Source organism: Streptomyces sp. NPDC028635, from assembly GCF_040637635.1.
In the GTDB taxonomy this organism is placed as follows: domain Bacteria; phylum Actinomycetota; class Actinomycetes; order Streptomycetales; family Streptomycetaceae; genus Streptomyces.
On record NZ_JBEZWX010000018.1, the window covers coordinates 1 to 57,671 of the forward strand.

The 57,671-nt window shown below is 72.9% G+C and carries 44 protein-coding genes and 1 riboswitch (1 of these 45 running past the window's edge); of the genes, 26 read left to right on the forward strand and 18 right to left on the reverse strand.

Annotated elements, in window-relative coordinates:
- The first annotated feature begins 521 nt into the window (after positions 1 to 521).
- Both groES and groL read left to right on the forward strand, forming a co-directional pair.
- Positions 522 to 830, forward strand: a complete 309-nt coding sequence (gene groES, locus AB0E88_RS20250; protein WP_009190181.1) for a co-chaperone GroES — start codon at positions 522 to 524, stop codon at positions 828 to 830.
- Between the two features lie 121 nt (positions 831 to 951).
- A complete protein-coding gene (gene groL / locus AB0E88_RS20255) occupies positions 952 to 2,580 on the forward strand; it encodes a chaperonin GroEL (RefSeq protein ID WP_361632170.1) in 1,629 nt (542 codons plus the stop codon).
- Positions 2,581 to 2,635: 55 nt separating this feature from the next.
- Here the strand turns inward: groL and AB0E88_RS20260 are convergent, their stop codons facing one another.
- From AB0E88_RS20260 to AB0E88_RS20270, 3 genes are all read right to left on the reverse strand, one after another.
- Positions 2,636 to 3,343: an ester cyclase gene (locus AB0E88_RS20260; RefSeq protein ID WP_361632172.1), complete on the reverse strand. Its 708-nt coding sequence runs from the start codon at positions 3,341 to 3,343 to the stop codon at positions 2,636 to 2,638.
- Between the two features lie 102 nt (positions 3,344 to 3,445).
- Positions 3,446 to 4,219, reverse strand: a complete 774-nt coding sequence (locus AB0E88_RS20265; RefSeq protein ID WP_361632174.1) for an SDR family oxidoreductase — start codon at positions 4,217 to 4,219, stop codon at positions 3,446 to 3,448.
- Positions 4,220 to 4,282: 63 nt separating this feature from the next.
- Positions 4,283 to 4,951, reverse strand: coding sequence for an MOSC domain-containing protein (locus AB0E88_RS20270; protein ID WP_361632176.1), 669 nt, complete (start codon positions 4,949 to 4,951; stop codon positions 4,283 to 4,285).
- Positions 4,952 to 5,030: 79 nt separating this feature from the next.
- Here AB0E88_RS20270 and AB0E88_RS20275 point away from each other — a divergent pair, with 79 nt between their 5' ends.
- Positions 5,031 to 5,930: a LysR family transcriptional regulator gene (locus AB0E88_RS20275; RefSeq protein ID WP_361632178.1), complete on the forward strand. Its 900-nt coding sequence runs from the start codon at positions 5,031 to 5,033 to the stop codon at positions 5,928 to 5,930.
- 63 nt (positions 5,931 to 5,993) lie between these two features.
- Here the strand turns inward: AB0E88_RS20275 and AB0E88_RS20280 are convergent, their stop codons facing one another.
- Positions 5,994 to 6,320, reverse strand: a complete 327-nt coding sequence (locus AB0E88_RS20280; protein ID WP_361632180.1) for a WhiB family transcriptional regulator — start codon at positions 6,318 to 6,320, stop codon at positions 5,994 to 5,996.
- A 380-nt stretch (positions 6,321 to 6,700) separates the two neighbouring features.
- Between AB0E88_RS20280 and AB0E88_RS20285 the strand changes: the two genes are divergently transcribed.
- From AB0E88_RS20285 to AB0E88_RS20300, 4 genes are all read left to right on the forward strand, one after another.
- Positions 6,701 to 7,312 (forward strand): response regulator transcription factor, encoded by a 612-nt coding sequence (locus AB0E88_RS20285; RefSeq protein ID WP_003948568.1) that lies wholly within the window; start codon positions 6,701 to 6,703, stop codon positions 7,310 to 7,312.
- A 937-nt stretch (positions 7,313 to 8,249) separates the two neighbouring features.
- A complete protein-coding gene (locus tag AB0E88_RS20290) occupies positions 8,250 to 8,840 on the forward strand; it encodes a sigma-70 family RNA polymerase sigma factor (protein WP_103781490.1) in 591 nt (196 codons plus the stop codon).
- A 164-nt stretch (positions 8,841 to 9,004) separates the two neighbouring features.
- Entirely contained in the window at positions 9,005 to 10,507 is a 1,503-nt protein-coding gene (guaB, locus tag AB0E88_RS20295; protein ID WP_361632182.1) for an IMP dehydrogenase, read from the forward strand.
- Between the two features lie 118 nt (positions 10,508 to 10,625).
- On the forward strand, positions 10,626 to 11,750 hold the full coding sequence (locus AB0E88_RS20300; RefSeq protein ID WP_361632184.1) for a GuaB3 family IMP dehydrogenase-related protein: 1,125 nt from the start codon (positions 10,626 to 10,628) through the stop codon (positions 11,748 to 11,750).
- Between the two features lie 366 nt (positions 11,751 to 12,116).
- Here the strand turns inward: AB0E88_RS20300 and AB0E88_RS20305 are convergent, their stop codons facing one another.
- Positions 12,117 to 13,325 carry a nucleotide sugar dehydrogenase gene (locus AB0E88_RS20305; protein WP_361632186.1) on the reverse strand — a complete coding sequence of 403 codons (1,209 nt, stop codon included), beginning with the start codon at positions 13,323 to 13,325 and terminating at the stop codon, positions 12,117 to 12,119.
- 324 nt (positions 13,326 to 13,649) lie between these two features.
- Between AB0E88_RS20305 and AB0E88_RS20310 the strand changes: the two genes are divergently transcribed.
- The gene (locus AB0E88_RS20310) at positions 13,650 to 15,356 is read left to right on the forward strand and encodes a glycerol-3-phosphate dehydrogenase/oxidase (RefSeq protein ID WP_361632188.1); all 1,707 of its coding nucleotides are present in this window, start codon (positions 13,650 to 13,652) and stop codon (positions 15,354 to 15,356) included.
- A 307-nt stretch (positions 15,357 to 15,663) separates the two neighbouring features.
- Here AB0E88_RS20310 and AB0E88_RS20315 read toward each other — a convergent pair whose 3' ends face one another.
- A complete protein-coding gene (locus tag AB0E88_RS20315) occupies positions 15,664 to 16,665 on the reverse strand; it encodes a serine hydrolase domain-containing protein (protein ID WP_361632401.1) in 1,002 nt (333 codons plus the stop codon).
- Positions 16,666 to 17,129: 464 nt separating this feature from the next.
- On the opposite strand from AB0E88_RS20315, the gene AB0E88_RS20320 reads away from it, so the two are divergent.
- From AB0E88_RS20320 to AB0E88_RS20350, 7 genes are all read left to right on the forward strand, one after another.
- Positions 17,130 to 19,154 carry a protein kinase gene (locus AB0E88_RS20320; RefSeq protein ID WP_361632190.1) on the forward strand — a complete coding sequence of 675 codons (2,025 nt, stop codon included), beginning with the start codon at positions 17,130 to 17,132 and terminating at the stop codon, positions 19,152 to 19,154.
- Positions 19,155 to 19,421: 267 nt separating this feature from the next.
- Complete coding sequence (locus AB0E88_RS20325; RefSeq protein WP_361632192.1) at positions 19,422 to 21,869, forward strand: protein kinase; 2,448 nt, start codon at positions 19,422 to 19,424, stop codon at positions 21,867 to 21,869.
- Positions 21,870 to 22,052: 183 nt separating this feature from the next.
- A complete protein-coding gene (locus AB0E88_RS20330) occupies positions 22,053 to 23,777 on the forward strand; it encodes a serine/threonine-protein kinase (RefSeq protein ID WP_361632194.1) in 1,725 nt (574 codons plus the stop codon).
- 69 nt (positions 23,778 to 23,846) lie between these two features.
- A complete protein-coding gene (locus AB0E88_RS20335; RefSeq protein WP_361632196.1) occupies positions 23,847 to 25,742 on the forward strand; it encodes a serine/threonine-protein kinase in 1,896 nt (631 codons plus the stop codon).
- Between the two features lie 87 nt (positions 25,743 to 25,829).
- Positions 25,830 to 27,452, forward strand: coding sequence for a serine/threonine-protein kinase (locus tag AB0E88_RS20340; RefSeq protein ID WP_361632198.1), 1,623 nt, complete (start codon positions 25,830 to 25,832; stop codon positions 27,450 to 27,452).
- Between the two features lie 281 nt (positions 27,453 to 27,733).
- A complete protein-coding gene (locus tag AB0E88_RS20345; protein WP_361632200.1) occupies positions 27,734 to 29,347 on the forward strand; it encodes a succinic semialdehyde dehydrogenase in 1,614 nt (537 codons plus the stop codon).
- 45 nt (positions 29,348 to 29,392) lie between these two features.
- Positions 29,393 to 31,198 carry a GMC family oxidoreductase gene (locus AB0E88_RS20350; RefSeq protein ID WP_361632202.1) on the forward strand — a complete coding sequence of 602 codons (1,806 nt, stop codon included), beginning with the start codon at positions 29,393 to 29,395 and terminating at the stop codon, positions 31,196 to 31,198.
- Between the two features lie 82 nt (positions 31,199 to 31,280).
- Here the strand turns inward: AB0E88_RS20350 and AB0E88_RS20355 are convergent, their stop codons facing one another.
- Positions 31,281 to 32,270, reverse strand: a complete 990-nt coding sequence (locus AB0E88_RS20355) for an LAETG motif-containing sortase-dependent surface protein (RefSeq protein WP_361632204.1) — start codon at positions 32,268 to 32,270, stop codon at positions 31,281 to 31,283.
- Between the two features lie 119 nt (positions 32,271 to 32,389).
- On the opposite strand from AB0E88_RS20355, the gene AB0E88_RS20360 reads away from it, so the two are divergent.
- Positions 32,390 to 32,710 carry a hypothetical protein gene (locus tag AB0E88_RS20360; protein WP_361632206.1) on the forward strand — a complete coding sequence of 107 codons (321 nt, stop codon included), beginning with the start codon at positions 32,390 to 32,392 and terminating at the stop codon, positions 32,708 to 32,710.
- A 559-nt stretch (positions 32,711 to 33,269) separates the two neighbouring features.
- Here the strand turns inward: AB0E88_RS20360 and AB0E88_RS20365 are convergent.
- Complete coding sequence (locus tag AB0E88_RS20365) at positions 33,270 to 33,557, reverse strand: chorismate mutase (RefSeq protein WP_361632208.1); 288 nt, start codon at positions 33,555 to 33,557, stop codon at positions 33,270 to 33,272.
- 338 nt (positions 33,558 to 33,895) lie between these two features.
- On the opposite strand from AB0E88_RS20365, the gene guaA reads away from it, so the two are divergent.
- Entirely contained in the window at positions 33,896 to 35,476 is a 1,581-nt protein-coding gene (gene guaA, locus AB0E88_RS20370) for a glutamine-hydrolyzing GMP synthase (protein WP_361632210.1), read from the forward strand.
- A gap of 56 nt (positions 35,477 to 35,532) precedes the next feature.
- Here the strand turns inward: guaA and AB0E88_RS20375 are convergent, their stop codons facing one another.
- Positions 35,533 to 36,006, reverse strand: coding sequence for a pyridoxamine 5'-phosphate oxidase family protein (locus tag AB0E88_RS20375; protein WP_361632212.1), 474 nt, complete (start codon positions 36,004 to 36,006; stop codon positions 35,533 to 35,535).
- A 115-nt stretch (positions 36,007 to 36,121) separates the two neighbouring features.
- On the opposite strand from AB0E88_RS20375, the gene AB0E88_RS20380 reads away from it, so the two are divergent.
- From AB0E88_RS20380 to AB0E88_RS20390, 3 genes are all read left to right on the forward strand, one after another.
- Positions 36,122 to 36,916 carry a class II aldolase/adducin family protein gene (locus AB0E88_RS20380; protein ID WP_361632214.1) on the forward strand — a complete coding sequence of 265 codons (795 nt, stop codon included), beginning with the start codon at positions 36,122 to 36,124 and terminating at the stop codon, positions 36,914 to 36,916.
- A gap of 227 nt (positions 36,917 to 37,143) precedes the next feature.
- Positions 37,144 to 38,421 carry a hypothetical protein gene (locus tag AB0E88_RS20385; RefSeq protein WP_361632216.1) on the forward strand — a complete coding sequence of 426 codons (1,278 nt, stop codon included), beginning with the start codon at positions 37,144 to 37,146 and terminating at the stop codon, positions 38,419 to 38,421.
- Positions 38,422 to 38,624: 203 nt separating this feature from the next.
- Entirely contained in the window at positions 38,625 to 39,149 is a 525-nt protein-coding gene (locus AB0E88_RS20390; protein ID WP_361632218.1) for a DoxX family protein, read from the forward strand.
- A gap of 114 nt (positions 39,150 to 39,263) precedes the next feature.
- Here the strand turns inward: AB0E88_RS20390 and AB0E88_RS20395 are convergent, their stop codons facing one another.
- Both AB0E88_RS20395 and AB0E88_RS20400 read right to left on the reverse strand, forming a co-directional pair.
- A complete protein-coding gene (locus AB0E88_RS20395) occupies positions 39,264 to 39,461 on the reverse strand; it encodes a hypothetical protein (protein WP_361632220.1) in 198 nt (65 codons plus the stop codon).
- Positions 39,448 to 40,854, reverse strand: a complete 1,407-nt coding sequence (locus AB0E88_RS20400; RefSeq protein WP_361632221.1) for a PspC domain-containing protein — start codon at positions 40,852 to 40,854, stop codon at positions 39,448 to 39,450. The genes AB0E88_RS20395 and AB0E88_RS20400 overlap by 14 nt, the downstream gene beginning before the upstream one ends.
- A gap of 176 nt (positions 40,855 to 41,030) precedes the next feature.
- On the opposite strand from AB0E88_RS20400, the gene AB0E88_RS20405 reads away from it, so the two are divergent.
- Together AB0E88_RS20405 and AB0E88_RS20410 are read left to right on the forward strand one after the other, a co-directional pair.
- Entirely contained in the window at positions 41,031 to 42,323 is a 1,293-nt protein-coding gene (locus AB0E88_RS20405) for a PspC domain-containing protein (RefSeq protein WP_361632223.1), read from the forward strand.
- Entirely contained in the window at positions 42,320 to 43,033 is a 714-nt protein-coding gene (locus AB0E88_RS20410; protein ID WP_361632225.1) for a response regulator transcription factor, read from the forward strand. Before AB0E88_RS20405 ends, AB0E88_RS20410 begins: the two co-directional genes overlap by 4 nt.
- A 20-nt stretch (positions 43,034 to 43,053) precedes the next feature.
- Here AB0E88_RS20410 and AB0E88_RS20415 read toward each other — a convergent pair whose 3' ends face one another.
- Complete coding sequence (locus AB0E88_RS20415; RefSeq protein WP_361632227.1) at positions 43,054 to 44,142, reverse strand: NlpC/P60 family protein; 1,089 nt, start codon at positions 44,140 to 44,142, stop codon at positions 43,054 to 43,056.
- 369 nt (positions 44,143 to 44,511) lie between these two features.
- Here AB0E88_RS20415 and AB0E88_RS20420 point away from each other — a divergent pair, with 369 nt between their 5' ends.
- Positions 44,512 to 44,865: a hypothetical protein gene (locus AB0E88_RS20420; RefSeq protein ID WP_361632229.1), complete on the forward strand. Its 354-nt coding sequence runs from the start codon at positions 44,512 to 44,514 to the stop codon at positions 44,863 to 44,865.
- Here AB0E88_RS20420 and AB0E88_RS20425 read toward each other — a convergent pair.
- Together AB0E88_RS20425 and AB0E88_RS20430 are read right to left on the reverse strand one after the other, a co-directional pair.
- A complete protein-coding gene (locus tag AB0E88_RS20425) occupies positions 44,843 to 45,847 on the reverse strand; it encodes a tellurite resistance/C4-dicarboxylate transporter family protein (protein ID WP_361632231.1) in 1,005 nt (334 codons plus the stop codon). The genes AB0E88_RS20420 and AB0E88_RS20425 overlap by 23 nt on opposite strands.
- Before the next feature lie 123 nt (positions 45,848 to 45,970).
- A complete protein-coding gene (locus AB0E88_RS20430; RefSeq protein WP_361632233.1) occupies positions 45,971 to 47,131 on the reverse strand; it encodes an NlpC/P60 family protein in 1,161 nt (386 codons plus the stop codon).
- 7 nt (positions 47,132 to 47,138) lie between these two features.
- Positions 47,139 to 47,302: riboswitch (cyclic di-AMP (ydaO/yuaA leader) on the reverse strand.
- Positions 47,303 to 47,508: 206 nt separating this feature from the next.
- Here AB0E88_RS20430 and pcrA point away from each other — a divergent pair.
- The gene (pcrA, locus tag AB0E88_RS20435; protein WP_361632235.1) at positions 47,509 to 49,995 is read left to right on the forward strand and encodes a DNA helicase PcrA; all 2,487 of its coding nucleotides are present in this window, start codon (positions 47,509 to 47,511) and stop codon (positions 49,993 to 49,995) included.
- 87 nt (positions 49,996 to 50,082) lie between these two features.
- Here pcrA and AB0E88_RS20440 read toward each other — a convergent pair whose 3' ends face one another.
- Both AB0E88_RS20440 and AB0E88_RS20445 read right to left on the reverse strand, forming a co-directional pair.
- A complete protein-coding gene (locus AB0E88_RS20440) occupies positions 50,083 to 51,645 on the reverse strand; it encodes a M23 family metallopeptidase (RefSeq protein ID WP_361632237.1) in 1,563 nt (520 codons plus the stop codon).
- Positions 51,646 to 51,930: 285 nt separating this feature from the next.
- Positions 51,931 to 52,875, reverse strand: coding sequence for an alpha/beta fold hydrolase (locus AB0E88_RS20445; RefSeq protein ID WP_361632239.1), 945 nt, complete (start codon positions 52,873 to 52,875; stop codon positions 51,931 to 51,933).
- 417 nt (positions 52,876 to 53,292) lie between these two features.
- Between AB0E88_RS20445 and AB0E88_RS20450 the strand changes: the two genes are divergently transcribed.
- Positions 53,293 to 53,709: a cobalamin B12-binding domain-containing protein gene (locus tag AB0E88_RS20450; protein WP_361632241.1), complete on the forward strand. Its 417-nt coding sequence runs from the start codon at positions 53,293 to 53,295 to the stop codon at positions 53,707 to 53,709.
- Positions 53,710 to 54,004: 295 nt separating this feature from the next.
- On the opposite strand, the gene AB0E88_RS20455 is transcribed toward AB0E88_RS20450, so the two are convergent.
- Together AB0E88_RS20455 and AB0E88_RS20460 are read right to left on the reverse strand one after the other, a co-directional pair.
- Positions 54,005 to 55,687: a DUF5691 domain-containing protein gene (locus tag AB0E88_RS20455; protein ID WP_361632243.1), complete on the reverse strand. Its 1,683-nt coding sequence runs from the start codon at positions 55,685 to 55,687 to the stop codon at positions 54,005 to 54,007.
- Positions 55,688 to 55,904: 217 nt separating this feature from the next.
- Positions 55,905 to 57,251, reverse strand: coding sequence for an SWIM zinc finger family protein (locus tag AB0E88_RS20460; RefSeq protein ID WP_361632245.1), 1,347 nt, complete (start codon positions 57,249 to 57,251; stop codon positions 55,905 to 55,907).
- 134 nt (positions 57,252 to 57,385) lie between these two features.
- Here AB0E88_RS20460 and AB0E88_RS20465 point away from each other — a divergent pair, with 134 nt between their 5' ends.
- Positions 57,386 to 57,671 carry the 5' portion of an AAA family ATPase gene (locus tag AB0E88_RS20465; RefSeq protein WP_361632247.1) on the forward strand. The gene runs 956 nt beyond the window's last position, so the window shows 286 of its 1,242 coding nt (coding positions 1-286); it begins with the start codon at positions 57,386 to 57,388; its stop codon lies beyond the right edge, outside the window.

Below are 57,671 nucleotides of genomic sequence, written 5' to 3' on the forward strand. Positions count from 1 at the left end.
GGGGTGTCCGTCCTCGGTCCGGCCGGCCGTTTCCGACGAGGGGCGCCGTTGCCCGGTGCCGGCCGCTGCGGGCGGACACCCCCCACCCCGTCCCCTTCCCGCCGTACGCGACTGCGGCCCGTCGCCGCGTCCGGGTCCGGTGCGGGGCGCGCGGCGGGCGGGGCGTTCAGGCGGTCGGTCACCGTAGACACCTAGGGGCGCGGGGAACTGCGCGACCAGCCGCAACGCACTCGCAGCCGAAAACGCACCCTGCGCCGCAAAGGCACTCGCGCCGCCGGGGCGGGCCGGGACGCCGGGTCCCGCACCCCACTCCCGGGCGCCCCGATTCCCAGACGCGCCGCACGGCAATTGGCACTCCGCTTGACCGAGTGCTAATCCCGGTCATAGTCTCGGCTCTGGCACTCGGCAGATGAGAGTGCCAACACAGCGACGGGCAGGTCCGGCACCCGCGACGACGGATCGACCTGGTCGCCACCTCAGACAGTTAACCCCGTGAGATCTCCGAAGGGGGAGGTCGGATCGTGACGACCGCCAGCTCCAAGGTTGCCATCAAGCCGCTCGAGGACCGCATCGTGGTCCAGCCGCTCGACGCCGAGCAGACCACGGCCTCCGGCCTGGTCATCCCGGACACCGCCAAGGAGAAGCCCCAGGAGGGCGTTGTCCTGGCCGTGGGCCCGGGTCGCTTCGAGGACGGCAACCGTCTGCCGCTCGACGTGAAGGTCGGCGACGTGGTGCTCTACAGCAAGTACGGCGGCACCGAGGTGAAGTACAACAACGAGGAGTACCTCGTTCTCTCGGCCCGCGACGTGCTCGCGATCATCGAGAAGTAAGCACACTTCACCCGAAGCTCTGCTTTTCAGCTGCGCCCCTGGCCCCTGCGACCGATAACGAAGCCGGGCGCCGGGGCGCAGTCGTTTTACCCACGAGATTTCCGAGAGGGCTCCCGCTGCCATGGCGAAGATCCTGAAGTTCGACGAGGACGCCCGTCGCGCCCTCGAGCGCGGCGTCAACAAGCTTGCCGACACCGTCAAGGTGACGATCGGCCCCAAGGGCCGCAACGTCGTCATCGACAAGAAGTTCGGCGCCCCGACCATCACCAACGACGGCGTGACCATCGCCCGCGAGGTCGAGGTCGAGGACCCGTACGAGAACCTCGGCGCCCAGCTGGTCAAGGAGGTGGCGACCAAGACCAACGACATCGCGGGTGACGGTACGACCACCGCGACCGTGCTGGCCCAGGCGCTCGTCCGCGAGGGTCTGAAGAACGTCGCCGCGGGCGCCTCCCCGGCCGCCCTGAAGAAGGGCATCGACGCCGCGGTCAAGGCCGTGTCCGAGGAGCTCCTCGCGACCGCCCGCCCGATCGACGAGAAGTCCGACATCGCCGCCGTCGCCGGTCTGTCCGCCCAGGACAGCCAGGTCGGCGAGCTCATCGCCGAGGCGATGGACAAGGTCGGCAAGGACGGTGTCATCACCGTCGAGGAGTCCAACACCTTCGGTCTGGAGCTCGACTTCACCGAGGGCATGGCCTTCGACAAGGGCTACCTGTCCCCGTACTTCGTGACCGACCAGGAGCGTATGGAGGCCGTCCTCGACGACCCGTACATCCTGATCACGCAGGGCAAGATCGGTGCCATCGCCGACCTGCTGCCGCTGCTGGAGAAGGTCATCCAGGCCGGCTCCTCCAAGCCGCTGCTGATCATCGCCGAGGACGTCGAGGGCGAGGCCCTGTCGACCCTGGTCGTCAACAAGATCCGCGGCACCTTCAACGCCGTCGCGGTGAAGGCCCCCGGCTTCGGCGACCGCCGCAAGGCGATGCTGCAGGACATGGCCGTCCTGACCGGCGCCACCGTCATCTCCGAGGAGGTCGGCCTCAAGCTCGACCAGGTCGGTCTCGACGTCCTCGGCACCGCCCGCCGTGTCACCGTCACCAAGGACGACACCACGATCGTCGAGGGTGCCGGCAACTCCGCGGACGTCCAGGGCCGCGTCGCGCAGATCAAGGCCGAGATCGAGAACACCGACTCCGACTGGGACCGCGAGAAGCTCCAGGAGCGCCTCGCGAAGCTGGCCGGCGGCGTGTGCGTGATCAAGGTCGGCGCCGCCACCGAGGTGGAGCTGAAGGAGAAGAAGCACCGTCTGGAGGACGCCATCTCCGCGACCCGCGCCGCGGTCGAGGAGGGCATCGTCTCCGGTGGTGGCTCCGCGCTGGTCCACGCCGTCAAGGTCCTCGAGGGCAACCTCGGCAAGACCGGCGACGAGGCCACCGGTGTCTCCGTGGTCCGCAAGGCCGCCGTCGAGCCGCTGCGCTGGATCGCCGAGAACGCCGGCCTCGAGGGCTACGTCATCACCTCCAAGGTCGCCGAGCTCGACAAGGGCCAGGGCTTCAACGCCGCGACCGGCGAGTACGGCGACCTGGTGAAGGCCGGCGTCATCGACCCGGTCAAGGTCACCCGCTCCGCCCTGGAGAACGCCGCCTCCATCGCCTCCCTGCTGCTCACGACCGAGACCCTGGTCGTCGAGAAGAAGGAAGAGGAAGAGGCCGCCGCGGGCCACGGCCACGGCCACGGTCACGCCCACTGACGCACGTCAGCGCCGAGGCCCGGTACCCCCTGGGGGTGCCGGGCCTTTCGCATGGCTACCGCTCCAGTGGCTCCAGTGCGCCCAGCTGCTGCATCAGACCCAGCTGGTCGTGCTGCCACCACAGCTCGGCGATCTTGCCGTCGCCGCCCAGGCGGAACCACGTGGTCCCGGTCATGGTGACCTGCCTGCCCGTGGGGCCGATCCCGAGGAAGTCACCGGTGTGCGTGGCGTTCCAGGTCCAGCGCGCGCAGACCCGGTCCTCGTGGGCGAGGACGTCCTCGACCGTGAAGGAGAAGTCGAACGCCGCGCGCCACATCCGGAACTCGCTGCGCATGGAGTCCAGCCCGAGGGTGTCCTGCGGATTGATCGGGTCGTGGCTGTGGATGTCCTCGTCCAGCAGGTCGTTGAGCGGCGGCAGGTCGCCCGCCGTCCCCAGCGTGGTGAAGAAGCGCCGCACGGTCTCCTCGGACAACTGGTCGTCGCGCACCACGTCCAGGTCGGTGAACGACGGCATCTCGTCGCACAGGGCGACCATGTCCTGGAAGATCTTGTCCGTCTCGGGCATGTTGGAGTTCCGCATCGCCTCCTCGTACGAGGGGAACTCCACGATCTCGATGAAGTGCGACGCGTCCGAGCGGTCCTTGCCGACGACCGCGTGCGTCGCCGTCCGCTTCCCCTTGGTCTGTTCGACCCACGTGTCCATCAGCCGGTCCATCTCGTCGAACCGGCTGGTCTTGCAGTCGATGAGCTGTACGAAGGTCATGGCGCCAACTCCCGTGCCCCGGTGGGTCCGGTCCCGTACGGCACCATTGTCCGCCGGACCCGCACGGCCTGCCTTTCGTGACGCCCCCGGGCGTGCGCGGCGCTACTGCGGCCCGTACTTCCGCCCCGTCCGTGAGCTGAGCCCGCCCAGCAGCCCCCTCGGGACGAGCTTCGCCGCGCCCAGCAGGGCCTTGTAGCGGGGGTCCGGGATGGACAGGGTGCGGCCACGGGCCAGGTCGGCGAGGGCCGCCGCGACGACCTTGTCGGCGTCCAGCCACATCCAGTTCGGGATGTTGTCCGTGCCCATCCCGGCCCGCTGGTGGAACTCCGTGCGGACGAAGCCCGGGCACAGCGCCATCAGCCGTACGCCGCTGCCCGCCAGGTCACGCGCCGCGCCCTGGGAGAACTGCACGACCCACGCCTTGGACGCCCCGTACGTCCCGCGCGGCACGAAGGCGGCGACCGACGCGACATTGACGACCCCGCCCCGGCCGCGCTCGCGCATCGCCTCCGTCGCCGCCGACGTCAGCCGCAGCACCGCCTCGCAGTGCACCTTCAGCATCCTCAGCTCGTCGGCCATCGGGACCTCGAGGTAGCGGCCCTTGTTGCCGAAGCCGGCGTTGTTGATCAGCAGGTCGACGGGGTTGCGCCGGTCACCGAGGCGGGCGGCGACCGCCTCGATGCCGTCGTCCGCGGCCAGGTCGGCGGTCAGCACCTCCGCCTCGATGCCGTGCCGGTCGTGCAGCTCGGTCGCCTGCTCGCGCAGCCGCTTGGTGTCCCGGGCCACCAGCACCAGGTTGTGCCCGTCAGCCGCCAGCCGCCGCGCGAACGCGGCACCGATGCCCGCGGTCGATCCCGTAATCAGAGCCGTTGTCATGCGCCAAGACTAGTTACCCGGACTGACAGACTCCGCGCCGCGCGCCCCCGGCCTGACATGAGGTCAGCGGCCCTGCTGCCCGACGTACTTGCGCGCCGCCGCCAGCGAGTCCGGGTGCAGCGCCGCGCCGGCCGCGAGCAGCCGCGGCAGCAGCGCGCGCTCGGTGGTGACGGCCCGGAACTGCATGGCCACGGTCACCTCGTGCTCCGGCCGGTGCACGACCTCGATCGCGTCGCCCGCGCGGATCTCCCCGGGCTCGATCACCCGCAGATACGCCCCCGGCGCGCCCCGGTGCGTGAACCGGCGCACCCAGCCCTTCTCACCCAGGTGCTCCTGGAAGGTACGGCAGGGGATGCGCCCGCTGGTCACCTCGAGCACCACGTCCGGGCCGATCCGCCAGCGCTCGCCGATCAGCGCGCCGCTCACGTCCACGCCCCGGGTCGTGAGGTTCTCGCCGAACGTGCCGTTCCCCAGCTCGCGCCCCAGCTCGCGCTCCCAGTCGTCCAGGTCCTCGCGGGCGAAGGCGTACACCGCCTGGTCGTCGCCGCCGTGGTGGCGGGTGTCGCACACCGCGTCCCCGGCCAGCCCGCTCGCGCCGGTCCCCCTCGGCCCCGGCGCCGTCACCTTGACCGGCCCGTCCACCGGGCGCTTGTCGATGCCGGTCAGCCCGTCCGGCTGGTCGGTGAAGGGGACGGCGCGGGCCCGGCCCACATTGAGAGACAGAAGCTTCATGGGGGCACGGTAGCGAGCGGGCCTCAAAGTGTCGACGCGATATTTCGCACGGAATCCAAGCTTCCCTTATGCTCGAGGGGTGATCGAGGCTCGTCATCTCCGTGTCCTGCGCGCCGTGGCCACCACCGGCTCCTTCTCCGCCGCGGCCCGCGAGCTGGGCTGCACCCAGCCCGCCGTGAGCCAGCAGATGAAGGCCCTGGAGGGCTCCGTCGGCACGCCGCTGCTGGTGCGCACCGGACGCGAGATGCGGCTGACCCAGGCCGGCGAGGCCCTGGTGCGGCACGCGACCGGCATCCTTGCCGGGCTGACCGCCGCGGAGGAGGAGGTCGCCGCCATCGCCGGGCTGCGCGCCGGCCGGGTCCGTCTCGTCTCCTTCCCCAGCGGCAGCTCCACCCTCGTCCCCACCGCCCTGGCCGCCCTGCGCGCCGCCCACCCCGGCACCCGGGTCTCCCTGGAGGAGGCCGAACCGCCCCGGTCCGTGGAGCTGCTGCGCGAGGGCGACTGCGACATCGCGCTCGCCTTCCGCTACGAGGGCGCGGCGGGCGCCGAGGAGTGGGACGACCTCGTCGTACGGCCGCTGCTGACGGATCGCCTCGTCGCCCTGCTGCCGGAACGGCACCCGCTCGCGGCGCGGGCGGAGCCCCTGGCCATCGGCGCGCTGGCCGACGAACCGTGGATCGCGGGCTGCCCGCGCTGCCGGGGCCAGCTGGTCGAGGTCTGCGAGGGCGCGGGCTTCACGCCCCGCATCGACTTCGCCACCGACGACTACCCCGCGGTGGTCGGCCTGGTCGGCGCCGGCCTGGGCGTCGCCGTCCTGCCCCAGCTCGCCGTGGAGTCCGTCCGCCCCCGTGGCGTACGCATGTTGACGCTTGAACCGTCGGTGCGGCGGGAGATCGTCGCCCTCACGCTGCCGGACCTGTCCCAGGTGCCGGCGGTCGCGGCGACGCTGGAGCAGCTGGCCGGTACCGCGCGACGGTAGGGCGGCCCCGCAAAGTGAAGGGCACGCGTGCGCGTGCCCTGGTGGTGATGCAGAAACGTTCCTTCAGGTGTTCGAACCGGCATTCCCGCCGGCCGACGCCGTCACCAGGCGGTTGCGTGCCCGCCCCATGAGCTCTTCGCGCTCGTCCTCGGTCAACCCGCCCCACACGCCGTACGGTTCGCGTACCGCCAGAGCGTGTGCCGCGCACTGGGCGCGGACCGGGCACCTCATGCAAACCTCTTTGGCCGAGTTCTCGCGAGCACTCCGCGCCGCACCGCGCTCACCCTCCGGATGGAAGAAGAGGGAGCTGTCCACACCGCGGCAAGCAGCCAGCAGCTGCCAGTCCCACAGGTCCGCGTTCGGTCCGGGAAGGCGGGAGAAATCTGCCATTACGTGACCCCTTGCAGCCGTTCTGAGTGGATACGGTGCCCACGACCGTACAACTACGATCTAAGGAGATGAAAATATGACTCATTGCGAATCTAGCCTCAGACACCAGCGCATGGGAAGAAATGGGGCCAAATGGGGCATGGTTGTGATGAAAGCTTGAGGGTTGGCCCCGTGTGTCTCCACTGTGTTCGCCCCCTCACGTAGAGTGCCGAAGACGGCAGATGGCCCCGTAACTCTTTCGAGTGACCGTCGTTGAGAGTGCGGAGGCGGTTGAAAACACAAGGGCTCGGGCAGGCGTCCGAGACGGTCGACCGCACAGGTGACGATTTCGTACCAGCCTGGAGGCACAAGGTGACGCGCATCAGCTGCGGAGGGCGGCCATGACTTCCGTCCTCGTCTGCGACGACTCCCCGCTTGCCCGAGAGGCGCTCCGCCGCGCGGTCGCGACCGTGCCCGGCGTCGAGCGTGTGACGACGGCGGCCAACGGCGAGGAAGTCCTCCGCCGCTGGGGCGCCGACCGCTCGGACCTCATTCTGATGGACGTCCGCATGCCCGGCCTGGGCGGTGTCGAGACCGTCCGCCGGCTGCTGTCGGCCGACCCCGGGGCGCGCATCATCATGCTGACCGTCGCCGAGGACCTCGACGGCGTGGCCCTCGCGGTCGCCGCCGGCGCCCGCGGCTATCTGCACAAGGACGCCTCGCGCGCCGAGCTGCGCGCCACGGTGACGCAGGCGCTGGCCGACCCGACCTGGCGGCTGGCGCCGCGCCGACTGCGCTCGGCGGAGATGGGCGCCGCGCCCACCCTCACCGCACGCGAGATCCAGGTGCTGGAGGGCATGAGCCACGGCCGCTCCAACGCCGAGATCGGCCGCGAGCTGTTCCTCTCCGAGGACACCGTCAAGACCCACGCCCGGCGTCTGTTCAAGAAGCTCGGCGCCTCCGACCGCGCGCACGCGGTGGCGCTCGGCTTCCGCTGGGGCCTGGTCCGCTAGGACCTGTCCGCCGCACCGGGTCGGCGAAGGGCGACGGTGCCTTGTCCACATGCGCGAACGGGGTGGCACACGACGCCCACCCGCGGAACGCCCGCACGCGCGGCGAGCGCGAGCGGCACCGCGCGCGCCGTCGGGGATGCCCGGCAGGTGGTCCGTGCCGTGCGCGGCGCCGGGGAGCCCTGGCCAGGACCTGCGACATGCCGGGCGCCCGCACGCCGGCCGCCGCGCCCCGTCCGGCGCGGGGCGGCGTCCGGCTCCGGGCACGTGGAGTTCCGCACGACGGGCCGCCCCGGCCGCAGGGCTCCCGGCCCGGTGCATCCTGCGGCGCCGCATCGCACCGGCGCCGTGTCCCGACCCCCGGCTCGCGCCCGGCGCGGCCGGGTGATTCCCGCGGCGCCGGACGCTGCCGTATCCGGGACGCGCGCCGGTACGGCGTACCGCGCGGGGTGGGCGGAGTTCCCCGCGGCGCCCGCCCGTGCCGTGCCGCGACCCTGCGGCCCCAGGACGTGACGCATCTCCTTCCCGCCACCGCCGCAACCGTGCCCCGCGCTGCCGGAGGGCCGCCGCCCCGGGTGTCCGGACTGCGGCCGCCGTCCCGGGCCGGCGGGGCCGATCCGGCTCGGTGTCCCAGGTGGGAGGCTCCCGGGACGGGCCCCGGCCGGGCGCCGTCGGCCGGGCGGCCGGGCGCGGTGGAGGTGCGCCCCCGCACGCACGCGTACCGGCGTTCGCCGCCCCGCGCGAGAGTCCTCGCGGACGCCCGCTGCTCGTTTCGGCGCCGATGCCGCATCCTTGAGGTGTGGAGTTCCTCGGGGACGAGTCGGTCGAGCGGAAGGGGAGGGCGCAGGGGATGAGTTCCGGCGCACCTGCTCATAACGCTTCGGTGCACAACGCCGAGCGCGGTGCCACGGACGTCAGCGCCGCAGGGCACCATGGACCGATGCGTGACGACGAGGCGGCCACTCCTGCCCAGGGGGCGATCGGGCCGCTCGTGCACCGCGCGGTGGACGGCGATGAACAGGCCACGCACGATCTGCTCGCCCATGTCCACCCCCTGGCGCTGCGCTACTGCCGTACGAGGCTGTCGCGGCTGCCCGGCGACGCCCGGCACTTCGTCGAGGACCTCGCCCAGGAGGTCTGCGTCGCCGTGCTGCTCGCGCTGCCGCGCTACAAGGACACCGGCCGGCCCTTCGAGGCGTTCGTCTTCGCTATCGCCGCCCACAAGGTCGCCGACCTGCAGCGGGCGGCGATGCGGCATCCGGGCTCGACGGCCGTGCCGTCCGACGAGATGCCCGAGCGGCCCGACGACTCCCTCGGCCCCGAGGAGCGCGCCCTGCTCAGCAGCGACGCCGAGTGGGCGAAGAAACTGCTGGCCAACCTCCCGGAGAACCAGCGCGAGCTGCTGCTGCTGCGCATCGCGGTGGGGCTCACCGCCGAGGAGACCGGCCAGATGTTGGGAATGTCACCCGGCGCGGTCCGGGTGGCGCAGCACCGTGCGCTGAGCCGGCTGCGGGCGCTCGCCGAGCAGTAACTGCGCCTGGGCCCGGCCGGATCGGCGCCTTGATTGAACAGGCGACCACTGATCTCCGTACGAACATACGAAGCCTGAAGCGGTCCACAACCGTGGAATGAGACGGGTCCATCTCCCGTTAGCATGGACATCCGCACCGATCAAGGCCATTTGGGGAAGGTGTCATGACTGCAAACGTCGACGGAGTGCCCGGTAAATTCGCGACACTCGGGCTGACCTACGACGACGTGCTGCTGCTGCCGGGTGCATCCGAGGTGCTCCCCAACGCGGTCGACACCTCGTCCCGTATCTCCCGCAACGTCCGGGTCAACATCCCGCTGCTCTCGGCGGCGATGGACAAGGTGACCGAGTCCCGCATGGCGATCGCGATGGCGCGGCTGGGCGGCGTCGGCGTCCTGCACCGCAACCTCTCGGTCGAGGACCAGGTCAACCAGGTCGACCTGGTGAAGCGCTCCGAGTCCGGCATGGTGGCCAACCCCATCACCATCCACCCGGACGCCACGCTCGCCGAGGCCGACGCGCTGTGCGCCAAGTTCCGCATCAGCGGTGTCCCCGTCACGGACGGCAACCGCAAGCTGCTCGGCATCGTCACCAACCGCGACATGGCCTTCGAGAGCGACCGCAGCCGCCAGGTCCGCGAGGTCATGACCCCGATGCCGCTGGTCACCGGCAAGGTGGGCATCTCCGGCGTCGAGGCCATGGAGCTGCTGCGCAAGCACAAGATCGAGAAGCTTCCGCTGGTCGACGACGACGGTGTCCTCAAGGGCCTGATCACCGTCAAGGACTTCGTCAAGGCCGAGAAGTACCCGAACGCCGCCAAGGACGCCGCCGGCCGCCTGCTCGTCGGTGCCGCCGTGGGCGCCAGCCCCGAGGCGCTGGAACGCGCCCAGGCGCTCGCAGCGGCCGGTGTGGACTTCCTGGTCGTCGACACCTCCCACGGCCACAACAGCAACGCGCTGAGCTGGATGGCGAAGATCAAGTCCAGCGTGAACGTGGACGTGATCGGCGGCAACGTCGCCACCCGCGACGGCGCGCAGGCGCTGATCGACGCCGGTGTCGACGGCATCAAGGTCGGTGTGGGCCCTGGCTCCATCTGCACCACCCGCGTGGTCGCCGGCATCGGCGTCCCCCAGGTCACCGCGATCTACGAGGCCTCCCTCGCGGCTCGCCCGGCCGGTGTCCCGCTGATCGGCGACGGCGGTCTGCAGTACTCCGGCGACATCGGCAAGGCGCTGGCCGCCGGCGCCGACACCGTCATGCTCGGCAGCCTCCTCGCCGGCTGTGAGGAGTCGCCCGGCGAGCTGCTGTTCATCAACGGCAAGCAGTTCAAGTCGTACCGCGGCATGGGCTCGCTGGGCGCCATGCAGTCCCGCGGCCAGGCCAAGTCGTACTCCAAGGACCGCTACTTCCAGGCCGACGTCGGCTCCGACGACAAGCTCGTGCCCGAGGGCGTCGAGGGCCAGGTGCCCTACCGGGGTCCGCTGGCCAACGTGCTGCACCAGCTGGTCGGTGGTCTGCGCCAGACCATGGGCTACGTGGGCGCCGCCACCATCGAGGAGATGGAGTCCAAGGGCCGCTTCGTCCGGATCACGTCCGCGGGCCTGAAGGAGAGCCACCCGCACGACATCCAGATGACGGTCGAGGCGCCGAACTACAGCAGCAAGTGACGCCCGCCCTTGGGTGAAGGTCCGCGCGACGGCGGCCCCGGGACATCCGGGGCCGCCGTTGTCGTACCCGTCGGGGATACTGGAAGGCGCTGCAACGCATCAGGGAAAGGCCACCAACGTGACTGAGATCGAGATCGGGCGCGGCAAGCGCGGCCGCCGGGCGTACGCCTTCGACGACATCGCCGTCGTCCCCAGCCGCCGTACGCGGGACCCGAAGGAGGTCTCGATCGCCTGGCAGATCGACGCCTACCGCTTCGAGCTGCCCTTCCTGGCCGCCCCCATGGACTCCGTCGTCTCCCCGGCGACCGCGATCCGCATCGGCGAGCTGGGCGGCCTCGGCGTGCTCAACCTCGAGGGCCTGTGGACGCGGTACGAGGACCCGCTGCCGCTGCTCGACGAGATCGCCGAGCTGCCGGCCGAGGCCGCGACCCGCCGCCTGCAGGAGGTCTACGCCGCGCCGATCAAGGAGGAGCTGATCGGGCAGCGCATCAAGGAGGTGCGCGACTCGGGCGTGGTCACCGCCGCCGCGCTGTCCCCGCAGCGCACCGCCCAGTTCTCCAAGGCCGTCGTCGACGCGGGCGTGGACATCTTCGTCATCCGCGGTACGACGGTCTCGGCCGAGCACGTGTCGTCCGCGCACGAGCCGCTGAACCTCAAGCAGTTCATCTACGAGCTGGACGTCCCGGTGATCGTCGGTGGCTGCGCCACGTACACCGCCGCGCTGCACCTGATGCGCACCGGCGCGGCGGGCGTCCTCGTCGGCTTCGGTGGCGGCGCCGCGCACACCACGCGCAACGTCCTGGGCATCCAGGTCCCGATGGCCACCGCGGTCGCCGACGTGGCCGCGGCCCGCCGCGACTACATGGACGAGTCCGGCGGCCGGTACGTGCACGTGATCGCCGACGGCGGCGTCGGCTGGTCCGGCGACCTGCCCAAGGCGATCGCCTGCGGCGCCGACGCGGTGATGATGGGCTCCCCGCTGGCCCGTGGCACGGACGCGCCGGGCAAGGGCCACCACTGGGGCATGGAGGCCGTCAACGAGGAGCTGCCGCGCGGCCAGAAGGTCGACCTCGGCACGGTCGGCACGATCGAGGAGATCCTCACGGGCCCGTCCCACACGCCGGACGGCTCGATGAACTTCTTCGGCGCCCTGCGCCGCGCGATGGCGACCACCGGCTACAGCGAGCTGAAGGAGTTCCAGCGCGTCGAGGTGACGGTGGCGGACTCGCAGCACCGGCGCTAGCCGCCGCAGCGGACGGCTGAGAAGGGCCGGTCACCCCGGGAGGGGGTGACCGGCCCTTTCGCGTGCGTGTGTGTTGCGCCTGGTCAGGGGGCGCATGGCGCGGGAGAGGGCGCCCATGGGACGCCATCGCAAGCCCACTCGCTGGGATGAGATCCGGCTTCGGCTGGTGGAGTTCCGGAGGAGGTGGATCTTGCGACTCTTCGGATGGTGAGCGGCCGTCCCTTTGAGACCTCGGGGCGGACACTCGTGATCCATCAGGAGCCTGCCGCAGTGACCGCTGCGGCGGGCTCCACCCGCTCCCAAGGTACCGGCGCCCCATCCCCCGCGCCACCAGCCCGGGGACCTCACGCCACCACGCGCCCCCTGTCACAACCGATGCGCCGCCCCCGTGGGCGTGGCTCCCCGCGTGTCGAGCAGCAGCTGCGCCTTCACCGACAGTCCTTGCAGGTCGTACGTCCGGTGCTGCTGGAGCAGGATCGTCAGGTCGGCGTCGGCGGCGGCCTCGTAGAGGGAGTCGGCGCGGGGGACCGGGCGGTCCAGGACGTTCCAGGACGGGACGAGCGGGTCGTGGTAGCTGACGGCCGCGCCGAGCTTCATCAGGGCCGTCGCGATCTCCTCCGCGGGCGTGCCCTGCTGGTCGGCGAGGTCGGGCTTGTAGGTGACGCCGAGGAGCAGGACGCGGGCGCCGCGGGCGGACTTGCCGTGCTCGTTGAGCAGGGCGGCGGCGCGCTGGACGACGTAGCGGGGCATGCGGCTGTTGACCTGCTGGGCCAGTTCCACCATGCGCAGGCCGCGTCCGGCCTTCCCGCCCAGGTCCTGCGGGACGGAGTGGCCGCCGACGCCGGGTCCGGGACGGAAGGTCTGGAAGCCGAAGGGCTTGCTCTCCGCGCAGCGGATGACGTCCCACAGGTCCACGCCCAGCTCGTGGCACAGGACGGCCATCTCGTTGACAAGGGCCATGTTGACGTGCCGGTAGTTGGTCTCCAGGACCTGCACGGTCTCGGCCTCCCTGAGGCCACGCGCGCGTACCACCTTGTCGGTGAGCCGGCTGTAGAAGGCCGCGGCCGACTCGGTGCAGGCGGGTGTGAGGCCGCCGATGACCTTGGGTGTGTTGGCCGGCGTGTGGTCGCGGCTGCCGGGATCCACCCGACTGGGTGAGTAGGCGAGGTGGAAGTCGCGGCCCGCCCGCAGGCCCGAACCCTGTTCCAGCAGCGGGCGCAGGAAGTTCTCGGTCGTGCCGGGCGGCACCGGGGACTCGAGGATCACGGTGGTGTGCGGGCGCAGCCGCTCGGCCAGGGTGCGCGCGGCCGTCTCGACCTGGCCGAGGTCCGGCTCGCCGTCGGCGCCGCGCGGGGTGGGGGCGCAGATGACGGCGGTGCGGACGCGGCCCAGTTCGGCGGGGCCGGTCGGCTGCCGGAAGCCCCCCGAGAGCATCCGGCGCAGTTCGGCGGGGGTGAGGGAGGAGGCCTCCGGGCCGGTGCGGTAGCCGACGGTGGGGATACCGGCGGCGACGGCGGCCTGCGCCAGGGGCAGGCCGAGCGGGCCGAGTCCGATGACGGCAAGATCTGCGGGCATGGCGTGGGCCGTCCTTCCCAATAACCGAAGCGGGACAGGTGCGCAAGCCCGGTGGACAGAATGAGCGAGCGCAATGTCAGACTACGGGTAAATATGACCGATATGAGGGATTGTTCGTGTGCGTTTCCGTGGGCGTGGCCGGGCGTTGTCCACAGGCTGTGGCTCGCGTGGTGGCTGATGTCGGGCAAGACCGTCAGAATTTGGGCATGAGGGCCGGGACCGGACGTCGCGAGGCAGGCGGGTGTGCGACGACAGGACCCGGGAACCGGAACCGGGCTTCGCCCGACGGGTGCGGCCGACGCGGATGAGATGCGGGAGGCAGCGGTGAGGACAGCGACACTGGGGCCGGCGCAGCGTGCCGAGTCCCTCGCGGCTATGGCCGAGCGAGAACTGGACGTGCTGGTGATCGGCGCCGGAGTCGTCGGCGCGGGCACCGCCCTCGACGCCGTGACCCGCGGACTGTCCACGGGGCTGGTCGAGGCGCGCGACTGGGCCTCGGGCACCTCCAGCAGGTCCAGCAAGCTGATCCACGGCGGTCTGCGCTATCTGGAGATGCTCGACTTCGCACTCGTACGCGAGGCCCTGAAGGAGCGCGGCCTGCTGCTGGAGCGGCTCGCCCCGCACCTCGTGAAGCCGGTGCCGTTCCTCTACCCGCTCCAGCACAAGGGCTGGGAGCGGTGGTACGCCGGCTCCGGCGTCGCGCTCTACGACGGGATGTCCATGGCCCGCGGCCACGGGCGCGGCCTGCCCCTGCACCGGCACCTGACCCGCCGCCACGCACTGCGCGTGGCGCCCTGCCTGAAGAAGGACGCGCTGGTCGGCGCGTTGCAGTACTACGACGCCCAGATGGACGACGCCCGCTTCGTCGCCACCCTCGTGCGCACGGCGGCCTCCTACGGCGCGAAGGTGGCCAACCGGGCGCGCGTGACCGGGTTCCTGCGCGAGGGTGAGCGGGTCGTCGGGGCCCGGGTCAGGGACGTCGAGGGCGGCGGCGAGTACGAGGTCCGGGCCAAGCAGATCGTGAACGCCACCGGTGTGTGGACCGACGACACGCAGGCCATGGTGGGGGAGCGCGGCCAGTTCCACGTCCGCGCCTCCAAGGGCATCCACCTGGTCGTGCCGCGCGACCGCATCAGCTCCTCCACGGGGTTGATCCTGCGCACCGAGAAGTCCGTGCTGTTCGTCATCCCCTGGGGCCGGCACTGGATCGTCGGCACCACCGACACCGAGTGGAACCTGGACAAGGCCCACCCGGCGGCGTCCAGCGCCGACATCGACTACCTGCTGGAACACGTCAACTCCGTGCTCGCCGTGCCGCTCACCCGGGACGACGTCGAAGGGGTCTACGCGGGGCTGCGGCCCCTGCTGGCCGGGGAGTCCGACGCCACCAGCAAGCTGTCGCGCGAGCACACCGTGGCGCACCCGGCGCCAGGGCTCGTCGTCGTCGCGGGCGGCAAGTACACGACGTACCGGGTGATGGCCAAGGACGCCGTGGACGAGGCGGTGCACGGGCTCGACATGCGCGTCGCCGACTGCGTCACCGAGGAGGTCCCGCTGCTCGGCGCGGAGGGCTACCGCGCGCTGTGGAACGCGCGGGCGCGCATCGCGGCGCAGACCGGACTGCACGTGGTCCGGGTCGAGCACCTGCTGAACCGATACGGCTCGCTGGCCGAGGAGCTCCTCGACCTCATCGTCAAGGACCCCTCGCTCGGCGCACCTCTGCAGTTCGCCGACGACTACCTGCGCGCGGAGATCGTCTACGCCGCCTCGCACGAGGGGGCACGGCACCTGGACGACGTGCTCACCCGGCGTACCCGCATCTCCATCGAGACGTTCGACCGCGGCACCCGCAGTGCCCGCGAGGCAGCCGAACTGATGGCGCCGGTGCTCGGCTGGGACCAGGGCCAGATCGAGCGCGAGGTCGAGCACTACGAGAAGCGGGTGGAGGCCGAACGCGAGTCGCAGCTCCAGCCGGACGACCAGACGGCCGACGCGGCACGACTGGGGGCGCCGGACATCGTGCCGTTGTAGGCGCCATCGGGCCTTTGTCCGCGGCGGGCCTTCGTCCGCATGCTGCCTTCGTCCGCATGCTGCCGGTGTCCGTAGGGTGCCGGTGTTCGCGGGGTGCCGTGGCGGGCATCGTGCAGTGACGGGCACGGTGCAGTGACGGGCATGGTGCAGTGACGGCACGGCGCAATGACGGCACGGTGCAGTGACGGGCATTCAGCCGTCGCGGGCATCGGGCCGTGGTGGGTGGCGCCTCGCGCGCTGCGAGAGGGGCGGGGCTTCACCCGAAAGTGTGGCGCCGGACGGGATCTCCGTTCGGCGCCCGTCCGTTTTATCGGGTGCGAGGGCAGAACTCGGCGGCGAGCAGGGCCGGTTCGAGGCCGGGGTCTGCGATCGCGGTCGTGTTCACCCGGAAGGTGAGGACGCGACGGCCGTCGACGGTGGCCGCGGTGCGCACGTAGCTGCCGGAGATCCGTCCGTTGTGTCCCCACACCGTGGTGCCGCACGGCAGCTTCACCGGGTACAGGCCCATGCCGTACACGCCTTGTGCGGCCCGGGTGTCGAGCATCTCGTGCAGCCAGTGCGGGGGCAGCAGTTCACCGCCGAGCAGTGCCGCGTAGAAGCGGTTCAGATCGGCGAGCGTGGTCACCAGCTCGCCCGCGGCCCCGGCCACCCGCGGGTCGAGCGCGGTGACATCGGAGCCGTCGGCGGCGTAGGCGCGGCCGTGCGGTGAGGGCAGCGTGGTGCGGGAGCCAGGGAAGGAGGTGCCGGACAGGCCCAGCGGAGTGAGGACGCGCCGTTCGGCTTCGGTGGCGTAGGAGTGGCCGGTGACCTGCTGGATCACCATGCCGAGCAGGACATAGTCGGTGTTGGAGTAGGAGAAGCGGCCTCGGTCGGCCGGAGGGTGGGTGAGCGCCAGGCGTACGGCCTGCGGCGCAGTGACGGGGACGGTGCCCCCGGTGAGCCGGGTGAAGTCGTACAGCCCGCTGGTGTGGGTGAGCAGGGAACGCAGGGTCAGCGCGCGCCCGTCGTTGCCCGCTCCGTGCACCAGCCCGGGCAGGTACTGCTCCACGGTGTCCGAGAGGGACAGCCGCTGTTCGGCGGCCAGTTGCAGGACGACGGTCGCGACGACGGTCTTCGTGAGGCTGCCGGCCCGGAAGTGGTCGGCGCGGGAGATGCCGGCCCCGGCCTGGGCGTACCGGCTGCCGTCCGGCCCACCGGCCAGCAGAGCGGCGGCGGGGGCGTGGCCGCGGGTGAGCAGAAGAGGGAGGAGCGCGTCGGCGGCCGACGCCGCCCGCCTCCCGGCCAAAGGGGCCGCCTGCCTCCCCGCCAGTGGGGCCGCCTGCCTCCCCGCCAGTGGGGCCGCCTGCCTCTCTGCGAGCGGGGCACCGGCCATGGCGGCACTCGACCGTCGTGGCGCCATGGAGGTACTGCCGTCCGCCGGGGCCGTTCCCAGGAGCAGGGCGGTTGCCGCGGAAACGCTCAGGAGGGTCCGAAGTGGGACCAGGGAGGAGGTGACAGCGTTCGCGGCGGCCCTCGCGAGCCGGTGGCGGGCAGGTGCCGCAGACGTCCGCAGGGGGTGGCGTCGGTTCATCGCCGTCTCCCTCCGGCCGCGCGTGTCGGCGACCATCATGCAGGGCGGTGGAGTGGGGGATTCGGCGGGGTGGCGGCGGCTTCGCCGCCTGGTGGCGGGGCCGGCGGGCGGTCCGCGTGCGTGGAGCACCCTGGGTGCGTGGGGCACTTGTCGGGTGAGGGACAATGGAGGCTCTGTCAGGGCGGGTTGGTTTGAGGGGACGCATGTCGGAGGCGGAGCGGGCGGGGACATCTCGTCAGGACACTCGTCAGGACTCTCGTCAGGACAGGAGCGAGCGCCTCCTCGCCGGGCGGTACCGGCTGGAGGGCGTGCTCGGCCGGGGTGGCATGGGCACGGTGTGGCGGGCCACGGACGAGACCCTCGGGCGGACGGTCGCGGTCAAGGAACTGCGCTTCCCGTCGAACATCGACGAGGAGGAGAAGCGCCGGCTCATCACGCGGACGCTGCGCGAGGCCAAGGCGATCGCCCGGATCCGCAACACCAGCGCAGTCACCGTCTTCGACGTGGTCCAGGAGGACGACCGGCCCTGGATCGTGATGGAGCTGGTCGAGGGCAAGTCCCTCGCCGAGGTCATCCGCGAGGACGGCCTGCTGGAGCCCCGGCGCGCGGCGGAGGTCGGGCTCGCCGTCCTCGACGTCCTGCGCTCGGCGCACCGCGAGGGCATCCTGCACCGTGACGTGAAGCCGTCCAACGTGCTGATCGCGGAGGACGGCCGGGTCGTGCTCACCGACTTCGGTATCGCCCAGGTGGAGGGTGACCCGTCCATCACCTCCACCGGCATGCTCGTCGGCGCCCCCTCCTACATCTCCCCGGAGCGGGCCCGCGGGCACAAGCCGGGACCGGCGGCCGACCTGTGGTCCCTGGGCGGCCTGCTGTACGCGGCGGTGGAGGGCACCCCGCCCTACGACAAGGGGTCGGCGATCGCCACCCTCACCGCGGTGATGACCGAGCCGCTGGAGGAGCCGAAGAACGCCGGGCCGCTCAAGGACGTCATCTACGGCCTGCTCACCAAGGACCCGGCGCAGCGGCTGGACGACGCGGGCGCCCGCGTGATGCTCAAGGCCGTGATCAACGCCCCGGACGTCGCGGAGGACGGGCCGGAGCCGGCGGCGGACGCGACGAAGGTCGTGCCGTTGCCGGCGCAGCCGGCCGGGCCCGGGAGCAAGCGGGGCGAGGAGGCGGCGGAGCGGCTGCGCGGGGCGCTGCGTTCCGTGCGCAAGGCCGCGGCGGGCACCTCGGGCGCGGCGACGCGTGCCGCTTCGGCTGACCGTGCCGCGTCCGACGGCCGTGGTGCGTCCGACGGCCGTGGTGCGTCCGGGGTGTCGGCGGACAGCGCCAGGACAACGTCGTCCGCGTCCACGGCGGCCGGCGAGGCCGCGACCGGTACCGGGGCCGCCAAGGGCCGCACCGGCGGCGGGTGGAACGTGGTGCCGCCGCCGGACCTCGACCTGTCGCCGCGGCCGGTGCCCCGGGCGCCGCTCACGGATGTCGTGCCGAAACGCACGCTGGTGATCATCGCGGTGGTCGCGGCGCTCGCCGTGCTCGGCACCGTGCTGGCGTTCGCGCTGAGCGGGGACGACAGCGACGACAAGGGCGCACAGGGGACGCGGCCGTCCGGGGCCGTGGCGAGCGGTGGCGCAAGCCCCGAGCAGGACAAGGGGGGCGCGACCGGCGCGGACGGTTCCTCCTCGCCCCGGGCGTCCTCGGCGACGTCGGCCACGGGGGGCGCGAGCACGCCCGGCGCGGGCCCGAGCCCGTCCGGCGGCACGGCCGGTTCGGCCGCTTCCGGCGGGGCGCCGGTGACGCGTACGCACCAGGGCGGTCAGGGCTACACGATCGGGCTGCCCGCTGGGTGGGCGTTCCAGTCCACCGGCTCGGCGGGGGACCGCTTCACCGGCCCGGGCGGGCAGAAGCTGCTGGTGGCCTGGACCTCCACGCCGAAGGACGACCCGGTCGCGGACTGGCGGAACCAGGAGCGCGACATGGTGCGTTCCCAGTACAAGAAGATCCGGATAGAGAAGGTGGGCTTCCGGAACTGGAACGCGGCCGACTGGGAGTTCACCTACGCGGACGGCGGCACCCAGTACCGGACGGTCGACCGGGGTTTCGTGGTGAACGACCGGCAGGGGTACGCGCTGATGTACACGGCGAAGGCCGCCGACTGGGACGGGGACCTGCGCCGGCAGACCTGGCAGACGCTCACGGAGACGTTCCAGCCGAAGAAGTGACGCCCGCCGCCGCGGCGTTCACCCATTGAAGGCGTTCACCGATTGAGGGTGTGCACCGTCCAAGGGCTTTCACCGCTCGAGGGCGTTCACCGATCGAAGGTGTCCGCCGATTCACGGCGTTCGTCGATTCAGATCGGGCAACCCCTCTTTGTGGGTTGCCTCCGGCACGTATCGTGAGTGCTCGCGGACCGTACGCATCGGAGGGGATGCCCGCAACGGGACGCGTGGCGAACGGATCTGACCAACCGGGCGGCCGGGGGAGGCAACGTGGACGACTACGCGGGACGGGTCCTCGCCGACCGCTACCGCCTGCCGCTGCCGCCGTCCGACGCGTACGAATTGACCGAGACCCGGGCGTTCGACACCTACAGCGGGCAGGAAGTGCTCATCCGGCAGGTGCCGTTGCCGGAGGTCGTCGAGGCGGAGGTGCTGGACGCCGAGGGGCTGCCCGCCGGGTTCACGCCGCGTGAGCGTCGCGGCGCCGGGCGGGGCGCGGGTCCGGACGTGCGGCGTCCCGCCGACCCCGTGGTGCGGCGGGCGGTGGAGGCCGTGCAGGCCGCGGCGCGGATACCCGACCATCCGCGGCTGGACCAGGTCTTCGACGTGTTCGCGGAGGGCGGTTCGCTGTGGATCGTCAGTGAGCTGGTGGCCGCGCGACCGCTGGCCGCGCTGCTGGCCCGGCAGCCGCTGACGCCGTACCGGGCGGCCGAGGTCGCCTCCGACGTGCTGATGGCGCTCCGGGTGCTGCACGCGCACGGCTGGGTGCACCGCAACATCACCGCCCGTACGGTCCTGGTCTGCGACGACGGCCGTGTCATGCTCACCGGCCTCGCGGTCGGCGCCGCCGAGGAGGCGCTGTGCGGGTACGACCCGGTGCCGCCCGAGCCGCAGGAGGAGACCGACGCCGGGCAGGGCGCCGCACAGGACCCTGCCGGTGGCGCCGGCCGCGTTCCCCCGCCGGGGCGGCCCGAGGACACCGGTGCCGTGCCGGACCCCGAGACCGCGCGGCGGGCCGCCATCCAGGCCCGTGCCGCCGGCGGGCTGCCGACCGCCGGGGGCCTGCCGACGGGCTCCGGGGAGGTGGCGCTGCCCCGCCCGGCGGGCGCCGACGCCGCCGAGGACGTGCGGGCCGCACGGGCCGGCGCGATCGCCGCGTACCGGGCGGGCGCCCGAGCGGCGGCCCGGGTGCAGGAGGCGCAGCACAGCACGCACAACGGCCGCGTCGCCCTGCCCGGTGCCCGCCCGCCGGCCGAGGCGGAGCACGCCGCCCCCGGCGCCCCGCAGTCGCCGTACGTCCCGGGGCGCCAGGAACCGGAGCGGCCCGGCACCGCGGCACCGGGCCGGATCGGCGACCCCTATGGCGTGCACGGCGCCGCACCGCACGCCTCCGGGGACGCCCCCGCCGACCCCCGCCCGGGGCCCGCTTCCTGGGGCGACCCGTCGGTCGCCGCCCCCGCTCCCCGCGGCCCGCGCACCGCGCTCGCCGCCGAGCGGGCGCGGCAGGCGCGGATGACCGTGGTGGGCGCGGTGACCGAGCGGTGGGCGCCGGAGCAGGCCGGGCCCGTGCACGAGAACTGGCAGTTGGCCGCGCCCATCGGCCCCGCGACCGACCTGTGGGCGCTCGGCGCGCTGCTCTTCCGGGCCGTCCAGGGACACGCGCCGTATCCGGAGGAGTCGACGGCCGAGCTGGTGCAGATGGTGTGCGCCGAACCGCCCGCCTTCGCCGAGGAGTGCGGTGCGCTGCGGCCGGTCGTGGAGTCGCTGCTGCGTCAGGACCCGACCGAACGCATCGACTTCGAGGAGCTGAGCGGCTGGCTGCGCTCCCTGGTGCGGTCCGCGCCCGAACCGGAGGCCGGGGTGCACGTCGTGGCCGCCCCGCCGGTCGACCCCGCCAAGCTGCCCGTCGTACGGCGCCGGGGCGAGCTGGTGCGCAGGAGGCGCGCCGGGCTGCCCGCCCCGCACGGCCGGCACAAGCGGGCCGCGTCGAAGGAGCGTTCGCCGCGCAGCCTCGGCCGGACCCTGCTTCTGCTGATCCTGCTGGTGCTGGCGGCGGCGATCGCGTACGCCATGTTCTTCCTGCCGAAGTCCGGCAGTGCCGGGGACCGGGGCGCCGACCGCACGGGCGCGGCCGGGTCCGCGTCCCGGGAGCCGGACGCGAGCAGCGCGCCGCGTCCCGATGAGACCTCGAGCGGCACCCAGGACGGCAACGGTCCGGCGGCGTCGGCCGGTTCCACGCACGCGCAGACCACCGGCCCCGATGTCGCCGACGGGTTCACCCTGCGTAAGGATCCGGCCGGATTCCGTGTCGCCGTCGCCGACGGCTGGCAGCGCACCCCGGGCAACGGCCGGGGCCAGGTGACGTACACCCACGGTGACTTCACACTGATCGTCGTGCCCGGCCGGGACAGCGCGGCGAGGTACGGCGGCGATCCGATGGCGTATCAGCGGGAGAGGGAACCGGAGCTGCAGCCGTACCGGGACTCCTCGTGGGCGACCGCCACCGGTCTGAAGACGATCCAGGTCGGCGGACGGACCATGGCGGAGGGCCAGTTCACCTGGACCGGCGCCGACGGACGTGAACTGTACGTGCGCAACCTGGCCCTGCTGGTCGGCGGCCGCTACCACGTGGTGCAGGTGCGCGGCCCGGAGGCCGAACGGGACGAGGTGACGCGGTTGTACGAGCAGGCGTCGGGCAGTTACCAGTACACGGGCTGACCAACCCGCACAGACGAGCCGTACAAAAGGGGGCGTACGCATCAGCAGTCCATCGGGTTGCCTGTGGTCACGCAAAGCGACAACCGTCACAGTGCGGTCACCGTGGCACCCCGCTGGTTCCCCGGACGCCGGGCTGTCTTTACCCTGACCCTGTCAAGAGCATTGCGGGGCAACGTGAATCAGATGCAGGGCCTGCTCCTCGCGGGCCGCTACCGGCTCGCCGATTCCATCGGCAGCGGCGGTATGGGCCGTGTGTGGCGCGCGCACGACGAGCTGTTGCACCGCGCCGTCGCGATCAAGGAGCTGACCGCGGCGCTCTACGTCTCCGACAGCGACCAGCAGGTCCTGCTCGCGCGCACCCGCGCCGAGGCACGTGCCGCCGCACGCATCAACCACTCCGCCGTCGTCACCGTGCACGACGTGCTGGAGCACGACGGCCGCCCGTGGATCGTGATGGAGCTGGTCGAGGGCCACTCGCTCGCCGACGCCGTCAAGGAGCAGGGCCGTATCGAGCCCGCCGAGGCCGCGCGGATCGGGATGTGGGTGCTGCGCGCGCTGCGCGCCGCGCACACGGCGGGCGTCCTGCACCGTGACGTCAAGCCCGGCAACGTGCTGCTCTCCCACGACGGCCGTGTCCTGCTCACCGACTTCGGCATCGCCCAGATCGAGGGCGACACCACCATCACGCGCACCGGCGAGGTCGTCGGATCGGTCGACTACCTCGCCCCCGAACGGGTGCGCGGCCACGACCCGGGCCCGGCCTCCGACCTGTGGGCGCTGGGCGCGACGCTGTACACGGCGGTGGAGGGCCGCTCGCCGTTCCGCCGCACCTCGCCGCTGTCCACCATGCAGGCCGTGGTCGAGGAGGAGGCCGACCAGCCCGGATACGCCGGCCCGCTCGCGCCCGTCATCTCCGCACTGCTGCGCAAGGATCCGGCCACCCGGCCCGGCGTCGCCGAGGCCGAGCAGATGCTCGCGGAGGTGGCGGAGGGCCGCCGGCCCAGCGCGGCGCAGGCGTATGTGCCCACCCAGCACGACGGCCGGCCCTCCCCGTACGACACGGGCTCCGGCCGGCACACCGGTTCCGGCACCGCCACGGGGACCGGTCACCCCACCGGCTCGGGCCACCCCACCGGCTCCGGCCACCGGACCGGCTCCGGCTACGCCACGGCGTCCGCCTACAACACGCCGGTGGCACCGCACGGCCAGGTGACCGGTCCGACGGCGGTCGGACCCACGCAGGCGCCGCCCGCTCCGCCCCGGCGTCGCCGCGGGCGCACCGTCGCGCTGGTCCTCGCCCTCGCCGCGATCGTCGGCGCGGGCAGTGCGGTGGTGCTCCAGCAGTGGGGCCACGGCCGCGGCGGCACCGCCGGCCCGGCCGTCACCTCGTCGCCGCCCAGCACCAAGGACACCGGCGGCGACCAGGGCTCGGTCCCCGACGACTGGCAGCAGATCAGCGATCCCAGAGGATTCGGCCTCGCCCTGCCCAAGGGCTGGAAGCGGCAGCTGTTCAGCGACAAGGACGGCCTGACCCAGATCGACTACACCCCCGACGACGGCAACCACTTCCTGCGCGTCGCCATCGACACCGACCCGGACTTCAACGACCCGTACCAGCACCAGCTGTCCCTGGACAAGCAGCTGCACCGGCTCGTCGACTACCGCAAGCGCAAGCTCGAGGTCGTCACCTACCGGGACCACCGGGCGTCGCTGTGGGAGTACACCTTCACCGCGCTCGCCAAGGACACCGCGTTCCCCGGCCCGCGCAGAGCCGTCGACGAGGTCTACATCGGTGACGACGGGACCGAGTACGCGTTGCTCCTGTCGGGACCGGCGGAGGACTGGGCCACCACGCAAGCGCAGTTCAAGGCGATCCTGCGCAGCTGGCAGGAGAAGGTCTCCGCGTAGCGCCCGGGTAACCCTGTTGGCCGATCGGCGCCCCGGAGCGGGGCCGTCCGGTGCGGCATGATGGGGCGCATGGGGACCGAGGGGGAGGATGCCCGTGTGATCGCGGGCCGTTACCGGCTCGACGCACGGCTGGGCCGGGGCGGCATGGGCATCGTGTGGCAGGCGACCGACCAGCTGCTGGGCCGGCGGGTGGCGGTGAAGGAGATCGCGCTCGACGAGACCCTCTCGGCCGAGCAGGCACGGGCCCAGCGGGACCGGACGCTGCGCGAGGCCCGGGCGGTCGCGCAACTGCGGCACCCGAACATCGTCGTCGTCCACGACGTCGTTGACGACGGCCGGCGGCCCTATCTCGTGATGGAGCTGGTCGACGGCGGGACGCTCGCCGACCGGATCGCGCGCGGCGGCCCGGTCGACGCCGCCGAGGCCGCGCGGATCGGCGTGGCCCTGCTGGGCGCGCTGAGCGCGGCACACGCCGCCGGGGTGCTGCACCGGGACCTGAAACCGGCGAACGTCCTGATCGAGTCCGGCACCGACCGCGTCGTCCTCACCGACTTCGGGATCGCCCAGGTCGCGGGCGCCACCACGCTGACGGAGACCGGGTCCTTCGTCGGCTCGCCGGAGTACACCGCACCCGAGCGGATGTCGGGCACGGCCACCGGGCCTGCCTCCGACCTGTGGTCGCTGGGCGCCCTGCTGTGCACGATCCTCAGCGGCGAGTCGCCCTTCCGGCGCGACTCGCTGGGCGGCATCCTGCACGCCGTCGTGGTCGACGAGATCCGTACGCCGGAGCAGGCGGCGCCGCTGCTGCCCGTCGTACGCGGGCTGCTGGAGCGCGATCCGGAGCGACGGCTGGACGCGACGCAGGCCGAGCGGCTGCTGCGCGCCTTCCGCGACACCGGGTCCCTCCCGGACCCGGGCGCGGATGCGGGTACGGGGGCCGCCGTTGACGCGGGCGCTGGCGCGGGCTTCGGGCCGGGGGCCGTTCCGGGTGCGGGTTTCGGGCCGGGGGCCGTGGGGGCGGGCGCCGGGCCCGGGTACGTCCCGGGGGCGGACGCGGGGTTCACGCCCGGGTCGGTGCCGGGCGCCGGGACGGGTTCCTCGCCGCCCGGCTGGGGGTCGGTCCCGGGCGCCGTGTCCGGCCGTACGCCCGATCCGGCCCGGGACGCCACCGGGCAGGCCGTGGCCGGCTACACGCCCACCCAGGCCGGCCTGCCGCGTTCCGGTGCCCCGGCCGGTCAGGGGCGGGCGCCCGAACGCTCCACGCGGGGCACGCTGGTGGCCGCGTTCCTCGTCGCGGCGATGGCCGGTGCGGGCGTGTCGGCGGCGGCGCTGCTGATGCAGGGCGGCGACGACGGCGGCGCACCGGGGGCGCCGGGCCGGGCGAGTTCCCCGGCGACGGCACCGGCCGCGACGGTCACGGTCACCCGCTCCCCGGGGCCCGCGCCGACGAGCGCCGGCCCCGTGGGCACCGGCACCGGCTCTTCCGCGACCGGTTCCCAGGCCGGCGACGGGGCACGGCCGGTGGCGCCGTCCGGCTACCGGATCGCCGACGACCCCGCCGGTTTCCGGCTCGCCGTGCCCGACGGTTTCGTCCGCAGGCCGCAGGGCGAGCGGGTGTTCTACCTCTCGCCGGACGACTCCTTCCGCCTCGGCGTCAAGGTGTCCGATCCCGAACCCGGCGGACCCCTCGCCGTGATGCGCCGTCAGGCCGCCCAGGGCGCCGACACCAACCCCGGTTACCACTCCGGCACCGTCACCGAGACCACGCACGGCGGACGTCCCGCCGCGCTGTGGGAGTTCACCTGGAACGGCTTCACCGCCGCGGAGGGCGCCCGGCACAGCTACGACCTGTGCTGGGAGGAGGGCGGCCGGCTGTACGACGTGTGGGTGTCGGCGCCGGTCGGGAAGGTCCGCGAGGCGCGGGAGTACTTCGACGTGGCCGTCGACACGTTCACCCGTTCCTGAGGGCGGCCGGTCCCGAACGGTCACGGGTCTGTGACCACTTGCGTTTCCCGGTGGAGCGGGCGCGCCGCACACGGTATGGATGGTTCCATGAGCAGCAACGGGGGCGCCGGCCACGGGGCCGACGAAACAACCAGCTTTGTCCTGCAGCCGCCGAACCCGGCGGCGGCCCCGGCCCAGGCACCGCCCGCCCCGGGGGCCCGGCCGCTTCCCGCGCAGGGCGACCCGGGTGCCGGGCGGCTCATCGCCGGCCGCTACCGGCTGCTCGCCAAGCTCGGCCACGGCGGCATGGGCACGGTGTGGCGGGCCAAGGACGAGACGGTGGAGCGGGAGGTCGCCGTCAAGGAGCCCCGTGTCCCCGACCACCTGCCCGACCGGGAGCGGGACAACGCCTTCGAGCGGATGCGCCGCGAGGCGCGCGCGGCCGCCCGGCTGGACCACCCCGCGGTCGTCAACGTGCACGACGTGGCCGTGGTCGACGGCCGGCCGTGGATCGTGATGGAGCTGGTGCGGGGCCGCTCGCTCGGCGCCGCCCTGCAGGAGGGCACGCTCGACGCGCGCGAGGCCGCGCGGATCGGACTGGAGGTGCTCGGCGCGCTGGAGGCCGCGCACGCGGCGGGCATCCTGCACCGGGACGTCAAACCGGACAACATCCTGCTCGGCCGGCACGACCGGATCGTCCTCACCGACTTCGGGATCGCCCGGATCGAGGGCGAGACCCAGCTGACCGACACCGGCGGTTTCGTCGGCTCGCCCGAGTACATCGCGCCGGAGCGGGTGCTCGGGCAGCGCCCCGGTCCCGCCTCCGACCTGTGGTCCCTCGGCGTGGTGCTGTACGCGGCGACGGAGGGCGTCTCACCGTTCCGCCGCAGCAACACGCCCGCCACCCTGCAGTCCGTCCTCAACGCCACGCCGGCCCCGCCCGCCTCGGCGTCGGGCCCGCTCGCCGAGGCCATCAACGGACTGCTCCGCAAGGACCCGGCGCACCGCCCGTCCGCCGACCGGGTCCGTGCCCTGCTCGAGGCGGCCGCCGAGCCGCCCGCGCCGCAGCCGACGCAGGCCGTGCGGTACGCCGAGCGCGGCGGGCGTGGCACGAGGCTCGGCCGCAAAGCCTGGCTGGGCCTCGGCGCCGCCCTGATCGCCGCCGTCGTCGCGGCGTACCTGGTGCTCGCCGACCCGTTCGCCGGGCCGCTGCCCGACGGGTGGAGGACGCAGCACGAGAGCGCGCTGCGCGCCACGGTCGCCTTCCCCGGGCAGTACGCGCGCGCCGTGCCCGACGCGAAGAACGACCAGGGCCACTGGGTGACGTACACCGACCTCAGCGGCAGCATCTGGATCGGACTGGCGCTGGACAAGAAGTCCGAGGACAGCAGCGGGAAGATCGCCGACTCCTCGACCGCCCAGATGTACGCCGACGACGGCGAGTTCAAGCAGAACGGCGAGTACGACCTGGAGATGCCGTCCGGTCCCCGGACCGAGCCGCAAGGGAACCAGAGCTTCCACGGCCGCGAGGCCGCCCACAACACCCTCACCTACACCACCAACGACAGCCAGCACCCGCGCCCGCGCGAGGTGCAGATCTTCTACTACCGCACGCGGTCCGGCGACATGTACAAGCTGACCGTGAGCTACCCGGGCAAGGGCGACTTCACCGCCCGGGGCCGTGACGTGGCGCGCGTGGCGATCGCCAACCTCGACGTCGACCAGCCCTGAACGCGCCCCGCCCGGGCGCGCGTCGACATGCCGAAGGGCACGGTGCAGGAGCACGACGGCACCGAGCTGTCCAAGGGCGCCAGGGATCGGCGGCACCGAGCTGTTCAAGGGCGCCAGGGATCGGCTGAAGCTCGGGGTCGCTCCACGGGAATCCCGCGGTGCCGCCCCAACGCCCTGATCAGCGCATTTGTTGCCAGCGATCGCTGGCGGGGTGTGAGCGGTCGGTGAATCCCCGTTACCGACGGGTACACAAAGGCTCCGCCGCGGCATACCCTGCGCCCATGACGGACGCGCAGGCACCGGCCAAGACCGGCACCAACCCCCTCGCCCCCGCACCTCAGGGCGCCCGCACCGCCGCCGATGTGGTCACCCCCGAGCTGGTCGCCCAGCTCACCAAGGGCGTGGCCGGCTCCGGCCGGACCGCCAACCACACGCCGTTCACCGGGGAGAAGCTCGCGGACCTGCCCGAGTCCACCCCCGAGGACGTGGAGAACGCCTTCGCGGCCGCCCGCGCCGCCCAGGCCGTGTGGGCGCAGGTCCCGGTACGGCAGCGCGCGGCCGTCCTGCTGCGCTTCCACGACCTCGTCCTCGCCCGGCAGGCCGAGGTGCTGGACCTGATCCAGCTGGAGACCGGAAAGGCCCGGCTGCACGCCCACGAAGAGGTGCAGGCCGTCGCCGTCGCCGCCCGCCACTACGGCCGCAAGGCCCCCGCCTACCTCAGGCCCAAGCGGCACACCGGCGCCGTGCCGACCCTGACCAAGGTCACCGAGCTGCGCCACCCGCGCGGTGTCGTCGGCCAGATCGCCCCCTGGAACTACCCGCTGGAGCTGTCCGTGGGCGACGCGCTCCCGGCGTTCGTCGCGGGCAACGCGGTCGTCATGAAGCCCGACACCGAGACCTGCCTGACCGCGCTGTGGGCCCGTGACCTGCTCATCGAGGCAGGGCTGCCGGCCGAGGTCTTCCAGGTCGTGATCGGTGACGGCCCCGTGGTCGGCCCGGAGGTCGTGAGGCACGCCGACTACGTCTCCTTCACCGGCTCCACCCGCACCGGCCGCGAGGTCGCCGAGCGCGCTGCCGCCCGCCTCGTCGGCGTCTCCCTCGAACTCGGCGGCAAGAACGCCATGCTGGTGCTGGAGGACGCCGACCTCGACAAGGCCGCCGCGGGCGCGGTGCGCGGCTGCTTCTCCTCCGCCGGTCAGCTCTGCATCTCCATCGAGCGGCTCTACGTCCACGAGTCGGTCGCGGACGCCTTCCTGGAGCGCTTCGCCGCCCGCACCAAGGCCATGCGCCTCGGCACCTCTCTCGCCTATGGCGCCGACATGGGCTCGCTGGTCGGGGAGCGGCAGCTGAAGACCGTCGAGCGGCACGTGGAGGAGGCCGTGGCCAAGGGCGCGAAGGTCGTCGCCGGCGGGGTGGCCCGCCCCGACATCGGCCCGTACTTCTTCGAGCCGACCATCCTCGACGGCGTCACCGAGCCGATGTCGGTGTGCACCGAGGAGACCTTCGGCCCGGTCGTGTCGGTCTACCGCTTCCGGACCGAGGACGAGGCGATCGAGCAGGCCAACGGCACGCCGTACGGCCTGAACTCCTCGGTGTGGACCAAGGACGCCCGGCGCGGCCGCGCCGTCGCCGCCCGGCTGCGCACCGGCACCGTCAACATCAACGAGGGCTACGCGCCCGCCTACGGCAGCGTGCAGTCCCCGATGGGCGGCATGAAGGACTCCGGCCTCGGCCGCCGGCACGGCTCCGAGGGCATCCTCAAGTACACCGAGGCCCAGACGGTCGCCCACCAGCGGCTGCTGCCGATGGCCCCGTCGCTCGGCATGACCGACGAGCAGTACGCGGCGTTCATGAACCGCAGCCTGAGGCTGATGAAGGCGTTCCGCCTCCGCTAGCCCCAACCCCGTCCCTGACCCCTCCGTTCTCGACGAGGAGAGCACGTGTCGCAGGAGCAGTCTGTCCAGGCCCGGGACGAGGACGGGTACGACTACGACGTCCTCGTGGTCGGCTCCGGCTTCGGCGGTTCCGTCACCGCCCTCCGGCTCACCGAGAAGGGCTACCGCGTCGGCGTCCTGGAAGCCGGCCGCCGCTTCACCCGGGAGAGCCTGCCGAGGAACAGCTGGGATCTGAAGAACTACCTGTGGGCGCCCAGGCTCGGTCTGTTCGGCATCCAGCGCATCCACCTGCTCGGCAACGTGATGGTGCTGGCGGGCGCGGGCGTCGGCGGCGGCTCCCTCAACTACGCCAACACCCTCTACGTCCCGCCGAAGCCCTTCTTCGACGACCCCCAGTGGCGGCACATCACCGACTGGCAGGAGGAGCTGGCGCCGTACTACGACCAGGCCAAGCGCATGCTCGGGGTGCGTCTGAACCCGACCATGACCCCCTCCGACGTGCACCTGAAGGCGGCGGCGGAGCGGATGGGCTGCGGCGACACCTTCCACATGGCACCGGTCGGCGTGTTCTTCGGCGACGGCCAGGACGCCGACGGCACGGCGAAGGCTGAGCCGGGCCGGCAGGTCGCCGACCCGTACTTCGGCGGCGCCGGACCGTCCCGGCGGGCCTGCGTCGAGTGCGGGGAGTGCATGACGGGCTGCCGGCACGGCGCGAAGAACACCCTGAACGAGAACTACCTGTACCTCGCCGAGAAGGCGGGCGCGGTCGTCCACCCCATGACCACGGTCGTCTCCGTCACGGACGACTCCCGAGGCGGCTACGCGGTCGCCACCCTGCCGACCGACAACAAGAAGAAGGGCCGGGGCCGCACCTTCACCGCCCGCCGGGTCGTCCTCGCCGCCGGCACCTACGGCACCCAGACCCTGCTGCACCGGATGAAGGCGAGCGGCAACCTGCCCTATCTCTCGCCGCGGCTGGGCGAGCTGACCCGCACCAACTCCGAGGCCCTGGTCGGCGCGCAGACCGACGACCGGCGCTACCGCAGGGCCACCGGCGATCCGCGGGCCGACTTCACCCGCGGGGTCGCCATCACCTCGTCCATCCACCCCGACGAGAACACCCACATCGAGCCGGTCCGCTACGGCAAGGGCTCCAACTCGATGGGCAGCCTGTCCATCCTCCAGGTCCCCTACGCCGAGGGCCGCTCCCGCGTCGCCGCCTGGCTCGCCAACGCCGCCCGGCACCCCATGCTCGTGCTGCGCTCCCTGTCCAACCGGAAGTGGTCGGAGCGCACCATCATCGGCCTGGTGATGCAGTCCCTGGACAACTCGCTGACGACGTATCTGAAGCCCGACGGTGTGGGCAAGGGCCTGCTGACCGCGCGCCAGGGCCACGGCTCGCCCAACCCCAAGCAGATCAAGGCCGCGACCGAGGGCGCCAGTGCGCTCGCCGCCGAGATCAACGGCTTCGCCGGATCCAACGTCGGCGAGCTGATGGGCACCCCGCTCACCGCGCACTTCCTCGGCGGCTGCCCGATCGGCGACTCGCCCGAGTCCGGCGTGATCGACCCCTACCACCGGCTGTACGGCCATCCCGGCATCTCGGTGGTGGACGGCGCCGCGGTCTCCGCGAACCTGGGCGTCAACCCGTCGCTGACCATCACCGCCCAGGCCGAGCGGGCGATGTCGTACTGGCCCAACAAGGGCGAGGCCGACCCGCGCCCGGCTCAGGGAGCGGGCTACGAGCGCCTGAAGCCGGTCGAGCCGAAGTCCCCGGCGGTCCCCGCCGACGCGTTCGGCGCGCTGCGCCTGCCGTTCCTGGGCATGCCGGCGGTGCCGCCCAAGAAGTGACCCCGGCGGTCTGCGGGCCGCCGTACGACGAAGGGACCTGCGCCCCCCTCCGAGCGCAGGTCCCTCATCGTGTGCGGTGGTGTCACGCGGTCGCGGAACCCTTGCGGCGGCGCACCACGACGATCGCACCGGCACCGGCGACGACAGCGGCACCGCCGACCAGGCCGATCATCGGCAGGGCGGAGCTGGAGCCGGTCTCGGCGAGGCTGCCGTCGACCTTCGGCGTGCTGCCGGTCGGCTTCTTGTCCGTGACCGGGGCCTCGCCGCCTTCCTGCGGCTTGGTGCCGTCGGTGTCGGTGTCGGCCGCCACGATCTGGAACTTGTACGCCACGTCACCGAACCCGGTGCACTGCGCGTCGTCGTCGCCGTAGATCGTCGCGCCGAGCGTGAAGCCGGAGCCCACCGGGGCGGACGCCTTCACGTTGAGGCGCATCGGGATGTCGACCTCGTAGCCGGGCTTCAGCTCGTCGGTGTAGCCGACGAAGCCGACCGCGTAGCCGTCCTCGTTCAGGTCGCCCCAGGACTTGGTGTCCGGGTCATAGGCCTGCAGCTGCACCTGGCCCGTCTTGAAGAGGTTGTCGCCCGCCTTGTCGGAGGACGCGCCCGCGAAGTAGGCGAGGTCCTGCAGCGTGGACTTGGAGTTGTTCGTCACGTCCAGCGAGAACTTGTGCCAGCCGCTGCCCGCGGCGATCTTGCCCGGCAGGCCGCTGATGCCGACGTCGACCTTCGAGTCCGCGCACTCGCCGGGCGAGTCCCCGTCACCGGGGTCGGTGCTCTTGGAGGCCGACGGGGACGGCTTGGTGGAGGCGGAGGCGGACGTGGAGGCGGAGGCCGAGGGCGAGGTGCTCTGGCTCTGCGAAGCGGAGGCCGACGCGGACGTCGAGGCGCTCGCGCTCGCCGACGTCGACTCCGAGGCGGACGAGGACGCGCTCTGCGAGGCGGAGCCGGTCGGGGTGGCGGACGTGGACGTCGTATCGCCGTCCTCCGCGAACGCCGCCGGCGCCGAGAGCAGCGCCAGCGGGGCTATCACTGCCGTAGCGGCCGCGGTGGCCATGGCACGGCGAAGCTTCATGAAGACCTCAAGGAGTCCGTCTGGAGGGCTCCGCGTGGCGGCGCGGATGTGGCCCTGGTTTCGGCAGGTTGGATCCGTGAAGCCTGTGAATGGTTGTGCCGTCTTCACGGCACTTTTATGTGGGCTGTGTCACAGGCAGGGGCGCGACGACGGCCACGGCGGCCGCGACGGTCCGCACGGTCGTCCGCCGCGTGCTCGACATCGACCTGTACGACCCGGACCGCTACGGGGTCACCCCCGGCAGAATCGCGGTGACCCGGTACGACCAGGAGGCCGGCAACTCGGCCTGTGAGGTCCACGACGGCTTCCTGCACCCGCAGTTCGCCTCGGCCGCGCCCACGGGCGCCCCGCCGACCGGGCCGGCGACGGACCCGTACGACCGCAGCAAGGAGCTGGACCCGGACCGCTCGGGGGGCTGCGGGACGGTCTCCCGGATCTGAGGGGCGCGTACGACGGAAGGGCCCCGCGGGAGCTCGCCGCGGGGCCCTTCTGCGTCAGCACCGACGTCAGGGCAGCGCCGGTGCCTCGGGGAAGCGGCGCCGGGGGGTTGCGCCGCTGGTCTCTCCGGGTGGCAATGACGGCCGGCACCGCATCGGTGCACGGCAATACGGGTGGATACGGGGGGACTTGTGCCTGTCCGGCATCGTGCTGGACGAACGGGGGTGCCCGCAACCGTTGGACCCGGCCCTTATGAAATTTTGCATATATCCGGGTTCCTGTCTCCAGGTTCCCGCCGGCCGGCCCCGGGCGTCCCCGGGGCCGGCCGTTCTCTTGGGTGACCGGGCTGCTGTCCCCTGCCGTCCGGTCACTTTCCTGGAGCGAGGTCCCACGACGCACGGCACGATCCGTACGTCTCATCGCTCCAGCGAGCCACGCGTGGTTCTTTCGGGCCCGCCCCTGGCTGGCACGGACACCGGTACCAACGAAGCGGCCCAGTCCCGGTCACGCTCCGTACGGGTGAGAGCGGATGCGAACGCAGGAGCGACGGGGGACGAGGGCTCAGACGCGACCCCGGCACAGCTCGAGCATCGTCATCGCGAGCGCGGTGCCCGGCTTGCCGAGCGCGTCCCGGTAGCGGCCGAGGATCTCCATCTCGCGCGAGAGGTTCACCCGGCGGCCACCGGAGGTGATCCGGGCCTCCTGGATCACGGCCGAGACGGCCATGCGTTCCTGGATCAGGCCGATGATCCGGTCGTCGAGCGCGTCGATGCGCTCCCGGGCGCCGGTGATCACATCGGCGGCCTCGGTGGTGTGTGCGCCGGTGACGTCGGTGGCGGTGGCGGTCATAGGGGGCTCCTCGTCGGACGGGGTGCCCCGGAGCGGCAAGATCCGGAAAACACCAGGCGCCCCGGACCTTGTCGGCCCGGGGCGCCTGGGAAGTGCTTGTCAGTTGCTCAAGCAGCACGACCATGGCAGCCGGCGGGCCGGTTGCCATAGGTAAAGACGAAGGTCTGGTGCTGGAGCATGGCCCCAGTATGCCGTGCCCGCCGGGGGTGTCCAACATCGCCCGGATGGTGAGATGCGCGACTGTCGGGCCCGCCCCGGGCAGCGGGGGCCGCTCCCGGTCCCCACCTCGGTAGAATTGGCCAGCACAGAGACCCCGCCCGATCCGCCGGAAGGCTCCCGTGTCATCAGCGCCCCCCGCTGCCGCCGCCCCCGACACCGTTCTGGTCGTCGACTTCGGCGCGCAGTACGCCCAGCTCATCGCCCGTCGCGTCCGCGAGGCCCGGGTCTACAGCGAGATCGTCCCCGGCACCATGCCGGTGGCCGAGATGCTCGCCAAGAACCCGGCGGCGATCATCCTTTCCGGCGGCCCCTCGTCCGTGTACGAGGAGGGCGCCCCCCGCCTGGACCGCGAGATCTTCGAGTCCGGCGTCCCCGTCTTCGGCATGTGCTACGGCTTCCAGCTGATGGCGCAGGCGCTCGGCGGCACCGTCGACAACAGCGGCGCCCGTGAGTACGGCCGCACCCCGCTGCACGTCTCGCGCGCCTCCTCCACCCTCTTCGAGGGCACCCCGGCCGAGCAGTCGGTGTGGATGTCGCACGGCGACGCCTGCTCCGCCGCCCCCGAGGGCTTCACGGTGACGGCTTCCACGGACGTCGTCCCGGTCGCCGCCTTCGAGAACGACGACAAGAAGCTCTACGGCGTCCAGTACCACCCCGAGGTCATGCACTCCACGCACGGCCAGCAGGTGCTGGAGCACTTCCTGTACCGCGGTGCGGGCCTCGAGCCGAACTGGACCACGGGCAACGTCATCGACGAGCAGGTCGAGGCGATCCGCGAGCTGGTCGGCGACAAGCGCGCGATCTGCGGCCTGTCCGGCGGCGTCGACTCCGCGGTGGCCGCCGCCCTCGTGCAGAAGGCCATCGGCGAGCAGCTCACCTGCGTCTACGTCGACCACGGCCTGATGCGCAAGGGCGAGACCGAGCAGGTCGAGAAGGACTTCGTCGCCGCGACCGGCGTCAAGCTGAAGGTCGTCGACGCCGAGGAGCGCTTCCTCACCGCGCTCAAGGGGGTCACCGACCCCGAGGAGAAGCGGAAGATCATCGGCCGCGAGTTCATCCGCGTCTTCGAGCAGGCCCAGGCCGAGATCGTCGCCGACGAGGGCCCGGCCGTGGAGTTCCTGGTCCAGGGCACCCTCTACCCGGACGTGGTCGAGTCCGGCGGCGGCACCGGCACCGCCAACATCAAGTCGCACCACAACGTCGGCGGCCTGCCCGAGGACCTCGAGTTCAAGCTGATCGAGCCGCTGCGCAAGCTGTTCAAGGACGAGGTCCGGATGGTCGGCCAGGAGCTGGGCCTGCCGGAGGAGATCGTCCAGCGCCAGCCGTTCCCCGGCCCCGGCCTCGGCATCCGCATCGTCGGCGAGGTCACCAAGGAGCGCCTGGACCTGCTGCGCGACGCCGACGCCATCGCCCGCGAGGAGCTGAGCGCGGCCGGCCTCGACCGCGACATCTGGCAGTGCCCGGTGGTCCTGCTCGCGGACGTCCGCTCGGTCGGCGTCCAGGGCGACGGCCGCACCTACGGCCACCCGATCGTGCTGCGCCCGGTGTCCTCCGAGGACGCCATGACCGCCGACTGGTCCCGGCTGCCGTACGACGTCCTCGCCAAGATCTCCACGCGGATCACCAACGAGGTGCGCGACGTCAACCGCGTCGTCCTCGACGTGACCTCCAAGCCGCCGGGCACCATCGAGTGGGAGTAGTTCCCCGCCGGCAAGCGCGTGGGGCCTGACCGAACGCCGGGCCCCGGAGACACCCCCTAGACGCGCTTGATCGTGCGCAGGGGCTCACCGGGCTTCCAGACCTGGACGACGAGGTACTTCTCGTCCTCCACCGAGGTCCTGACGACCTCGGTCAGCTCGGTGCGGAAGAGGTGGAACGGCTGCGGCGGTTCCGCCTCTTCCGTGTAAGCGGACTTCTCGGGACCGTCCGGCACCTCGTACGCCCGGCCGCTGATCCGTACGTCCCCGCCGCCCATCGCGGTGCCGTCCCCGGGGTTCGCCTGGAGCGCGAAACGCGGGTCGCGGTGCAGGTCACGCGCCTTGAGCGAGCCGTGCATCATCCCCAGCCACAGCTCGCCGTGCCGGAAGTCGGCCTCCAGCCCGGAGGTGCGCGGCGAGCCGTCCTTGCGCACGGTGGCGAGGACATGGTGGGTGAAGGCGCGGAAGCGCTCCTCGACGGTCCTGGCGAGATCCGGCTCGGCGGTGGTGAAGGCACCCCAGTTCGCTGTCATGCCGCGAGTCTGGCACCCAAAGGCGACATCTTCTGTCGTCTTTCGGCTGGGTCTGTTCTCCTGGACTGACCGGCGGTAACTTCCCGCCGTACAGCAACCGAGTGCCGGAGGACCAATGCCCGGGCCCACTCCGCCCCCACCCCTGCCCACCGACCGGCTGCGGTTCGCGATGCCGCCCAAGCACGAGTCCCTCGAGGACGAGCGCCGGTACCGCAAGGAACGGCTGGCGGGCGCGCTGCGGATCTTCGGCCGGCTCGGCTACGAGGACGGCGTCTCGGGGCACATCACCGCACGCGACCCCGAGTTCACCGACTGCTTCTGGGTCAACCCGTTCGGCCTGTCCTTCCGCCACGTCACGGTCAGCGACCTGGTGCTCGCCAACTCCGACGGCCAGGTCGTCGAGGGCCGCTACCACGTCAACCAGGCCGCCTTCAGCGTCCACGCCCAGGTGCACGCCGCCCGCCCGGACGTCGTCGCCGTCGCCCACTGCCACTCCGTGCACGGGCGCGCGCTCGCCGCCCTGGGCGAGCTGATCGACCCCGTCACCCAGGAGAGCTGCGCCTTCTACGAGGACCACGCGCTGTACAACGCCTACACCGGCGTCGCCGTCGACGCCGACGAGGGCCGTCGGATCGCGGTCGCGCTCGGCACCCACAAGGCGCTCGTGCTGCGCAACCACGGCCTGCTCACTGTAGGGGACTCGGTGGACGCCGCCGCCTGGTGGTTCGTGACCATGGAACGCTCCTGCCAGGTGCAGCTGGCCGCCAAGGCCGCCGGGCGGCCCGTCCTCATCGACCACAAGCGGGCGACCGCGACGCGCGAACAGCTCGGCGGCGATCTGGTGGCGTGGATCAACTATCAGCCGATGTGGCAGGAGATCAGCCGCAGCGAGCCGGATCTGCTCACCTGACGTCCAGCGGCTGCGCCGGACCTCGGCACGCGCGGCCGGGCCCAACGGGCACACCCGCAGCCTGTCAACACCGTGAGGCGGGCTTCACCCGCGCTGACCAGAACCGGCGCCGTGGACCGTCTCGGGTAGGGCACAATGCGCTGTCGCCGCGCGGGAGTTGTCCGCCGGCGGACGGCAGGCCGACCCGGGCCGCCGGTCAACAGGGTCGTGGGGAAGGCAGGCTCGACGTGGCGGTGCAGGAGGCGAGAGGCGGCGCGCCGGCGGGCGCGCACGAGGGCGGCTGCACCTGCGGGGACTGCCCGCACGGCGCCCGCGAGGGACACCGGCGCGCGGTCGCCGCGTTCCTGAGCAGGCGGGACGAGTACGCCGCTGGACAAGGGCTGCCCGCCGCCGTGGCGCACTCCGCGTCGGCCTCCCGGCAGTGGGTCTCCGAGGAACTCACCCAGTCCGCCGCGCTCGTCGCCGAGCGCGGCCGCGCGGAGGGCGAGGCGTGGCTCGCCGGGCTGTGGCGGCGCAGCGTGGGCACGGTGTGGGCGGCGGTCGTCGCCCTGCTGCTGGTGCAGGCGCTGACCGCGATCGGCGCGGGCTGGAGCGCAGCCCGTACGGCCGGACTGCTGGCCGCCGTGGCCGTCGCGGGTGCCCTGACGGCGGCGTCCTGGTTCCACCGGGAGCGCGGCGGCGTACTGGCCCCTGTGATCGGCGAGGACAACCGGCTGTCGACCTCGCGAGCGGTGGCGTCCTGCTGGGTGCTCTTCGTGGCCTACGCCGTGCTGCTGCTGGCCGGGCGGCTGGCCGCGGCCTCCGGACACCGGGAGCGGGACGCCCTGATCGCCGGCCTAGGACTTGCCCGGGCTGCGGGCGTGGTGACCGTCCTCGCCGTGGTGTGCGGGATCGCCGTGCTGGTGCGGCGCGTGGTGGCGCTGCGGGTGCTCGGGCAGCGGCTGCAGAAGATCCGCGCGGACCGGCCGCGCGCGGCCGACCTGCTCACCGACGACTGCGGCCGGGGCGCCTTCACGGACCTCCAGTACGTCGTGATCAGCGCGGTCGCCCTGGTGTTCTCGGCGGTACGGCTGGCCCGGCGGCCCGACCGGCTGCCGGACCTGCCGTGGGGGCTGGCGGTGGTGGTGCTGGTGTCGGCGGCGACCTATGTGGCCGGCAAGTACGCCGAGGGCGGCCGGCCCGTGATCCTCTCCGTCGTGCGGGCCCGGGAGGCCGGCGACCTGGACGGGCCGATCCGGCAGGGCGACGACATCGAGATCCGCGGCGCCGGTTTCGTCCCTCCCGGCGCGCAGGGCGCCGACCGGCTGTCGCGGATGGCGGTCCGCATCGGAGCCGTCCATGTGCATGTGCCGCTGATCCCGGTCACCGGCGGCTTCAGCAACCCCACCGACGCCGCCCTGACCGTGCCGGTCCCGGCGGACGTCGAACCCGGCCGGGTGGAGGTGCAGGTGGTCACGGCGGCGGGCGTGGAGACCAACCGCTACACGATCGAGGTCACCGAGTGACGCGCCCCGCCCGACAGCCCACCCGACGGCCGGCCCGACGCCCCACGCGACGGCCGGCCCGGCGCCCCACGCGACGGCCGGCCCGGCGGTCCTTCGCCGGGGCCGGGCCGATCGCCGCTTCCGCACGCCGGAATTGAGACGATCGCCGCTTCCGTACGTATGGTCGGGTGACGGCACCGGCGGGCGAGAGGCGGCTGGCAGCGATGACTCACAGCATGCGCACGGAAACACACACCCCCCACGTCGGCCGTGGCGTCGGCCGGCGGGACTCCGCCGCCCGCTACGCCCTGCTCCCGCTCCGCGTGTTCCTGGGCGTCACGTTCATCTACGCGGGCCTCGACAAACTGACGGACAGCGCCTTCATGAAGGCCTCCGGCGCGGGCTCCCTCGGCGACACGATGCGCTCGGTACGCGACTCGGCGGCCATCCCGGCGCTCGTCGACCTGGCGCTGAAGAGCCCCGTCGGCTTCGGCTACGCCATCGCCCTCGGTGAACTCGCCGTCGGCATCGGCGTCCTGTTCGGCATCCTGGGCCGCCTGGCCGCCCTCGGCGGCGCCCTGATCTCCCTGAGCCTGTGGCTCACGGTCTCCTGGTCGACCACCCCCTACTACTACGGCAACGACCTGATCTACCTGATGGCCTGGCTGCCGCTCGTGCTGGCCGGCACCCCCCTGTTCTCGGTCGACGCGATGCTGCGGCGCCGCCGCCGGGACGACGGATACCGGTAGAGCGCCCCGCGCCGGCGATGCCCCGCGGCCGCCCGGGTGAGGGTGGGCGGCCGCGGCCGCCGGGGTGAGCGCACGGCGGCCCGGGCCGGGGCCGGCCGACCCGGCGGCCCCGCGTCAGCCGCGGCGGCGGCGTATCGCGTGACCGGCCACTCCGACCGCGCCCGCCAGGCACAGGCCGCCGACGACCAGGGGGATCGCGGTGAACCACGGGGTGTGCCACAGATCGGCCGCGTCGCCCGCGTACAGGATCCCGGCGACGGTGAGGGCGAGACCGGCGACCAGCCGGCCGGGCTGGAACTCATGACGCAGCACGGGACACCTCCACCTGGCCGACGCCGACCTGGAGGTCCAGGTCCAGCGTGCCGGCGCCGCCCCCGCCGGCCGGTCTCAGGGTCACCTGCCGGTGCCTGCCCGGCTGCACGTCCACGTCCTTCGTGTCGTCACCCGGCAACTGGATGTCACCCACCCCCACGTCGATGTCCGCCTTCACCGTCACCTGCGGCGGCACGATCACCCGCACCCGGCCCACGCCCACGTCGGCCAGCGTGGTCACCGTCCGGCCCGCCGGCACGGCGATCCGGGACAGGTCGAGCGTGCCGACGCCGGTGCCGAGGTGGTACTCCGGCCGGACGTCCGCCACCGCGGCCGGCCGCCATGTCGTCCGGATCCACTGCGTGCCGATGTCGTGCGGCAGCGCCGCCGACGCCGTGAGCAGCGCGGCCGTGACGATCGCCCAGAAGACCGACCCCGCCCCCGTGCGCCCGAGGAAGGCGCTGACGGCGATCCCGAGGCCGAACACGGTCAGCGCGCCCGCCAGCCCCACCTGAAGGCTGGTGCCGAGCGGGTGGTCGTGCCAGGTGAGGCCCGTGCCGAGGCCGCCCGCGACCAGGGCCAGCAGGAACACCCAGCCGCCGATCCAGCGCGCCCCGCGCGGCGCCGGCCGGTCCGCTCCGGACCGCGGTGCCGTGCGCTCCGCGGTCGTACTCGGGCTGATGCCGACGGCCGCCGCGGCATCCCGCTCGCGCGGGTCGCCCGGGCCCCACAGATATCCGGTGCCGCCGACATGGGTGCCGTCCTTGACGATGGGGTCGCGCCACCAGGACGGGTAGCCCGCCGCGGCCGGCGGCGCCTGCGCCTCGGGCGGAGCGTCCGCCACGGCCTGCGCCGCGATGGGGAGACCCCGGCCCGAGCGAGGCCCGGAGCTCGGAGAAGGGTCCGGGCCCGGCGCGTCGCGTTGCTGCTGCCAGTACCCGGCGCCGGCCAGCAGCAGAGAGAGGACCACGGCGAAGGTCAGCACCCCGCCGTTGTGCAGCATCGACAGGAACACTCCGCATCCGACCAGCGCGAACAGCACGGCGGCGAGCGCCTGCCCGTCCACCCGCCCGGTGAGGAGCTTGCGCACCTCGTTCTCGTCCTCGTCGTCGTAGGGGACGAACAGCCAGACGAAGCCGTAGAAGATCAGGCCGACACCGCCCGCCGCGGCCAGCACCGCCAGCGTGATCCGGAAGATGACCGGGTCCATGTCGCAGCGCCGCCCCAGCCCGGCGCACACCCCGGCGATCGTCCGGTGCCGGCGGTCGCGACGGAAGAGGTGCGGGCCGTCGGCCGTGTCGGTGCCCGGCTGCCCGGGCCCGCCCGCCTGGCCGGGGACGGACCCGGCGCCCTCCCCGGGCAGCCCGTCCGCCGCGTGCTGGTGATCGGTCATGCGTCCATGGTGACGGGCGAGTCGGCCCGGCGGCAGTCGGGACGACCCTGGCCGGACCCTGATATCGCCCCTGAGTGCGGCGCCCGCACCGGGCATCCGGGCCGGCGCGAAGATCAGGGGCGTCCTAGGGGCCCACCCTGATGCTCCGGTCCGCCCGCCATGTGACCATCGATGGCATGCCGGAAGCCGCAGCAGCGCCCCTCGTCGAACCGCGGCCGCCGCGCAAGCTCTACCGCAGCAGTGACGGACGCTGGCTGGGTGGCGTGGCGCGGGGGCTCGCCGGGCACCTCGGGCTGCCCGTGATCTGGGTCCGCCTGGTCTTCGTCGGCCTGTTCATGGCCGACGGCCTCGGCGCGCTGCTGTACGCGGCGTTCTGGTTCTTCGTGCCGCTCGGCGTCGGCGGAGTCGACCAGCAGAGATCGCCGTCCCTGGTGAGCACCGAGGTCTCCCCCGACGGCCGGCGCAGACTCGTCGCCCGCAGACCGGACCGGGGCCAGATCGTCGCCCTGCTCCTCATGGTCGTCGTCGCCCTGATCTTCGTCGGCAGCGTCAACATCGGCAACGGCGCCAAGGCGTACCTGCTTCCGGCGGTGCTCGTCGCCGCCGGTGTCGCCCTGGTGTGGCGGCAGGCGGACAACGCCCGCCGGGCCCGCTGGGTCGAGGTCGGCCGCCGCAAGCGCACCCTGACGCTGCTGCGGGCCGTGGCCGGTGTGCTGCTGGTGACGGCCGGGGTGTCCGGCATCTTCGTCCTGCAGGGCTCCGCCGCCCACCTCGGCTCGGTGCTGCAGGCGGCGCTGGCCGTCCTCGTCGGGATAACACTGCTGGCCGGACCGTATCTGGTGCGGATGACGCAGGATCTGTCCGAGGAGCGTCTGATGCGCATCCGCGCCCAGGAGCGCGCCGAGGTCGCCGCCCACGTCCACGACTCGGTGCTGCACACCCTGACCCTGATCCAGCGCAACGCCGACAACGCGGGGGAGGTGCGCCGCCTGGCCCGCGCACAGGAACGCGACCTGCGGACCTGGCTGTACAAGCCGGAGGGCACCGGCAAGGACGAGGCCGACGAGCCGGCCACCCTCGCCGAGGCGGTCAAGCGCAACGCCGCCGAGGTCGAGGACAAGCACGGTGTGGCCATCGAGGTGGTCGTCGTCGGCGACTGCCCGCTCGACGAGCGGATCGCCGCGCAGATGCAGGCGGCGAGGGAAGCGATGGTGAACGCCGCCAAGTACGGTGGCGAGGGCGGCCCGGTCCAGGTCTTCGCCGAAGTCGAGGGCAGGACGGTGTTCGTGTCCGTACGGGACCGGGGCCCCGGCTTCGACCCCGACGCGATACCCGCCGACCGCATGGGCGTGAGAGAGTCGATCATCGGCCGGATGGAGCGCAACGGCGGCACGGCGCGGCTGCGCGCGGTGCCGGACGGCGGCACCGAGGTCGAGCTGGAGATGGAGAGGGCGGAGAAGACGTCATGAGCGACCCGACCGAGGCGAACGGTACGACGCAGGCCGGCGGCACGGGCGAGCGCCGGGTGCGGGTGGTCCTCGTCGACGACCACCGCATGTTCCGCACCGGCGTGCAGGCCGAGATCGGCCGCACCGAGGAGACGGGCGTCGAGGTCGTCGGCGAGGCCGCGGACGTCGACCAGGCGGTCACGGTCATCACCGCGACCCGGCCCGAGGTGGTGCTGCTCGACGTGCATCTGCCGGGCGGCGGCGGGGTCGAAGTGCTGCGCCGCTGCGCCCCGTTGGCGGCCGACACCGAGCGGCCCGTCCGCTTCCTCGCGCTGTCCGTGTCGGACGCGGCGGAGGACGTGATCGGCGTGATCCGCGGCGGCGCCCGCGGCTACGTCACCAAGACCATCACCGGCAGCGACCTGATCGACTCGATCTTCCGGGTCCAGGAGGGCGACGCGGTGTTCTCCCCGCGCCTGGCCGGGTTCGTCCTGGACGCCTTCGCCTCCACCGACGCCCCGCCGGTCGACGAGGACCTCGACCGTCTCACCCAGCGCGAGCGTGAGGTGCTGCGGCTGATCGCCCGCGGCTACGCCTACAAGGAGATCGCCAAGCAGCTGTTCATCTCGGTGAAGACGGTCGAGTCGCACGTCTCGGCGGTGCTGCGCAAGCTCCAGCTGTCCAACCGCCACGAGCTGACGCGCTGGGCGACGGCCCGCCGGCTGGTCTGAAGCGGCGGCCCCGGCCGCCCTCACGCCACCCGGGTCGCCCCCGCGAACGGCATCTGGTCGATCGGGGCGAGGCGGACCGGGGCCGACGGGTTCGGGGCGTGGATCATCTGCCCGTTGCCCACGTACAGGCCGACGTGGCTGATGCCGGAGTAGAAGAACACCAGGTCGCCCGGGAGCAGTTCGGAGCGGGAGACGCGGCGGCCGGCGCCGATCTGCGCGTAGGTCGTGCGGGGCAGGGAGATCCCGGCGGAGCGGTAGGCGGCCTGCACCAGGCCCGAGCAGTCGAAGGCGTTCGGGCCGGTCGCGCCCCACACATAGGGGCTGCCGAGCTTGCTGTAGGCGTAGGCGACGGCGGCCGCCGCACGCGAGTCGGGTGCCTGGGCGGTCGCGGACCCGGGTGCGGTCAGCTCGTCGCGGGCCCCGGCGCTCGCGGCCCGTGAGGCGCGGTGCGCGCCGGAGGCGTCCGCGGCGGGGCCGTCCGCGGTGATCCGGCGCCGCTCCTCGTCGGTCAGCCGGGACAGCAGCCGGCGGGCCTGGTCGAGCTTGCCGGTGATGATCTCCTTCTGCCGCTTCAGCTCGGCCTGACGGGAGCGGAGCGAGGCCAGCTCCACGCGTGCGGCGCCCCGCAGCCGCTCGATCTCGCGGACCTGGCCGCGGACCCGGGACACGGCCTGCGCCTGCCGGTCGCCCGCCCGCTCGGCGAAGGCGGCGCCCTCGAGGTACTGCTCGGGATCGTCGGACAGGGCGAGCTGCACCGCCGGGTCCAGACCGCCGCTGCGGTACTGGGCGCTGGCGACGGCCCCCAGGGCGTCCCGCGCCTCGTTCAGCCGCTGCTGCTTGCGGGCCGTCTCGTCCTGCAGGTCCTTCAGCCGGCGGCCGGCCGCCCCGGCCTCCTCCTTCGCGCCGTCGTACTTCTCGGTGGCCGCCTCGGCCTCCTGGTACAGCTTGTCGACCTGCGCCTTGACCTGGGCCGGAGTCGGATCCGGCGCGGCCTGGCCGGTGCCGTCGAACGCCGTGGCCGTCGCCGCGCCCGCCAGGGCGACCGTGAACGCCGTACGGGCCGTCCGGCCGCCGAGCGAGCGCTTCGGATGCTTGCGGTGTGCTGCCACGGGGACTGCACGTCCTTTCGTACGACGCCGGTGGCCCCCTCGGGCCGGCCGCGCGGGGTGCGTGCCCGGCGGCGTCCCGACAGGGGAACGGGGCGCCACCGGGCTCTTCGGCGGGGTGACCGACGGCCGCCCCTGGCCCGGACGGCGGTGGGAAGTCGGTCACCTTGGGGGAGGACGCTAAACCCGAAAGTGACGGGACGGTGACGGCCTGTACGGAAGTGACGTGAGCGGACCGCGAGGTGACCGTATGTGACCGTGATCCCGTTCCCGTGACGTCGACTTCACACAGCGCTGCGACCGAAGCGCCGATTCCACCCACGGGAGGGGTGCCGGACTGCTACGTCACGCCCCTGGCTAGGCTCCGGCCCCATGGACGTACTCATCCATCTCTTCGTCGGCCTGCACATCATCGGCATCGCCTCGCTGCTGGGCGGCTTCCTCACCCAGATGAAGGCGATGGGCCGGGGCACCGCCCGCTTCGTCCCGGCGATGCTGCACGGCGCGCTGACCATGCTGGTCACCGGTGTGATCCTGGTCGGCCTCAACCAGGCCGACGACCACACCGTGAACACGATCAAGATCGGCGTGAAGCTGGCGCTGCTGATCGTGATCCTGGGCCTGGTCTACGTCAAGCGCGACGACGAGAAGGTGGACAAGCCCCTGTTCGGCCTCGTCGGGCTGCTGACCGTGGCGAACATCTTCATCGCGGTGCTGTGGACCTGAGCGCGTCCCGGGCCGCGAGGACTGCCCCGGCGGCCACGGCCAGCCACGCGGCCACCGAGAGCCACAACAGGGCCTGACCCAGGTCCATCAGCCACGGCACGTCGACGGCGGCGGCGACGGACAGCGTCGCCGCCGCCGTCATGCCGAGCGGGAACACCGTGGCCCAGCGGCGCGTGTCATAGGCGAGCCGGGGCCGGACCACCTCGGCGACCGCCAGCACGACGTACCCGGCGAGGTCCAGGACCAGCAGCGCGACGGTCGCGAAGCGCAGGACGCCGCGGTCGTCGTCGTTCCACAGGTACAGCCGCGCGCTGTCGGCGGCCAGCAGCTTCGCGCCGGCCAGCGCGGAGATCGCCAGCGCACCGCCCGCGATCCAGTGGTCGCCGGGCCCCTGAAGCACCTGCCGCGGATCGAACCGGGTCAGGGCGATGCCGTAGAGCACCAGGCCGAGCCCGAACAGCACCAGCGCGGCGTGGGCGAGCCAGGCCGTCGCCAGGGCGCCCGCGAGGACGGCGGCGAGCACGGCGAGCCCCTGCGTGGCCACGCAGGCGAGGAACACCGCCCCGGGCATCCGCGGCTCCCAGTTCCGTACGACCGTGACGGTCAGCACCGGCCACAGCACCGCCGCCAGCGCCAGCAGCGCCTCGGCCGGCGTGGTCCACCCCAGGAGCACGAACCCGGCGCCCAGCACCGTCGTGGCGGCCACCCCGGTCAGCGCGCCGGGCGTCTGCGCCTCGGACACCCACCGGGGCCGGTCCGCCAGCAGCCGCACGGCGAACTGCGCGGCCAGAGCCAGCCAGAAGACGCAGGCCGCCGCCAGCCAGATCCGGGACAGCAGCTCGTACCCGGTCAGCCGCAGCCCGACCGACACGATGCCGGTCGCCATCACGGCGGCCCCGGCCGCCGGGGTGCGCCGCGACCACCACGCGTGCAGCGGGGACGGGGAACCGGACGCGGCGTGCCGACGCGAGGAAACGGACATGCCGTCGATGCTATGAACCCGCTCGCGCGCGTCGGCAGGGGCCACGCGCACCGACGGCCGTAAACCGCCAGGCCGGGCGTACGCGCGCGTGGAGCGCGGGGGCGGCCTCGCGCGCGTGGAGCGTCAGGCCGGGCGTACGACGCTGTGGATGGCCGACTCGCCGTCGTAGTAGATGGACTCCTCGCGCACATAGGCGCCGGGCTTGGGGGCGTGGATCATCATGCCGCCGCCGATGTAGAGGCCGACGTGGCTGATGTCGTCGTAGAAGAAGACCAGGTCGCCCGGCCGGGCCTGGGACAACGGGACGGTCGTGCCGGCGTGCACCTGGTCGTAGGTGGTGCGCGGCAGGTCGACGTCCGCGGCCTTCCAGGCCGCCTGGGTCAGGCCGGAGCAGTCGTAGGAGCCGGGGCCGGTCGCGCCCCACACGTACGGCTTGCCGATCTGCGCGCGGGCGAAGGCGAGCGCCCTCTCGGCCTGGGAGCCGGTGCTCGTGCTGCCCGAGCCGGTGCCGGTGCCGGTGCTCGTGCCGCCGGACGGGGAGCCGCCGCCGTCCTGCCGCCGGTCCTGCCGCTGCTGCTGGGCCGCCTGCTGCCGGGCCAGGTCCGCCGCCTTGCGCGCGGCCTCCTCCTGCTGGTGCCGCTCGATCGCGGCGAGCCGCGCCTTCTCCTCGGCGGTCAGCTTCGACAGCAGCTCACGCGCGTCGGCGAGCTTCTTCTGGACGGTGGCCTTGGCGGTGCGCAGATCGTTCTGCGAGTCGGTGAGCGTGCGCAGGCCGTCCGTGGCCTCGCGGCGCTGCCTCATCGTCTCCGACTGCTGGGTCACGTAGTCGTCGACCGCGTCCTTCTGGTGGCTGGTCAGCCGGTCCATCAGATGGCTCTGGTCGAAGTACTGCTGCGGGGAGTCGGCGAGCAGGAAGGTCGCCGTGTCCGGGAGGGACGCGCCGCCGGTGCGGTACTGGGCGGCGGCGTACGACCCCAGCTGCTCGCGCGCCTCGTTGAGCTTCTCGGTGCGCCGGGCGACGTCGTCCATCAGGGAGTCGACGCGGGTGCGCTGCTTGGCGGTGCGCTCCTTGGCCGCGTTGTACTTGTCGGTCGCGGACTCCGCCTGCCGGTAGAGGTCGTCGACCTTCTTCTCGACCTCCTCGAGGCTGGGCTTGTCGTCCGCGGGGACGGCGTCGGCCGTCTGGGACAGCAGGGCCACGGAGGTGAGGGCGGCTGTGGCGAGGGCGGGGGTCCCTATTCCGGCGAGGGTCCCCGCGGGACGCGACTTGCGGTGCGACGCCAAGGGAGGCGACTCCTTCCAGATGGCCGCCTACCGGGTTAGCTGTCGGGTTCGGGCTGTGTGGAAGGTGTGCCCTACGGCTCTCCCCGTGGGAGGGCCGATTCACCCCAGGTCTCGGGTGGGTCCCCGGCTCCGGTCGCTGTGCGGGCGTACCGGACTCGGCGGAGGCCGCGCGGCCCGGCGACGTTCGCCGGTGGAGTTCGTGCGGCCTGGGCGGCACGGTAGCCAACTCGTGTGCCTGCTGTGAAGGTTGGTGCGTGATATGCCCGATACATTTCCGTGACCATCGCGTTGTGTCGCCGGCCGGTGATGGACGGTGACGTGTGATGTTTCCCGGACGGGCCCGGGTTGTCAGTGGGGCGCCCTAGACTCGGAGAGCGATGAGCAGCCTCTTTGACGACAGCTTCCTGGCGGACCTCCAGGCCCCGCGGGCCCACACGGAGGAGCCCCCGCCGCCGCCCGAGGACGAACACGCTCCGGAACCGTTTCCGGACGATCTGTTCGGCGGGAAGTTCGACGCGCCCCCGCCGGACCGGGACACGCACTACCGCGACGGTGCCCCGCGCCCCGCGCTCGACGCCGCCGCGCTGCTCGAGGGGCTGAACGACAACCAGCGCGCCGCCGTCGTGCACTCCGGCTCCCCGCTGCTCATCGTGGCCGGCGCCGGCTCCGGCAAGACCCGCGTACTCACCCACCGCATCGCCCATCTGCTCGCCGAGCGGAACGTCCACCCGGGCCAGATCCTCGCGATCACCTTCACCAACAAGGCCGCGGGCGAGATGAAGGAGCGCGTGGAGCAGCTCGTCGGCCCGCGCGCCAACGCGATGTGGGTGATGACCTTCCACAGCGCGTGTGTGCGCATCCTGCGCCGCGAGTCGAAGAAGCTCGGCTTCACGTCGTCCTTCTCGATCTACGACGCCGCCGACTCCAAGCGGCTGATGGCCCTGGTCTGCCGCGACCTGGACCTGGACCCCAAGCGCTTCCCGCCCAAGTCCTTCAGCGCCAAGATCAGCAACCTGAAGAACGAGCTGATCGACGAGGAGGACTTCGCTGCCCAGGCCACCGACGGCTTCGAGAAGACCCTCGCCCAGGCCTACGCCCTGTACCAGTCGCGGCTGCGCGAGGCGAACGCCCTCGACTTCGACGACCTGATCATGACGACGGTCAACCTGCTGCGCGCCTTCCCGGACGTCGCCGAGCACTACCGCCGCCGCTTCCGGCACGTCCTGGTCGACGAGTACCAGGACACCAACCACGCCCAGTACGCGCTGGTCCGTGAGCTGGTCGGCACCGGTGAGCACGACGAGGACGTCCCGCCCAGCGAGTACGACCTGCCGCCCGCCGAGCTGTGCGTGGTGGGCGACGCCGACCAGTCGATCTACGCCTTCCGCGGCGCGACGATCCGCAACATCCTCCAGTTCGAGGAGGACTACCCGAACGCGACGACGATCCTGCTGGAGCAGAACTACCGCTCCACGCAGACCATCCTGTCCGCCGCCAACGCGGTCATCGAGCGCAACGAGTCCCGCCGCCCGAAGAATCTGTGGACCAACGCCGGCCAGGGCGCCCGCATCGCGGGATACGTCGCCGACACCGAGCACGACGAGGCCCAGTTCGTCGCCGACGAGATAGACCGCCTGGTCGACGCGGGCGAGGCCAAGGCCGGCGACGTCGCCGTCTTCTATCGCACCAACGCGCAGTCCCGTGTCTTCGAAGAGGTCTTCATCCGCGTCGGCCTGCCCTACAAGGTCGTCGGCGGCGTCCGCTTCTACGAGCGCAAGGAGGTCCGGGACGTCCTGGCCTACCTGCGGGTCCTCGCCAACCCCGAGGACTCCGTGCCGCTGCGCCGCATCCTCAACGTGCCCAAGCGCGGCATCGGCGAGCGCGCGGAGGCGATGATCGACGCCCTCTCGCAGCGCGAGAAGATCAGCTTCCCGCAGGCGCTGAAGCGGGTCGACGAGGCGTACGGCATGGCCGCCCGCTCCACGAACGCCGTCAAGCGGTTCAACACGCTGATGGAGGACCTGCGCACGATCGTGGAGTCCGGCGCCGGACCGGCCACCGTCCTCGAGGCCGTCCTGGAACGCACCGGCTATCTGGCCGAGTTGCAGGCGTCCACCGACCCGCAGGACGAGACCCGCATCGAGAACCTCCAGGAACTCGCCGCCGTCGCCCTGGAGTTCGAGCAGGAGCGCGGCGAGGGCGAGCCGGTCGGGCTCGCCGACTTCCTGGAGCAGGTCGCCCTCGTCGCCGACTCCGACCAGATCCCGGACGAGGACGCGGACGGCTCTGGCGTCATCACCCTGATGACCCTGCACACCGCCAAGGGCCTCGAGTTCCCGGTGGTCTTCCTCACGGGTATGGAGGACGGCGTCTTTCCGCACATGCGGGCCCTCGGCCAGACCAAGGAGCTCGAAGAGGAGCGCCGCCTGGCCTACGTCGGCATCACCCGCGCCCGTGAGCGGCTGTACCTCACGCGGTCGACACTGCGCAGCGCGTGGGGACAGCCGTCGTACAACCCGCCGTCCCGGTTCCTTGAGGAGATTCCGCCGCAGCACGTCGAGTGGAAGCGCACGGGCGGGTCCGCGCCGGTCTCCTCCGGGCCGGCCTCGGGGATCGCCGCCTCGCTGTCCTCGTCCCGCTCGCGTTCCTCGGCCGCCGGCGCGTCCGGGTTCGCCACGCGGCGCGCCGGGGACAAGCCGGTGGTCTCGCTGGCGGTGGGGGACCGGGTCACCCATGACCAGTTCGGGCTGGGCAGCGTGGTCGAGGTGAGGGGCACCGGCGACAAGGCCGAGGCGACGATCGACTTCGGCGACGACAAGCCGAAGCGGCTGCTGCTGCGGTACGCGCCGGTGGAGAAGCTGTAGGAAGCCGGGAGTTCCGGGGGCTTCGGCCCCCGGCAGCCCGGTCGGTCACGTCGGGCCGCTCAGGGCTGGTTGCTCAGGGCCGGCTGCTCAGGTGGGGTCGAGGCCGTGGCTGCGCAGCCAGGGCAGCGGGTTGATCGCCGCGCCGCCGCCCGGCCGGACTTCGAAGTGCAGGTGCGGCCCGGTGGAGTTGCCCGAGTTGCCGGAGTACGCGATCGGCTGCCCGGCCTTGACGCTCGTACCCGAGGAGACGCGGTAGCTGGAGAGGTGGCAGTACCACGTCTCCGTGCCGTCCGGCGCGGTCAGGATCAGCATGTTGCCGTAGGCGCTGTTCCACTGCGTGCGCACGACGCCGTCGGTCGCGGCCATCACGGTGGTGCCGTACGAGACGGGGAAGTCGATGCCGGTGTGCACGGACATCCAGTTGATGCCGGCCTGGCCGAAGTAGGCGCTCAGCCCGTGCTGGAGAACCGGCAGGGAGAACTTGGGGCGCATGCGCTCCTTGCGCTCCGCCTCCTCCGCCGCCTTCTTGCGCTCCCTCTCCTGCTGCGCCTTGAGGTCGATGCGCTCCTGCGTCCGGCTGGCCCGGTCGGCGAAGTCGTCGGCGCCGGCGGACAGGCTCGCGAGCTGGGTGTCCAGCTTGTTGTTGGCGGCGGACGGTTTCACCGCGTGCCCGTCCGCGGCGGAGGCGGTGGTGTCGCTGCCGTCGCCGCCGCTCAACGCGCCGACGGAGGCGGCCGCGATCCCGGCGACACCCATCACACACGCCGACGGTACGGCGATGGTCAGCAGCGCCGACCGCTTGGCGGGCGTACGGCGACGGGAGCGTCCCGCGTTCCGGGCCGCCGCGCGCGACGACGGGCGGGGGAGGGTCTCCTCCTGGTCCTCCAGCAGGGGCGCCGAGGTCAGGTCGACGGCGGGCAGCTCACCGGTGGCGCTCAACTCGCCGTCGTCGTGGCCGGGTTCCTCGTAGGAGACCTGGTCGAAGGCGGCGGTGGCGTCGGCGGGGGGCTGCGGGTCGTAGCTCCCGGTGTCCTGCGGGTCGAAGCTGCCGGTGCTCTGCGGGTCGTAGGTGCCGGTGTCCTGCTGGTCGAAAGGTTCCGGCTGGTGCTCGTAGCCACCGGTCGCGTCGGCGGCGCCGCCGCCGTTCCACTGCGTGGCGTCGTAGACGCCGGTGTCGAAGCTCTGCGTGCCCCAGTCCCACTGCTGGGTGGCGTCGGCGGTGGCCTGGTCGGGCTGGAGCCAGGCGGACGCGTCCCACTGCCCGGACACGTCGGCCGCGGTGGCCTGCGGCGGGATGACCGACAGATGCTGGTAATCGGCCGACCAGGCGGCGGTGTCGTAGGCGCCGGTGTCATAGGCGGCGTGCTGCTGGGCCGCGTACGGGTCCTGGTGCACGGTCTGATGGGCACCCGTGGCCCACTGGCCGGTGTCGTAACCGCCCTCGTCCGGGAGGCTGCCGAAGAGCGGGTCGGTCGCGAACGTCCCGGTGCTGTGCTCGGGGTTTGAAAAACCGCTCGCGTCATACCCGTTGGGGGTGGTGAAGTTGCCGTACGGGGCGTCCTGCGTGCCGTACGACGCGTAGTGCGCCGAGGAGGCGTCGGAAGCCGGAGCCGGGGTGGTCATGGTCCCCGACGGGTGACGGTCGTTCACCAACTTCTCTTTCGCCTCGACAACAGGGGCTGCCAGAGCAGTGCGGCGACTGTACCCGGCGGTACGCGGGCACGACAATCTTCGTCAGGTTTCCTGAGCGCAGGAAACGGGCATTCGGCCGTCTTTTGGCCGCCCCAGACGCGGGCTTGGCCTTGCGTTCGACGACTGTTCGACTCCCTGTCACCGTTCAAGCGCTTGCCGACGTCTGGCTGGCTGTTCCGGAACGCAGCGCTCCAGTCACGCGGGGTGACCGGAGCGCCGGTCACGGTCGGTCGTCCTGCGACGTCAGGCCACGGTCAGGCCGCCCGCGTGGGTGCCGGTACCGGCTCCGGGCAGCTCCGCGTCGAGGGCCTGCCGTATGCCGGCCGCCACGGCCGGGTGAACCGGCAGGGCCAGATGGCCGATCCCCGTCACCCGGACGTTGTGCGCCAGCAGATCCGGGTGGTCGATGCAGGCGGACTCCAGCGGGTCCATCAGATGGTCCAGGTCGCTCCAGAAGCTCACGAACTGCGTACGGCAGCCGGGTGCCGGCTGCGCGAGCTCCTCCAGCACCGGCGAGCCGGGCCGCATCTGGCGGACGATCGGATGGGCGTTGGCCAGCGGCGCCACCCGGGTGCCCGCGTGCGGCGTCCCCAGCGTGACCAGCGTGCGCACCCGGTGGTCGCCGCCGAGCCGCTGCACGTAGTACCGGGCGATCAGGCCGCCGAGGCTGTGCCCGACGACGTCCACGCGCTCACTGCCCGTGCGCTCGCATATCTCCTCGATGTGCCGCCCGAGCAGCTCGGCCGCGATGCGGATGTCGCAGGTCAGCGGCGAGTAGTTCAGTGACTCGACGCGCTGCCTGCCGTGCTGGGCGAGATTGCGGCGCAGCAGCACGAACACGGACCGGTTGTCGATGAAGCCGTGCAGCAGCACGACGGGCGGCTGGACCGGCACCGGCAGCCGGGCCGGATCCGGGGCCTCGGAGGTCGTGTCGTCGGTGACGAGCCCGGCGGTCGGTCCGGGAGGGGCGGCGGGGGAGACGCCCCTCCCTCGGGCGGGCGGGGCGGGCAGGGGTCGGCCGCGGCGTTCCTGCACGATGCCGGAGGGATACAGCAGGAGGTGACCGGTGAGGATCGCGAGTTCCAGGGCGGTCGCCTTCAGCAGGGCCGCCGAGAGCCCGGCCAGCCTGCTCGGCAGGAGGCGCTGACAGAGGGGGAGAAAGGGATAGAGGACCCTGGTGACCGTCATGGCCGACCTCCTGTCGGCACCCGGGAGGACCTCTCTGTCTCCCTGTGCCCTCGTGGGAAGCCGGGGCCGAGGCCGTCGACGGCGGGTCCTGCGGCGTCTGCGATGTGCTTCTGTGTCGATGCGCCGTGCCGTCGCGCCGCGTGGCCTGCGGCGCGGTGACACGGCGACCTCGTAGCGGCTCCCGTGGCGCGTGTTCCTTCCGGGGTACGAGTGCCCCGGAAGTGTGCGGCGCATGGCTCCGGAATGAGGGAACCCTGCGCGATGAACATGTCCCACTGTGTGATTTCCCCCTCCCTGTGCACCGCGAAACGGCCGGTTGCGGGATGCTGGCGATAACGTTCGTTCACTCCCCCGGCCGGTGTGGGTACCGCAGTCCTTGTCGGTAGGGATGGATGCAGTCGCTTCATGGAGGCAGTGATGGGTGTGGCAGCCGGTCCGATCCGCGTCGTGGTGGCGAAGCCGGGGCTCGACGGCCACGATCGCGGGGCCAAGGTCATCGCGCGTGCGCTGCGCGACGCGGGCATGGAGGTGATCTACACCGGGCTCCACCAGACGCCCGAGCAGATCGTCGACACCGCGATCCAGGAGGACGCCGACGCGATCGGCCTGTCCATCCTCTCCGGGGCGCACAACACGCTCTTCGCGGCGGTGATCGAGCTGCTCAAGCAGCGGGACGCCGAGGACATCCTGGTCTTCGGCGGCGGGATCATCCCCGAGGCCGACATCCCGCCGCTGAAGGACAAGGGCGTCGCGGAGATCTTCACGCCGGGCGCGACGACGCAGTCCATCGTGGACTGGGTCCGCGCGAACGTACGGCAGCCCGCGGAGGCCTGAGAGCGCGGGCGGGCAAGGGCGGCCCGGGCGGCCGCGGCGCGGTCCGGAAGGCCTGCCGGGTGGCCGGGGTGCGGTCCGGAATGGGCTCGGCCTCGGCGGTCCGCGGGTACGCCGAACAGCCGCCGTGACCGCTGTGCGGTCCGCAGTCGTCCCGGTCACGCTATGTGGTCGGGGTCCCGGTCGGCGGCCGTCGCGCTGTCCGCGTGGCGGTGGTGAGGGGTGGGGCGATGTCCGGTCACGCTGTGTGGTCGGCATCCCGGTCGGCGCCGTTCGCCTCCCGGTCGGCGCCGTCCTCCTAACGGTCCGCCGCGTCCGCGTCACGGCTGTGGTGGTCGGCCGCCGGCCCGGTCGCGGGGGCTTCCAGTTCCCGCAGCATCGCCGCGCGCAGCCGCAGCGTCGTCATCAGTCGCTGGAAGGCCTCGGCCCAGTAGCCACCGGCCCCCGGCGACGCGTCCTCGGGTTCGTCCGGCACCGCCAGCAGCGCGTCGAGCCGCCCGGCCTCCGCGGGATCGAGGCAGCGCTCGGCCAGCCCCATCACCCCGCTGAAACTCCACGGGTAACTCCCGGCGTCCCGTGCGATGTTCAGAGCGTCGACCACCGCGCGTCCGAGCGGCGCCGCCCACGGCACCGCGCACACGCCGAGCAGCTGGAACGCCTCCGACAGACCGTGCGCCGCGATGAACCCCGCGACCCAGTCGGCCCGTTCGGCGGGTCTGAGCGTGCCGAGCAGCTTGGCTCGCTCTGCCAGGGAGACCGCCCCGGGGCCGCCCGCGTCGGGCGCCGACGGCTCGCCGAGCAGCGCACGCGCCCAGCCGCCGTCCTGCTGCCGGACCGCCGCCCGGCACCAGGCCGCGTGCAGTTCGCCCTGCCAGTCGTCGGCGACCGGCAGGGTCACGATCTCCGCCGGCGTGCGCCCGCCCAGTCGCCCGGGCCAGGTGCTCAGCGGTGCGGCCTCCACCAATTGACCCAGCCACCACGACCGTTCACCACGCCCGGTCGGCGCCGCGGACTGCACACCGTCGCGCTCCATGCCCGGATCGCACTCGTGGGGTGCTTCGACGACGATCGTGGGGGTCGCGCGTGTGCGGTCCAGAGCCACGCACGCACCGGCGCGCACCGCCATCCGGGCGGCGAGCGCCGACCCCGGCAGCGCCGACAGCAGCTCCGCCGCCGTGGCCCGCACCGTGCGGCTGCGGTCGGCGAGGGCCTGCTCCAGGAATGGTTCGTCATCCTGGCCGAGGCCCGTGCGCAGCGAGTCGAGGAACATCAGCCGGTCCTCGGCGCGCTCCATGCCCCAGGTCGCCGCCAGCAGGGCGCGGCCTGCCTCGGGGTCGCGGGCGCGCAGCGCGGAGAGCAGGGCGACCCGTTCGGCGAACAGTCCCTCCTGCCACAGCCGTTCTATCTCCTCCCGCCGGCCCGGATCCGGCAGCGCCGTGCCGCCGCCGGGCGCGGCCCGCAGGGCGAACCGCCAGTCGGGGTTGAGCCGGGCCAGCCACAGCGCACGCGGCCCGGCGAACTCCAGTACGGCAGGGCGCAGATCCGTCCGGCCGCGCGCCGCGTCCAGCAGCGCGGGCAGCGCCTGGGGCGGCGGCGCCCAGCCCCGGGCGTTCGCCGCGGCGAGCCACTGCGGCAGCAGCTCCATCAGATCCGGTGTGGTGCCCCTGCGGCCGGTGGCTGTGCCGGGGCGGTCGGCCAGCAGGGTGCCGAGTCTGCGGGCCGCCGCCGCAGGCAGCGGGGGGCGCGGATCGGCGGGGGCCGGCGCGGGGCGGGGCGCGGCCGGGGCGGGCCGCAGTCCTGAACGGCGGCGCACGGTCGCCTCGGCCGCGGCGTCCAGCAGGGCGACCGGAGCCTCGCGGCCGTCGACCGGCGCGGGCGGAGTGCGCCGGTCCGTACCGAGGAGCGCCGCGGTGACCAGGTCCTCCCAGGCACCGGGCGCGGGCCGGGCCGACCGGGTCGCGGGAGCCGGGGTCGAGTTCATGCGCTTCCTTTCGTGGGGAGGCACGGGAACGGGTGGGTCGTGGGGAAGCACGGGAACGGGTGGGGACTCACCGGACGTGCCGGTGGCTGCCGGACGGGTACGAGGACGGGGGCGGGGGAGGGGCGGGCGTGTCCCCTCCTGCCCTTGCCTGCCTCGCGCGACGGCCGGGCCCTGCTCAGCACAGGGACACGCCGTGCTCAGCACAGGCACGCCGTGCTCAGCACAGGGACACGGCGTCACCGGGGCCGTGGGGCCAGGCGGTGAGCGGGGTGAAGCCGCGGTGGCCGCACTCGCCGAAGACGGTCACGGGGCCGCCGCCGGACAGGGCCACCAGCCGCCACAGGCCGGGGCGGCCCGCCGCGGCCGGGGTGAGCGGCAGCGCGCTGTCACCGTCGGCGTCCGCGAGCTGCCAGGTGTCCCCGCCGGGTGCCGGTATGACCGACTCCAGCGTCACCGGGACGGTCTCCAGCCACGGATCGTCCCGCAGCGCCTCGCCGTAGCGGGCGGTGGCCTGCGCGGTCGTCACCCCCTTCGGCCGTACGGCCGTCGGCGTGGGCGCGGCGAACCGCTCGCCCAGCGCCACCCGCTGCCGGCCACCCCCCGGATACGCGGACACCTCCGCGTCCAGCGCCAGGCCGACCGGCAGAGACGGCTCCGGAGCGCGGCCGGCGGCACCGTACGTCAGCAACAGCGCCGTACGGTCCGTGGCGACGCCGTGCAGCCATGTCCGGCGGGTCGTCAGCTTCGCGTCCCCCGTGTCGTACTGCGCGAGGACCAGCCACTGGTCGCGTACCGCGGGACCCTCCGGCGACCCGGGCAGGCCGACTCGGGAGCGGACCGTCGCCGCGAGGCTCCCCGGCAGCCGCTCGCGGTGCAGCCACCCCTGATCCAGGAGGTGCACCAGGGCGCACTCCTCCAGCAGCCGCACCGGCCAGTCCGGGCCGGAGCCCGGTATCGCGCCCAGCTCCCGGAGCCGCGCGGCCAGCCCGGGCGCCTGCGCGTCGACCATGCGGGCCGCTGTCTCCTCCCACATCGCGTACCCCGCCTGCTCGGCCGTGGCCAGCCCGGAGCGCAGCAGGTCGGCCAGGCGCCGCTCCAGCTCCATGGCGCCCGCGGTGATCCGCTCGGCCCGGCGCTCCGCCCGCCGCCGGGCCGCCTCCGGATCGGCCGCGGAGGACCCGGAACCCGCCGTCCCCGTCTCCGCGCCCCGCCTTGCTTCCCCCTCTCTCCACTCGGCCGCCCACGCCGGCGGCTCTCTTCGAGGCACGGCTCCCGCGTCGCCCGACCAGAGCAGCAACAGCCCGATCACGTGCTTGCACGGCAGCTTCCGGCTCGGGCAACTGCACGCATACGCGAGACCGGAGACGTCCGACACGTCCACCACCGTCCGGTACGGCGCGCTGCCGCCTCCCCGGCACAGCCCCCACACCGTCCCCTCGCCGGAACTGCCCGCCCCGGACCACGGCCCGGCCACGCCGAGCCTGCTCCCCGCTTCGCGCGACGCGGCGTCAGGTGCCAGTGCCAGCACCCGGTCCGCACTCCAGCGCACCCCCTGCTCAGTCATGTCGTCGACGGTAGGTCCCCCCACTGACAATCGGCTCCGCGAGCGCGTTTGTGCAGGTCGGGACGCGTTGTCAGTGGCGTGGTGCACGGTGGGTGCCAGATCACCGACCGGCCCAGCTGGAGGGGGACTTCGCCATGCCTGTGACCGTGGACCAACCGGCACCCGACGCGGAAAAAGAAGAAAAAGAAGGGCAGAAGCCGGGAACGAGCGCGGCGCACCCGACCCAGGCGCACGCGACCGGGACGCACCCGACCCAGGCGCACGCGACCGGGGCGCTCACGACCGACGCACGACCGGCCGACGTGCTGCGACCGCACGCCGAGGACGCCTTCGCGCACGAACTCGCCGCGCTCGCCGCGCAGGACGACCGCCCGCGCCCGCCGCGCTGGAAGCTGTCGCCGTGGGCGGTGGCGACCTACC

Bases quoted from the DNA above. Each gene is read 5' to 3' on its own strand.
- groL (WP_361632170.1), top strand. From the start codon at position 952: ATGGCGAAGATCCTGAAGTTCGACGAGGACGCCCGTCGCGCCCTCGAG.
- AB0E88_RS20260 (WP_361632172.1), bottom strand. From the start codon at position 3,343: ATGACCTTCGTACAGCTCATCGACTGCAAGACCAGCCGGTTCGACGAG.
- AB0E88_RS20265 (WP_361632174.1), bottom strand. From the start codon at position 4,219: ATGACAACGGCTCTGATTACGGGATCGACCGCGGGCATCGGTGCCGCG.
- AB0E88_RS20270 (WP_361632176.1), bottom strand. From the start codon at position 4,951: ATGAAGCTTCTGTCTCTCAATGTGGGCCGGGCCCGCGCCGTCCCCTTC.
- AB0E88_RS20280 (WP_361632180.1), bottom strand. From the start codon at position 6,320: ATGGCAGATTTCTCCCGCCTTCCCGGACCGAACGCGGACCTGTGGGAC.
- AB0E88_RS20285 (WP_003948568.1), top strand. From the start codon at position 6,701: ATGACTTCCGTCCTCGTCTGCGACGACTCCCCGCTTGCCCGAGAGGCG.
- AB0E88_RS20290 (WP_103781490.1), top strand. From the start codon at position 8,250: ATGCGTGACGACGAGGCGGCCACTCCTGCCCAGGGGGCGATCGGGCCG.
- guaB (WP_361632182.1), top strand. From the start codon at position 9,005: ATGACTGCAAACGTCGACGGAGTGCCCGGTAAATTCGCGACACTCGGG.
- AB0E88_RS20305 (WP_361632186.1), bottom strand. From the start codon at position 13,325: ATGCCCGCAGATCTTGCCGTCATCGGACTCGGCCCGCTCGGCCTGCCC.
- AB0E88_RS20320 (WP_361632190.1), top strand. From the start codon at position 17,130: ATGTCGGAGGCGGAGCGGGCGGGGACATCTCGTCAGGACACTCGTCAG.
- AB0E88_RS20330 (WP_361632194.1), top strand. From the start codon at position 22,053: ATGCAGGGCCTGCTCCTCGCGGGCCGCTACCGGCTCGCCGATTCCATC.
- AB0E88_RS20335 (WP_361632196.1), top strand. From the start codon at position 23,847: ATGGGGACCGAGGGGGAGGATGCCCGTGTGATCGCGGGCCGTTACCGG.
- AB0E88_RS20340 (WP_361632198.1), top strand. From the start codon at position 25,830: ATGAGCAGCAACGGGGGCGCCGGCCACGGGGCCGACGAAACAACCAGC.
- AB0E88_RS20345 (WP_361632200.1), top strand. From the start codon at position 27,734: ATGACGGACGCGCAGGCACCGGCCAAGACCGGCACCAACCCCCTCGCC.
- AB0E88_RS20355 (WP_361632204.1), bottom strand. From the start codon at position 32,270: ATGAAGCTTCGCCGTGCCATGGCCACCGCGGCCGCTACGGCAGTGATA.
- AB0E88_RS20365 (WP_361632208.1), bottom strand. From the start codon at position 33,557: ATGACCGCCACCGCCACCGACGTCACCGGCGCACACACCACCGAGGCC.
- AB0E88_RS20375 (WP_361632212.1), bottom strand. From the start codon at position 36,006: ATGACAGCGAACTGGGGTGCCTTCACCACCGCCGAGCCGGATCTCGCC.
- AB0E88_RS20380 (WP_361632214.1), top strand. From the start codon at position 36,122: ATGCCCGGGCCCACTCCGCCCCCACCCCTGCCCACCGACCGGCTGCGG.
- AB0E88_RS20390 (WP_361632218.1), top strand. From the start codon at position 38,625: ATGACTCACAGCATGCGCACGGAAACACACACCCCCCACGTCGGCCGT.
- AB0E88_RS20400 (WP_361632221.1), bottom strand. From the start codon at position 40,854: ATGACCGATCACCAGCACGCGGCGGACGGGCTGCCCGGGGAGGGCGCC.
- AB0E88_RS20405 (WP_361632223.1), top strand. From the start codon at position 41,031: ATGCCGGAAGCCGCAGCAGCGCCCCTCGTCGAACCGCGGCCGCCGCGC.
- AB0E88_RS20410 (WP_361632225.1), top strand. From the start codon at position 42,320: ATGAGCGACCCGACCGAGGCGAACGGTACGACGCAGGCCGGCGGCACG.
- AB0E88_RS20420 (WP_361632229.1), top strand. From the start codon at position 44,512: ATGGACGTACTCATCCATCTCTTCGTCGGCCTGCACATCATCGGCATC.
- AB0E88_RS20425 (WP_361632231.1), bottom strand. From the start codon at position 45,847: ATGTCCGTTTCCTCGCGTCGGCACGCCGCGTCCGGTTCCCCGTCCCCG.
- pcrA (WP_361632235.1), top strand. From the start codon at position 47,509: ATGAGCAGCCTCTTTGACGACAGCTTCCTGGCGGACCTCCAGGCCCCG.
- AB0E88_RS20445 (WP_361632239.1), bottom strand. From the start codon at position 52,875: ATGACGGTCACCAGGGTCCTCTATCCCTTTCTCCCCCTCTGTCAGCGC.
- AB0E88_RS20450 (WP_361632241.1), top strand. From the start codon at position 53,293: ATGGGTGTGGCAGCCGGTCCGATCCGCGTCGTGGTGGCGAAGCCGGGG.
- AB0E88_RS20455 (WP_361632243.1), bottom strand. From the start codon at position 55,687: ATGAACTCGACCCCGGCTCCCGCGACCCGGTCGGCCCGGCCCGCGCCC.
- AB0E88_RS20460 (WP_361632245.1), bottom strand. From the start codon at position 57,251: ATGACTGAGCAGGGGGTGCGCTGGAGTGCGGACCGGGTGCTGGCACTG.